The following is a 45,036-nucleotide window of genomic DNA, read 5'->3' on the forward strand; positions in this document are numbered from 1 at the left end:
CGAGGAGTACATGGTTGAGGACCAATTTCATTTGTAAATAACTTACCCATATTAACAGGATGAAACCCATCAACATCTTTATTCGGTAAAATACGTTGTGTCACTTTACTTTCGTCAATTTGCTTTGGTAATGGGAGCTGTACTAATATTCCATCAACTGTTGCGTCGTTATTTAATTCATCAATTTTTTTAATTAGCTCATTTTCTGAAATATTCTTATCAAAATTAATATTTAAGGTCTCAATTCCTAATTTTTCAGCCGTTATTTGCTTATTTCTGACATAAACCTTACTAGCAGCATTATTCCCCACTAGAATCACTGCCAACTTAGGAAGTATACCCTTTTGTCTTAATGAAGAAACTCTTTTTTTCAATTTAATTTGAAGTTCTTTTGAAACTTTTTTGCCATCAATTAAATTTACGTTCAAATCATGTTCACTCCGTTCTATTAGTACTTTGATTTTACCATATTAAGCAATCAATTATTCACATTTCATTTTAAAAATAAAATTTAAAATAAAAAAACGTTCTAACTATCATTAGTTAAAACGTCTTTTTCTATACCAAGTTTTGAAGTATACCATTAATAAATTTACGTGAAGATTCATCTGTAAAGTCTTTAGCCAATTGTAATGCTTCATTAAGTGCAACTACATTGGGAACAGATTCAACATACTTAATTTCGTAAATTGATAATCGAAGGATATATAAATCTGCTTTATTTAATCGAGCTAACGTCCAGCCATTCTTTAAAAATTTACTAATTTCTAAATCAATTTCTTGCATATTATCTAGAACACCATCTACGAGTGTATTTAGATAATTTGGAACAACTAGGTCTTCTTCTGAGAAGTTTAATAGTTGTTCAAAAACATCCATTTTATTAGCATCAGGGTTACTATCCATTGCAAATAAAGTTTGAAATGCCACTTTTCTTAAATCATGTCTATTCAAGTTCAATTTATTCACCTTCAACTTCTTCATCAAAAAGATTATTCAAATCAACTGATTGTTCTTGCTTTTCAGGAACAATTCCTTCGACATGTACATCGACTTCTACTAAGTCAAGTCCAGTCATAAACAATAGTTGTTGACGCACTTTTTCTTGAATTTCTTCAGCTACTTTAGGAACTGAAACGCCATAATTAAGATAAGCATATACATCTACTTTAAGTACTTCACTATTATTATCTAGCTTAACACCTGTTGAGCGATTTGTTTTTCTAAATAAGTTTGAAATACTCTTAGTAAGAGAACCTCTCATTGAGTACACACCGTCTACTTTTGATGCTGCGATACTAATGATTAATTCAATAACCTGTGGTGCTATTTCTACTCGACCTAGCCCAGGTTCACTATTTAATACGATATTGTTATCATCAGCCATCGAAAATTCCTCCTCTTAATTTGCGCGAGAAATATATGTTCCATCAACAGTATTGATTGTTAACATGTCTCCTTCGTTAACAAAGAATGGAACTTGGACAACAAGACCAGTTTCCATTGTTGCTGGTTTTGAACCACCTGATTGTGTATCACCTTTAATACCTGGTTCAGTTTCTTTAACTTCAAGGTCAACTGTATTTGGTAATTCTACACCAAGTGTTTCAGCACCAAACATGATAATACTTACAACCATGTTTTCTTTCAAATATTTAAGTTCTTCTTGAATTTGTGCTGATGGTAATTCTAATTGTTCGTATGTATTTGTATCCATGAATACATAGTTATCACCATCTGCATATAAATATTGCATCTTCTTGCGATCGATTTGTGCTTGATTTACTTTTTCACCAGCACGGAAAGTTTTTTCTTGAACGGCACCTGTTCGTAAGTTCTTTAATTTAGAACGTACAAATGCTGAACCCTTCCCTGGTTTAACATGTTGAAATTCCACAACACGCCATAATTCACCGTCTACTTCAATTGTAAGACCGTTTTTAAAATCGTTAACTGAAATCATTAAAATTTCCTCCTAAATATAATTATACACTCAAAATCCACTCAATATATCTTATCAGTTATTTATATATTTGTGCAAGAGTATTTATAAAGTTATTCTTCGAATAAAAAATAATTCTCAATTTCTTTTTCTGATAAATTTAATTCTAATAATCCAAACTTAATGAATAAATGCCATGCATGTACAAATGCATTTGAATCTCTTTGAAAATATGCTTTATTTAATTGTTGTTGGGTAATTAAATATACAATATTAAAAGATTTTGCCTTCCATTTAGACTTAAAATTATTTATTTTTTCATCATCTAAAAGCAATAAATAAGTCCATTTCATTTGATCAGCAATTTCAATAAAAAAAGTCAGCGTCCTGCAATAATTTTCCAATAAACTATCTTTGTCATTAGTTTTAACCTTTTGCATTGTTCTTGCCAAATATACATTCAAGCTCGTATACCCTGCAGATATTCTTTCTTGTTCATTGAAAATATTTGTTGGTAGAACAAAATCCATCGGCTTATTGCGAATTGAAATTGCAATTTCATTTATCTTCAATGCAACTAGCTCCTAAAAATATAATTGATTTACTTCAATTTCAAGTTCCTTTAAATTATTCAAATACCAATCTTTCAAAAAACTATATTTGAATAACAAATCAAACCAAGCTACTTTTTCATTTTGATCTTGAATACTCATCCCCCAATTAAATCCAGTCTTTTCTTGTTCAACTGGACGATCAGTAATTATTAATTCAACATTATTATCTAGTTTCAAAATTGCGTCGTCGTTTAAGTCTGTCACTAACATAAAGTTTTCTTTTGATGCTGCAATGAATAATTTATCAAGTGCATCTTGAGGAATTTCTTGTTTAGTAAATTTATAGTACGCGTTATTTGAAGCATCCATAATATTAAAGTCAACTTCAAACCCAAAGTCTTCTTTAAAATAATTACCTAAATTTACTAAATATGATTCTAGTTCTTTAACCACTTTGTAATTGAACATTGCTCCATATTTAACTACTAATAAGTTTGTAATTGCGGAACTGTTGAAATGTAATAATTTTTGATTGAAATTAATATAAAATAACACTTCACCAGTTTTCTTTTCCGTATAATAAGCTCCGCCTTCAAATCCATCTTCGAGTCTAAATACAAAATATCCTTGGTGATTAATTCCTGGAAACTCATGATATAATTCATCATTTCGATCAGATGATTGAATAACAACTTTTTCATTTTCGTGTAATTGTAATAAACGATTTAAGAAAATGAGATAATAGTCAGATTGACTATATTGTTGCGGAAATACCAAGTATGATGAATTCAATTGATATGTGGATAATGCAGTTACTGCGTCCAATAATTCGTAAGGATCATCAGTTTCAATTAATTTATCTAGTATATCAGTGAACTTAATTCCATTTTTTAAATTCTTTTTTAACTCATCATTGTATGCTAACAAACGTCCAGTAGTACTTAGCGAGTGGACATTTTGTTCTTCATCAACAGTTTCTGGAAAAAATGTAATTGAACCGTTTTCGTTAATACGTTCCATCATTCTAGTCTACCTTCCCTTTCGTTGCAATTAAATCGGCAATATAATCTCGGTAAAGTGCTTTATTATGATCTTCGAAGTTTTCAAAAGTTCCAAATTTAGCAACAATACTTTGTTTTTCATACCCTAATAAAGTATCTTCTTTTGATAATTTCAAGACTTTATCTTCATATGACTTGATTTTTTGATACGCATCATTAGCTTTTTCATCAAGATCTGTTAAATTTGAAAGTTCATCAATCAATTTTTGCTTTTGTTCTTTTACTTTTACTTGTGAAAATAAGCTAACTTTTTCTTGAGATTGTCGTTTTAACTCTCTTCTTATTTCTTCTTTGCGTTCATCTCGTTGGTCTTGAGTATCAATTAATTCTTGGAGATTGTCCATTTCTTCTGATAATTCATTAATTGTGTCAGTATTATATCTTTTATTTTCAACTTCTAACGCAAATGAACGTGAAAGCTTTTCGTATTCTTCTTCTATAAAGTCAAACTTTACATTTAAAACATCTAGTTCACCAAATAATCTTCTTCCCCACCAATTTCCAAAATAAAATTGGTACACTCCACTTTGAACTTCTTCAAAATAGAAAAATGGATAGATTTCACGTAAATATTTGATTAATTTTTCACTTAAAAATGTGCTTAGTTGATCGTGAATATCACTTACCAAAAATTCATTTTCAAATTTTTCGTTTTTTTGCTTTGCTTTTAAGATTTCTGAAGAGTAACGACGGTCATCAATTAATTGATAAACTAAGCGATCATCCTGTTTTTCTACTGCAGCATTTAATGCTTGCAAATATTCAATTTTTCTTGTTAATGAACTTGATAAATTCGTCGTTGATTGTTTGTGATCTGATAGTGTAAATTCATTTTCATCCGCCATTATAATTCTCCTCCACATATTTTTACTATACTTTCATTTTATCAAATGTAATCATACAGAAAAAGATAAATCATTAATTATTTAGAATTGTTTAATATATATTCTCTTGGTATCATCAATTTTTGCCAATACATATCGGGCATGGTCTTCAGTAACATCAAATACTTCATTATCACGATAATTTAATGTAGATTGATATATTTTTTCATATTCTTCAACGCTTATTTCTTCTCGTTTAGCAAGTAGATTTTTAGTTTTGCCCGTTAAAACACTTTGAAAACCTTCAACTAATTTCATCGCAAAAAATTCACCTTGAGCCCCAGATCCGTAACTGTATAATCCAATTTTGTCATTCTCCTTTAAGAAATCAGCATTTTCTAATAAGGATAATAAGCTTAAATATAGTGATCCCGTATATAGATTTCCGACTATTTTGTTATATTTTCTTGATGCTTCAAATTTATTTAAATAACTCGCTTGTACCTCTTCAGGTTCATTTTGAATTAAAAATTTGATTGCTTTTAAACCTTGTTTCGTATATGGTAAATGAAATGCAAAAGAAGCAAAATCAGTTAACTTAGCCCCATAAGTATCTTGATAATCTGCATAAACATGAGATAAGAAATCTAAATAAACATTAGTTGAAAACTTTCCATCAACCTTAGCTTCTGAATATCCAAGTGGACGCCAAAAATCCATTACATCTTCTGCATAATAAGTGGAATCACCATCAAAAGCTAAAAGTTTAGGGTTAGCAGAAACAAGCATTGCGACTGCTCCTCCTCCTTGTGTCGGTTCTCCCTTTGTTTTCAACCCATATTTTGCAATATCTGCACCAATTACTAATGCTTTTTTATCTGGATGAATTTGAATATAATCTTTGGCCATTTGCAAACCCGCTGTTGCTCCATAACAAGCTTGCTTAATTTCAAAAGTTCGAATTGAATTTTTTAAACCGAGTAGATTTGCAATATAAGCTGCTGCAGATTTTGAATTATCCATCCCAGATTCTGTTCCCACAATCACTAAGTCTATTTCATCCATCAAATCATCAGTAACAATTTGGCTAGCTGCATTAGCCCCCAACGTCACAATATCTTGAGTTTTAGGAATTACAGCCATTTTTTCTTGTCCAATTCCGATTAAATATTTATTTGGATCTTCATTTCTTTTTTTAGCTAACTTGGCCATATCTAAAAATAAATTTGATGTATAAAAGCCGATATTATCAATTCCTATCTTCATTTAAGGCTCCTCGCTTTCTCATTAATTACTCATTTTAATGGTATCATGTTTTAATGCAAGATAACAATTAAATAGCTATAATTAATATGTAAATACTTTACAGAGGTGATTAATATGATTAAAACATATGAAATAATCGTTCACGGACATGTTCAAGGTGTAGGTTTTAGATACACAACAAAACAGCTGGCTGACAAATTAGGTATTTATGGTAGTGTGAAAAACTTAAATGACGGTACAGTTTATATTGTTGCTTCAGGGGATAGCTTAATTCTTCAAAAGTTCATTTCATCTATTAAGGTTCCCAAATCTCCTTTTGCAAAAGTAACCTCCATGGATATTAAAGAAATCGATAGTGCAAATTATTCTGAATTCAAAGTAGTTTATTAACCTTGATTGTCTCAAAGATTATTTGAAAAAAACTTATCTATCAAGTATAGTATTCCTTAGAAATAAGAAAGGGTTCATTCATAATGAAGAAAAAAAATCAATTAGCTATTTCATTTGCTTTAATTGCTTTACTATTAAGTGGATGTGTACAGCGTACTAAAAGTGGCAAACCTTATGGCTTTGTTTACGAAAAATTAGCGATTCCAACGCAACATATTCTTAATTGGCTTGCTGAAATTCTCGGTGGTAGTTACGGTTGGTCAATTATTGTTATTACATTTATCGTACGTTTAATCTTAATGCCTATTATGATTAAACAATCAAAAAATGCTACTATTCAACAGGAAAAAATTTCCTTAATCCGACCACAACTCAATAAACTTCAAGAACGTCAAAAAGAGGCTAAAACACCTGAAGAACAAGCTGCAGTTAGTCAAGCTATGATGAAATTATATCGAGAAAATAATATTTCGATGACTGGTGGAATTGGATGTTTACCATTGTTAATCCAAATGCCTATTTTTGCAGCCTTATATGCTGCAATTCAGTATTCGCCTGAATTAGCTAAATCTTATTTTATGGGAATCAATTTAGGTCAACGTAGCTTTGCATTCGTTTTACTTACATTTATCAGTTATGCACTTCAAGGTTACTTGTCAACCCTTGGTTTACCTGAAGAACAAAAGAAACAAATGCAATCAATGATGATTATTAGTCCATTAATGATTACAGTGATGACTTACGTTTCACCTGCTGGCTTAGGTTTATACTTCTTTATCGGTGGAATTTTTGCATGTATTCAAACTTTAATTATTAATTTCATGCGTCCAAGAATTCGCCAAGAAATGCAAAATGAATTAAAAAATAAACCAGTTTTTGAAGTTGAATTACCTTCAAAAACTGAAGAAGAAACAACAAATTCTTCTGAATCAAAAACTAATGCTGAATTAATTCATCAAAATAACCGCAAACGTAATGCAGGAAAGCAAAAAAATAGATAAAAAATAAAGAAGCATGGGAAAATTTCCCTATGCTTCTTTATTTTTTGATTTTTGGAATTGAAATCTTGAAAAGTGAACCTTGTCCTTCTGCACTTTCTACCGACATATTTCCGTGATATCCTTCAACTAATTTTCTAGCAATTGATAACCCTAAGCCATTTCCGCCTTTATTTCGACTACGAGCTTTATCCACACGATAAAAGCGATCAAAAATCTTCTTTAAATTTTCTTGAGAAATCCCCATTCCAAAATCCTGTACAACAATTTCTACAAAACGATTATTTTGTGAAATTGACATATGAACTTCTTTTCTATTTTGGGAATATTTAACTGCATTATCCATCAAAATTATTAAAACTTGTTCTAAATGATTACGATACATCTTTACAAAGGTTGGTTCAGTTAAATCATTATCAAGTACAAACGTAAAATCAGAATGTATCATTTGAAAATTCTCAAATACTTGCAAGCCTACTTCCATTGCATCACTATTTTCGTTAGCATAATGGATTTCAATTTGTTCGGCCCTTGATAAATCTAACATTTCTTGAACTAAGCTTTTCATGCGAGTAATTTCTTGCAGCGAAGCAGCTATTGATTCCTCTAATACCTCTGGATTGCTTTTTCCCCATCTACTAATCAAATCTAAATGACCCTGAATAATAGCTACAGGGGTTCTTAATTCGTGGGACACATCTTCAACGAATTGTTGTTGTTGTGTAATATATCTCTCCATTTGACCTAGCATTTCATTGAATAAATTACTTAATTCTTCTAATTCATCATGAGTTTTTAATAATGGTACGCGTTCACTCAAGAGAGCCTCTGCATTATCATCATGATTAATTTTCCCAATCGTTTCATTTATTAACTCAATCGGTCTTAAAAGCCAAGCGGATAATACATAACCTAACAATGCACTTGCCAGGCCAGCAGTAACCCCTAAAACAATAAAAATCAACATTAATTTATTTCTAATTTCATCGTATGTTTTTAAACGGTCAGTAACCTGGATATACCCTAATATTTTACCTGTCTTTTTTTGACGAATTTCTTCTTTTACAATGTAGATTGAGCTTCTTTTGTCAGTCTTTAACGAATCTTTTTTTCCTGACACTAACTTATCACTTGTTGTTCTTGAAGCAAAAACTAATTGCTTATTTTGATCAAAAACACTTATCCCAATATTTTCTCGCGACATTGATGAAAAAATATTATTTTTTTCCTTTATTTGCGGAGCTCTAAATTCATCCTTTAAAGCTGTCCCTAACGTCATGCTAACTTCTTCTTGGGTTAATTGAACGTTGTGTTTTTGCAGGGTTGAACGCATTTTTTGAACAGTTGCATTTGCATAACCTATTTCTTGTTGTAAAAGAACAGTTGAAAAACTTTGGAATAATAAAATTGAATATATCGCAAAAATTATAAATACCCCTACTGCAGTTCCAATTGCCCATTTTAAATTTAATGAGAAAAATTTCTTTTTTGTTTGTTTCTTATGCTTCATATTATCACTTATTAATCAATAGTATCTTGAGATTTCATTAAGTATCCAGCACCACGAACCGTTTGAATATAGCTAAGTTCATTTGGACGATCAATTTTATTTCTTAAATAACGAATATAAACATCAACCACATTGGTTTCATTGACGGTATTACCACTACTTTCCCAAATTTTACGGATAAGATAGTCTCTGCTTAAAACAATATTGAGATTTTCTAAAAATGTCACTAATAATTCAAATTCTCTGCCTGTTAGTTCAATAATTGAATCACCGCGACGAACAACGCGGTTATCCTTTTCAACCGTTAAATCACGGTACTTAATTACATGACCGGGGCCATGATTTAAATTTTTATAAGATGATCTCCGTAAAACCGCACGTAAACGCGCTAATAATTCTTCAATTGCAAATGGTTTTACAATATAATCATCTGCTCCGTGATCTAATCCTGAAACACGGTCAATGACTGAATCGCGTGCTGTCATCATAATTATTGGCGTATCCTTAACTTGTCTGACGCGACGGCAAATTTCTAAACCATTCAATTCAGGTAGCATTAAATCTAACATTATTGCGTCCCATTTTTCACCAAGAGCTTGTCTTAATCCCACTCTTCCATCTGAGCACACTTCAGTTTCGTATCCTTCATGCTGTAATTCTAATTCGACAAAACGAGATAAATTTTTCTCGTCTTCAATTATTAATACTCTACTCATTTATCTAGTTTCTCCCAATTCTAATTTATTAACAAACGTTATTTTACCACAAATTAACCCTAAATTCCCACACATAACTTTAATACATTAAAGTTAAAGTAACATGTTATTTATGAATTATAATAATAGTAATATTTTTAAATTTTTTGTTGACTTCCTTACATTAGTAATATATAATTAATTTTGTTGTGATGGTCTGGTAGCTCAGCTGGATAGAGCATTCGCCTTCTAAGCGAACGGTCGTGAGTTCGAATCTCACCCGGATCATTCTTCTTTGAGGAATAAGGTTTCTTATTCCTCTTTTTTTATACATAAATCTATTAAAAAGAGCTAGTCGTGGACTAGCTCTTTTTAATATAAAATATCTTATTACTCTAAACCTACACGTTTAAAAATATAATCTACATGTTTTAAGTGCCAATTATAATCAAAGGCATCGTCTAGATCTTCTTTTGTTAATCGAGAAGTTATTCTTTCGTCAGCTTCTAGTAAGGGTCTAAAAGGAATCTGTTCATCCCAAGACTGAGCTGTTTTAGGTTGAACTAAATCATACGCTTCTTCTCTACTCATTCCAGTATCAATTAATTTTAGTAAAACCCGTCCACTGTAAATTAATCCAAAAGTTTTTTCCATGTTTTTCTTCATATTCTCTGGGAAAACAGTTAGATTTTTAATAATTCTACCCAATCGATTTAACATATAATTAATTAAAATTGTTGTATCAGGCAAAATAATTCGTTCTGCAGAAGAATGTGAAATATCACGTTCATGCCATAATGAAACATCTTCATAGGCAGTAAGCATATGCCCACGGATAACTCTTGCAAGACCAGTAATGTTTTCTGAACCAATCGGATTACGTTTATGTGGCATTGCTGAAGAACCCTTTTGTCCCTTAGCAAAAAATTCTTCAACTTCTCTTGTTTCAGTTTTTTGTAAACCACGAATTTCTGTGGCAAAGTTTTCTAAACTTGTTGCAATTAAAGCTAAAGCTGATAAATATTCAGCATGTAAATCACGTGGTAATACTTGACTTGAAATTTCTTGTGGACGAATTCCCAATTTCTTACATACATATTCTTCGACAAATGGATCGATATTGGCAAATGTTCCAACTGCACCACTAATTTTTCCTGCTTCTACACCCTTTGCGGCGTGCTCAAAACGCTCGATATTACGTTTCATTTCTGAGTACCAACGAGCTATTTTTAATCCAAAAGTTGTTGGTTCTGCATGGACCCCGTGAGTTCTTCCCATCATTACCGTATATTTATGTTCTTTAGCTTTTTTTGCAAGGATATCATTAAAATTTTGTAAGTCCTTGCGAATCACATCATTAACCTGCTTTAATTGATATCCATAAGCTGTATCAACAACATCAGTACTTGTTAAACCATAATGAACCCATTTTCTTTCTTCGCCAAGTGATTCTGATACTGCACGCGTAAAAGCAATTACATCATGGTGAGTAACTGCTTCGATTTCTTCAATCCTTTTAATATCAAACTTGCGTTTGCTTTAAGTTTTTGAATATCTTCTGCTGGAATATGACCTAGCTTAGACCATGCTTCATCAGCAGCGATTTCCACTTCTAACCAAGTTTCATATTTCTTTTGATCATTCCAAAGTTCAGCCATTTCTGGTCTTGTATATCTTGAGAGCATTTTTTATCTCCTTTAGCAATTAAAAATTCATAATTCATTTATTAGCATATCAAATACCGTATTCTTTGTCAAAAAACCGTTAAATCATGAAGTTATCATTCATTTTTATGAGGCATCCCCACTAAATCGCGAACATTAGTTTTTAACAAAAAAGAAGCTTATCAAAATGATATAGCTTCTTTAACCTTATTTTTTATTGTTCTTTTCAAAATGCTTGATGTGCTTTTTTAAATAATGCAATAACTCTGCTTCGTTATGGAATTCTCTTGGATGTTGTTGTCCGTGTAATCGAAGTGAGATTTTATTAATCTTAATTCTTCCGGTCCAAGTGTAACTGTGTTCTACAGTAAAACGATGTTCCATTTTTTCTGGTGTTAAACCAAATTTAAGCACATATACCTTTTCTGTTTCCATCAATGGATTCACATGTTCTTTTTCGTAGAAAATGTGATTTGCTCGTAAAAATTTTTTTGTTTTTCCTAACATTTTATATCCTCCCTTTTTCCTACTTATTAAAAAGGAGAAATGTTCGACGACAAACATTTCTCCGCCTATCTAATCAATCACCCGTACGGGAATCGAACCCGTAACTCCGCCTTGAGAGGGCGACGTCTTAACCAATTTGACCAACGGGCAATTACTTTCTTATAGTATACACTTAAATTTAAAAATGTCAATTTTAAATTTAAACAAATCATCTGCATACCTTATAAGGTTTCCATTTACAAGTTTATGTTACCACTTATCTGATATTTTTCAAGCTGTAATATTATCGATTCCTTAATTTTTCATCCATCCATCAAATGATTCCATTAATTTTTCAATTGCACGTCCACGGTGACTAATTTTATTTTTTTCATCTTGGGTTAATTCAGCAAAAGTACGCTTATATTCTGGATAATAAAAAATTGAATCATAACCAAAACCATTCTCCCCTTTTTCGGAAGTTGTTATCCTTCCATCAACAATTCCAACTTTTACTAACGGCTTTTTATCGGGGGAAGTTACAACTAAAGCACAGTTAAAATGTGCTCCTCTATTTGTATCATCCACACCTTTTAACTTTTCTAAAACTTTTTGTCTATTAGCAGCATCATTATGATCCCCTGCATAACGCGCTGAATATACACCTGGTTGTCCGTTTAAATAATCAATACTCAAACCTGAGTCATCTGCTAAGACTGCCATATTTAATTTATCTGTCAGTGTTTGTGCTTTTTTAGCGCATTTTCTTCAAAAGTTTTTCCATCTTCAATAATTTCTGGAACGTCCGGCAAATCTAATAATGTTTTAACGGTAATTCCCTTTTCTCCAAAAATGCGCTTGAATTCAGCGGCTTTTCCAACATTTTTAGTTGCAATTAAAATTTCTGATAGCATATTTACACTCCTTTTCAATCTATTATTGCAAGTATAACATCTTTTTATCAAAAATTTATCATAAAATACGCAAAAAAGTGTATAATTAATTTGAAATGATAATGACAAGGAGTTTTGGTATGAATTCAGAATTTTATTCACTTGCAAAGGGAAATAACGAGTTAGGCACAACTCTAGGTGCTTCTATTTTGCGAGATTCTTTACTACCAGACTTAATTGGTAATGATACAACCATCTTGTATTGGGCTGGAAAACGGATTGCACGAAATTTCCCTCTAGCTAAAGACGAAGATTTGCCCTTATTTTTTAAAGAGTCTAATTGGGGGGATTTAGTGCGCGTTAAAGAAAAGTTTGGACGTCAAACTTTTGAACTTTCAGGTCCAATCGTAAAACTGCGAAAGCAACTTACAAATCATCCTGAATTTTTATTAGAAGCTGGATTTATCGCAGAAACAATTCAAAATCAAAGTGGTTTCACTTCAGAAGCCTCCGTTGACCTTGATTCATCAAAAAGTGATACAGTTTTTATAACTGTTCAAGTTGATCAACATGATCCAATCGACCTAAATACTTTAACGGATATTGATTTATTAAACCCCTCAGGAAATAATTAACATATTATAGTATTTACTGCTACGAATTACAATAAATAAAGCCTTGATAACCATCGTCTTACTGACTTATTATCAAGGCTTTATTTATATCTTAATTATTCAAAATTAAATGTATTGTTCTAATTTCTTCTTTAATTGTTCTTTTGAGTGGTATCCAACAATTGTATCCACCACTTGACCGTCTTTTTTAACTAACATTGTTGGAATACTCATAATGCCAAACTTTGCAGCTGTTTCTTGGTTTTGATCCACATCAACTTTGTTGAAATTAACTTCAGTCATTTCTTCTGACAATTGATCGATTACAGGTGATTGCATACGACATGGACCACACCATGTTGCCCAAAAGTCTGTTAATGAAACACCTGTACTTGTTTCTTGATCAAAATTTTTATCTGTTAATTCGATAACCATTACGGCACCTCCGATTTCTTATTGTAAGTAAATATTATCATATATAATTTAAATTACAAGTATTATCACTTGAACTCAACAACCGTTGCTCCATTGCCTCCATTATTGGGACTTGCAAAACCAAATCGTTTAATAGACCGATGTGATTGTAAATACTTGATTATTCCATTTCTCAAGGCACCAGTTCCTTTACCATGAATGATTGTGACTGATGGATATCCTGCTAAAATTGCAGCATCAATATAATGATCCACCTTATTCATCGCATCTTCGTATCTTTCGCCACGTAGATCCAACGTAGTTGCTACATGACTCGAGCTTGAGGATTTAACAATTGTTGTTGACTGCTTAATTTTAGGCTCATCAACTTTTACTTTTTCAAGGTCCTCTTGTTCAACTTTCATTTTCAAAATTCCAAGCTGAACTTCCCATTCAGTTTGAGATAGCTTTCTAATTAGAACTCCGCGTTGACCATAAGTTTTTACAAGAACATCATCATTGGGTTTTAATTCTTGTTTTGCTTTCGCTTTTCTTAAAACCTTATTTTTCTTTAAATTATCTTCTTGGTGAAGCGCATTAATTTGCCCTTGCTTATTAATAATATCTCCTTCATTAATATTATTAGCACCATCTAATTTCATTTTACGGAGATCAGCAATTAATTCTTGGGATTCACGCTTGGTTGACTCTACAATATCATTAGCTTCTTTCTTGGCTATACTAATCATATTATCTTTTTGTTTAGTAAATTGAAGATAATTTTTCTTTAAGTCATCATGTAATTCTTGAGCTTCTTTAACTAACTTATTAAATTTTATTTCTTTTTCTTCTGCATCATGACGTTTCGCTACTAAATCAGAAATCATTTCATTTAAATCTTGGCTATCACTATCAGTTAATTGGCGCGCAGCTTCCACAATCAAATCATCAAGGCCTAACTTTTTAGAAATATCGAATGCATTACTTCTTCCTGGTATTCCTAATAGCAAGTGATATGTTGGTTTTAATGTGTTAATATCAAACTCCATACTTGCATTAATGGTTTGTGGTCTTTCAAAACCATACGCTTTTAATTCGGGATAGTGCGTTGTAGCAACTACATAACTTCCTTTTGCACCTACAGCATCTAAAATACTTATCGCTAAAGCAGCACCTTCTTGTGGATCGGTTCCTGCACCTAATTCATCAAATAGCACTAATGAGTGGTCAGTTATTTTATCTAAAATTGAAACGATATTTGTCATATGAGATGAAAAGGTACTTAAACTTTGTTCAATTGATTGCTCATCTCCAATATCAGCAAAAATTTCATCAAATAATCCAATTCGACTATCTTCAAACGTTGGAATGAATAATCCAGACTGTCCCATCAATTGAATTAAACCTAATGTTTTAAGTGTGATGGTTTTACCCCCGGTGTTAGGTCCGGTAATTACAATTGCTTTATAATCTTTACCAATTGCAATATCATTTTTTACTGCTGTTTTTTCATTTAATAATGGATGCCATGCTTGACGCAAGTACACGTCATTTTCTACAGAAATTATAGGTTCTGTAGCTTTAATTTGATGTGCATATTTGGCTTTGGCATTAATAAAATCCAAAACTCCCAATCTAATTTCATTATCTTCTAATTCCTCAGTGTATGGCCGAATTAAATCAGAAAGTTCTGCTAAAATCCGTTGGACTTCTTCTTTTTCTGCAACTTGTTGCTGACGAAGGCGATTATTTAATTCAACAATTTCAGCTGGCTCAACAAATAATGTTTGGCCAGATGAACTTTGATCGTGAACAATTCCGCCAAACTTTGCCCTATGTTCTTGCTTAATCGGAATAACATAGCGATCATCACGAATAGTTACATTTGCATTACTCAAATATTTTGTTTTATTTCCACGCGTATATGAATTCATTTTTTCTCTAATTTGAGTTTCAGTATTTACAATTTGGTTTCTAATACTCTTCAGAGTACTTGAAGCATCATTTAAAACGTAACCATCATCTCTCAAACATAAGTTTAATTTTTGATTAATTCCTGGCAAGAGTGAGAAATTTTTAACAATTTGATAGAGACGGCGAAAATTGATTCCTTCTGCTTTAAATTTATCAAAAAATATATTAATTTCATTAACTGATCTTAAAGCCTTACCGATTGCCGCTAATTCTTTACCATTTAAATTACCACCAATTTTCAAACGCTTTAAAGAATACGCTGTCGATTCTAATTCAGGCAATGGAATTCCATCTTTTAAACGATAAATATCGACACCGTCTTTTGTTTCATCTAATTGTTCTTGTAGTAAATCAACATCCGCGGTTGGTTTTAAATTTTTAATCCGCTTCTTTCCCATATCAGTCGTTGCATAATTTAAAAGTTGATTTATTATTTTATAGTATTCTAAAATTTTTAAAACTTTATTATTCAATCATTATCCTCCTAAGAGATTAAATAAAAGAATTTTTGAGCCCCTTTTAATACTAGTTGAGCCAAAATTGATTCATTTACACTATTTTGTAATTGAAAATTAGGCCAGTTAATTAACAATAATATTCCAAAATAAACCAATATATACATCATACTTGTACAAAAAAGTGCTCCACCAATTGCATTTATTTTTGAGATTAATTTAACTTTAATAATTTTATTAGTTGTATTTTGTGCTATTCTAAATAAAATTCCACCGATTATATTTACTAACCAAAATGTTAAAACTTTAATAAATACCCCATTAATTAAATTATCTTTATTCAAAGATAAAATCTTGATAATCATATTGGAGACGGGTTTGGTAAAAAAAATAGACAGCAAAAATACTGAAATATATCCACTTAAACTGACGGTAGCTTGGATAATTCCTACTCGATATCCATATCGAAAAGCTCCCCCAAGTAAAATTAAAATAATTAGTGAGAGCATATCTCTACCCTACTTTTCATCTAATTCTTGTTGTAATTCAAGTTGATTTGATGCTAAATTAATTGCTAGTAATACTGCTGCTTTTTCATTACTAATAGTTGGCATTTGTGCTTTAATCATTTCTAACTTATTATTAACAAGTTCACTAACCGCATTCATATGCTCTGTTGTACCATCACCAATTACAGTATATTCTTCTGTTCCGATTTTTAATTTAAATCTTCGTTTACTCAAAAAAATCACCCCATATATAAAATAAAGTCGCAAAGTATTAATACTCCCCGACTTTAAATAAATTATTGTAAGTTTTCGTCATTTAAAAAGGTATCTAATACCCCTTCAACCATGTCCCATTCTTCATCTGTTTGAATATCATTTAAAGTATAGTCATCAGTATCTTCATTAGGATCGAATGAAAAGGCAACTACGTCAACTTGTTCTTCAGGTTCTGAACCAGCAGGAACCAATAATAAGTATGACTTATCAAAGTCATCTGAATGAAAATTAAATAATTCTTGGTATAAAGTTTCATTTCCATTTTCATCTGTTAATGAAACATAATTAATATCTTGGTTATTCATAAATAATCTCCTATTTTAAATTTCGTACCAAATTTCCGTTAGAGTCAAGGTAATTTTGTAGAATCAAACTCGCAGCTAGCTTATCAATCACTTGCTTTCTTTTTTTTCTAGAAGTGTCTGCTTGTTCTACTAACATTCGCTCGGCCTCAACTGTTGTTAATCGTTCATCAATGTAATCAACAGGTAAATTAAATTTTTCTTCTAACATTTTACCATAAGATTGTGCAGCTTCTACTCTTGGCCCCTCAGTATTATTCATGTTCTTTGGTAATCCAACAACAAAACCTATAACATCATGTTCTTTTACGATTTCTTCAACTCGTTGTAAGCCAAAAACTTCTTCATCTTCATTAATTGAGATGATTTCTAACCCTTGTGCTGTCCAACCAAGGGCATCACTTAATGCTACACCCACTGTACGTGAACCAACATCAAGTCCCATTAATCTACTCAATTATTTGTCCTCCTTATGCAAATAAGCTCTTACCAATTCCTCGATGATTTCATCACGCTCATGTTTTCTAATCAAATTACGTGCGTCATTTAAACGAGGAATATATGCAGGATCACCAGATAAGAGGTATCCTACGATTTGATTTATCGGATTATACCCTTTTTCTTCTAATGCAGCATAGACTGTTTCTAATGTTTCACGTACATCCTGCTTATCATTTTGTCCAAAGTCAAAATACATTGTTTTATCTAAAGAACTCATTTAAAACACCTCCAACGTTTAAATCGTAATACTTTTATAAGTATTTTACTAAAATCTGATTTATCCCTCAATTATTTTACTTCATCTAATTGCATTAATATTCCATTAATACCAAAGTATCATAATCTTTAATCTTTTCACGACCCTTAAGATCTTGAAGCTCAATAATAAAGGCACATCCCACAACAATTCCACCTAATTGTTCAATTAAATCAATTGTAGCACGAATTGTCCCACCTGTTGCAAGAAGATCATCTGTAATTAAAACCTTTTGTCCTGGTTTAACAGCATCTTTATGTAAGTATAATGATTCCACACCACCATATTCTAATGTATAATCTGCTCTCACAGTTTCTCGAGGTAATTTACCTTTTTTACGAGCAGGAGCAAAACCAACCCCTAATTCGTAGGCGACCGGACACCCTACAATAAATCCACGTGCTTCTGGTCCAACAATCATTTCTACGCCCTTTTCTTTAGCGAATTTAACAATTTGTTCAGTTGCTTGACGATATGCTTGTCCATCCGCCATTAATGGTGAAATATCTCTAAAAGTGATTCCTTCTTCTGGATAATCTTGGATACTTGCAACAAATTTGCTTAAGTCTACAGTCATTCTTAAAAATTTCTCCTTAATTTCATTTAATTAATTCATTAATCCATTGCTCTAATTTAGCTGGATTACTTGTTAAAAATACTTGTTCTGATTTAATTTTTTGTAAATGTTTTTGATAAACTTCAGATTGTTCAAGATTTTGTGGCGCTACATTGTCAACGCCACTCACTACTCCATTGTCTATTTTAACAAATCCTACTTCAAAAAACACCTGCATAATTAAAACTAATAAATCTTTTTTCATTTGTAATGTATTCGCTAATTTGTTTACATCTTTTTTAAAATCAACACCTTTAACTGATTTAAAAAAGCGATATACTTTAGCATAATCATTACGACTTGGTAACCCTATTTTGGCTGCGCTTTTAACTGAGAAACACCAAAAAGTAATTTTATCAAACTTTTTCAATTGGGGAACCAATATTTCAAAATCTTTCAATTTTAACGGAAAATCAACAATGACAGCTTCTTTTCCAGCTAGATTTGAAAAATCGTTATATAAAAATGCTCTACTTCCGTGAACAAGATGCGGTCTCACGTTTTGATAAAGTTTTTCATTAAAGAAAATATACGTCTGATTTGCAGCTAAAAAATCACCTGTTTTTAATTGCGTTTTTCTAGCAACTACAACTTTATTCGGTTCATTTACCTTTTGTAGTTCAGACGAATTCAATTTCATGTCGCTAATTTGAATCTGAATATTTGTTTGATTTTTCCAAGTATTGGCTGCTAAGTTTCCAATAAATTGAAATGCCGTCGTATTATCTTTAATTTCTGTATATTCATCCTCAGCCACGTTAAATTTTATCGCGTCGACGCCACTTACTTTAAGTTTTAAAGTTTCTTGTTTTTTACCAATCAAATTTACACTTTCTAATTGGAAATCCTTAAAATAAAATGTTGGTCGTGGATTTTCTTCACCAAATGGCTCAAGCGCATTTAATTCCTCATACATTTCTAAAGTAGCATCTTTAATTGAGAGTTCATAGACATCTTGAATTTCTTTGCTTTTTTCCGTTAAATTTTGCTTTTTAGCTTCTAAATTTAACACCGCATTCAACTGAGGTAACTTATTAACATCTACTGATAAACCGCACGCCATATGGTGGCCACCGAATTTTTCTAAAATATCTCTATGTCCATCAAGAGCATTAAACATATGAAATGCTTCAATTGATCTACCAGATCCTTTAGCGATATTTGTTTTCGAATCAATTCCTAAAACGATTGTTGGCTTGCCTGTTTGATCTACCAAACGACTTGCTACAATTCCAAGGACACCTTCATGCCAACCTTTAGCTGCAACAACATTTACCAAGTCATCTTGTTTTGAATCTAACATCGCTAACGCTTGTTCATAGATATCATTAACAATATCTTGTCTTTTAGCATTTAATTTAACTGTTTTTTCCGCTAATTGATCAGCTCTTTGGTCATCTAACGTTGTTAATAACTCCACACCTTCATTCGCATTTTCAATACGTCCCAAGGCATTTAATCTTGGTGCAATACTATAGCCAATTGTATCGGTTGTAACCTTTTTTTCTGCTATCCCTGATTTTTCTAATAAACTAATTATTCCAGGTCGAATCGTTTGATTCAAAACTTGTAACCCATATTTAACTAAAATTCGATTTTCATCTTTAAGCGGAACAATATCTGCTACTGTCCCTAACGCTACTAAATCTAATGCATCTTCTGGTAGTTCTTCTAATAACGCCGCTGCCACTTTAAAAGCGACCCCCGCACCAGATAATCCGCCAAAAGGATACTCACTTCCTGCAAAGCGAGGATGAATAATTGCATATGCGTCTGGTAAATCATTAGGAATTTCGTGGTGATCTGTTACCACTACGTCAACTCCTTGTTTTTGAGCAAATTCAATTGCTTCTTTCCCCGCGATTCCATTATCAACAGTCACAATTAATTGCGCACCATCTTCAATTAATCGTTGATATGCTTCCTTATTAGGTCCATATCCATCTTTAAAACGATCAGGAATATAGTAAATTACATTTGCCCCCAATTGTTCCAAACTCTCGTACATAATTGAAGTACTAGTTATGCCATCAACATCATAATCTCCATAGATAACAATTTTTTGGCCTTCTATTACCGCCTGTTGGATTCGTTCTACCCCTTTTTGCATATCATGCATCAAATAAGGATCATATAGATTTTTGGGACTAGGATTTAAAAATGCTTGAATTTCATCTGAAGTATATCCCTTATTTTTTAAAATGCGGTAAACTACAGGATTCAATTCAAGTTCTTGCAATTGAGCTTGATCTGAAGAAGTTAACTTTTCATCAATTATATTCCATTGCTTTTTTGAATCAATCATTTTTTTCACCTCATTTTTTATTAAAGACTCCCCCAGTTAAATAATCACCTAATTTAGGAAATATAGCATATGCTACACTTGCTATTTGCATATACCAAGGAGCATTTATTTCTCGTTTTTTTGATCCTAAATTTCTAACAATCCTTTTTGCTAACTTGTCAGGATCTAAAACAACTTTTCCTAGTGATTTTAGATAAGCATTATCTTGACCAGCATGAGTAAAGAATTCCGTTTGCATCGGACCGGGATTTACGGTCATCACATTAATTGAGCTAGATGCTAATTCAAGGCGTAAGGCATTAGAAAAACCGATTACTGCAAATTTTGTAGCTGCATAAGCACTTGCTTTTGGCGTTGCTATTTTTCCTGCCATTGAAGCAATATTAACTATTTCTCCACTACCTTGTGCTTTCATTTTTTTAGCAATTATTTGTGCTATCTGCATTAATCCTAACACATTCACTTTAAACATATCTTCTACACGATTCATGTCTAAGTCTACAAAATTTTCCATCACACCAAAACCTGCATTATTAATTAAATAATCTATTTTAGGGGTTATCTGTAAAATATTCGTAAGAACTTCAGTAACTTGATTTTTATCAGCTACGTCTAATTCAAATGCATATGCTTCTGTTTGCGATAACTCTTTACATTGGGTAATCACCTTTTCTAACCGGTCTTTTCTTCTTGCTACACCAATTATAGTTGCACCTTGATTTGCTGCATGAAGAGCAATCTTTTCACCAAGGCCTCCAGAAGCTCCCGTAATTAAAATTACTTTCCCTATTAATTTTTTCATTATTTACCCCTACTTTGAAAAAGGAACATTTATGATATCAAAATCTCTTACAACTTTTGAATCTTCAAAAACTTGACATGCATCTTTTTCAAGATTCTTAGCTAACTTCCCAACGTATCTTGCTGAAATATGAGTTAATAGCAATTTTTTAACTCCAAATTCTTTAGCAATTTTTGCTGCTTGGATGCATGTTGAATGGTGATAATTTTTAGCCAATCTTCCTTCGCCTTTACCAAACGTACTTTCATGAACTAATATATCAGCATCTTTGGCTAATTGACTAATATTAGGTGTTTGACGTGTATCCCCTAAAATTGTAACAATTCTACCTTTTTTAGGTTCTCCGATATAATCTCTTCCATCAATAACACGCCCATCTTCTAACGTTACTGTTTCACCATTTTTTATTTTTCCATAAATTGGACCTGCTGGAATTTTTTCAGACCTTAATCTATCAACTTGCAATTCCCCTGGGTAATCTTTTTCTTCTACTCGATAACCAAAACACTCGATTCTATGATCTAATTTTTGTGTTATTACCCTAAAGCGAGAATCTTCATAAATTATTCCTTCTTTTTCAAGTTCAACATACTTAACTGGATACGATAATTTTGTTTGACTAACTTTTAAACTTGTTTCAATAAATGCTTTAATCCCTTTTGGACCAAAAATCATCAGTTCACCCATTTGTTCTCCACCTTGGAATGAACGACTACTTAAAAATCCTGGTAAACCAAAAATATGATCTCCATGTAAGTGAGTGATAAAAATTTTATCAACTTTTCTCGGTCTAATTGTCGTATTAAGAATTTGATGTTGGGTACCCTCCCCAGCATCAAATAACCAAATTTCATTACTTTCATCAAGTAGTTTTAAAGCTACTGATGTTACATTTCTACTTTTTGAGGGTGACCCTGCGCCCGTTCCTAAAAATTCTAATTCCATTTTTTACCTCGTCTCGTATAAAAATGACATACACTTCATTGTATCATTTTCAAAAAATAATTACACCTTTTAGAAACATTGACTTCAAAAAACTATTTGTTTATGATATCTCTTAATAATACAATAATAAGGAGTTTTCTATGTTAATCAGCGACTTTTTAGATGCAACAGTTGGTATGGATGAAACTTTTATTCTTACTCAAAAAAATGATGAGCAATTAGTTTTCTCAGGAAAAATCATTGAAATAACGTCCGAAAAAATAATTATCGGACCAGCACAACATGAAATTCATTTAGGGACACTTATTTATAAGCTTAAAAATCTCCTGCAAATTTGCAGTTATACATTCAAAAAGTCGAACACTCTCTTGTAACTCCTCTTTTCGGTTTTAAATTAGAACCTTCAACTTTAATTTTCACAACTTAATTTATAAATAAAAATAGAGGCTGAATTTCAACCTCTATTTTCATATCTTCTCTATTTAAGAATATTCTTAGCAACCAAATGGCTGTAATATTTTACACCTTCTGGATTGGGGTGAACATTATCATCATAAAACCAATCTGGATGGTTCTTACAATAAGAATTCCAATCTACAATATGTAAATTTTTATACTTCTTATCATTTTTTTGTAAATCTTTGTTTACTTGCCCTTCCCATCTTCTAGTTGGAACATGGGTGTTTACCCAATAAACTTGACGTTTTTTACCTGCTATTTTCATAATGTCTGAAACTTCATTTCCAACGAACGGTCCGTTTGTTCCTTCTACAACTAAAATAGTATCTGCTAATTGATTGCTATTTGCAGAATTTTGTAGAATTTGAACGGCATCTGCGGTTTGCCTACCTACCTTGGCATCAACATACATTTTCGGAAAAATCTTTTGTAATTCAGCAGATCCATCAGCTAAAACTGAGTCCCCTACAGCAGTAATTGCAAGATTATTTGCTTGTTCAACCTGTTTTGGGGATAATTTTAGATTTTCATCATTAATATTATCTTCTTTAACACTCGAACTACTACTTGCACTATTACTTTCATCTTTATGATTAATTTGCTTATTTTTCTTTGCAACTTCTTTATTATTTTTAATAATTTGTTTTTCTAAATCACTTGAGCTTGCTTTTTTAACTGTTGTACTTTGGAAACTTCCTACTAAAGTAATCGCCACAGTTGTAAGTGCCAAAATAACACTAACTTTTTTTTTGATAGGAACCCCTTTTGGGGCCATGAATACGTCTTTAATTTCTTCCAAAGCGTTTGTATAATCAAACTTTTTCAATGGTTGTTCGATTAATCTATAAGAAAGTTCACTAATTATTAAAATAATTAAAATTTCAACGATTCCATTTAAAATTGGATGTTCTCCAATATTTATTTTTGCTTCATAAAAAGTTAGCACCGGGAATTGGTAAATATAAATCCCATAACTCCGTTTACCAATGTAAGAGAAAAATGGATTTGTAAATAAACGATTTAAACTTGCCCCCGGATGAGCCACAACCGCAACTAAAACTGCTGAAACTAATGAAAAAAGATACATTCCAAAATGATATACAAAGGGATTCTCCCCACTTAAAGTGACAAAGAATATTAATAAGATAACCATACTGAGATAGCCTACTAAATTAATAATTCTTCGATTTTCAGCTGGCATTTCAGCCCGTAACTTTGTACTTGGCCAAACAAAAGCCAATGACGTTCCAATCAAAATCGAAAACATTCTTGTATCCGTTCCATAATATAATCTGGATGGATCTTTACCTGGACTAAATAAAAGTGCCATTTCAATTGCTGATAATAAACTCACTGCAAAAATAATCCAAAATCTATGACTATTTTTGTGAACTAATTTCAATAATCCTAAAATTACAAACGGCCACAATAAGTAAAATTGTCCTTCAATTGATAATGACCATAAATGAGTAAATGGTGATTGCGTTGCAAACTTATCAAAATAAGATTGCCCCATCCTTATTTCGAACCAATTGTAAACATAAAAAATATTCGAAACAATAATTTTTCCGAGATTAGTTAATAGGTTTCTTTGAAATAACGTAATATAGGTTCCTGTTACCATTAACATCGTAATTAATGCCGGATATAAACGTTTCATGCGGCGAATATAAAATCCTATAATATCAATTTTCCCGTTTTGTTCCCACTCCTGAATGAGCAAATCTGTAATTAAATAACCAGATACAACAAAGAAAATTGGGACTCCCATTAATCCTCCTTTCATCGTATATGGAAAGAGATGGTATAAAATTACGGCGATAACTGCTATACTTCGAATTCCGTCAAACCCGGTAATATACCTACTTTTTTTTAGTCGTTTCATTTTTATATTTCCCCCAAAATATTCAATGACTATTTTTATTCCACGAATTCAAAAGTAAAATCATTAATACGAACTAAATCGCCGCCTTTTGCTCCTTTTTGACGTAATGCATCATCGACACCCATTCCACGTAATTGACGAGCAAATCGCATCATGCTTTCATCGTGATTTAGGTTAGTCATCTTGAATAATTTTTCAAGTTTTGCGCCTGAAAGTACCCAAGTTGAATCAGGGTCTCTTGAAATTTCAAATTGTGCTTCTTCTTCATGAGTATATACTTTATGTTCTTCAACATCGCTAGTGTATAGTTCAAATTGTGGTGTTTCTTCTAGTAATGCTGCTGTACGTAAAGTTAGTTCTTTCAACCCTTGATGAGTTAAAGAAGATATTTCCATTACTTCTGGAGGATTAGGTAAGGTATTATCTTTAGCTAATTTTTCTTTAAACTCTTGTAGGTTTCTGGCTGCCTCTGGCATATCCATTTTACTACCAACTACGATTTGTGGTCGATCTAGTAAGGTTGGATCATAAGTTTTTAATTCTTCATTAATCTTTAAATAATCCTCAAATGGATCGCGCCCTTCTACACCAGACATATCAATCAAGTGTAAAATTACCCGAGTTCTTTCAACGTGGCGTAAGAATTGAATTCCTAAACCGACCCCTTGGGAGGCACCTTCAATTAGCCCTGGTAAATCGGCCATTACAAAGTCTCTACCATCATCTAAACGAACCATTCCTAAGTTTGGCACAAGGGTTGTAAAATGATATTCAGCAATTTTAGGCTTAGCACTAGTTACAACTGATAGTAATGTTGACTTTCCGACTGATGGGAAACCAACTAAACCAACATCGGCTAACACTTTTAATTCTAACTGTAATTTCCGTTCTTCTCCTGGTTCACCGTTTTCAGCAATTTCTGGTGCTGGATTTCTTGGACTAGCGAATTTAATATTTCCACGGCCACCACGGCCACCTTTAGCTACAACTAATTCATCATCAAGTTCAACTAAATCGCCTAATACTTCTCCAGTTTCTGCGTCACTTACCGTTGTTCCTTGAGGCACGCTAATATACATATCATCTGCGCCTCGACCATACATCCCTTTAATCATCCCATTTTGACCTGGCTTGGCTTTAAAAATTCGATGATATCTAAAATCCATCAAGGTACGAAGGCCTGGATCCACTTTTAAGATTACACTTCCACCTTTTCCACCGTCTCCTCCGGCTGGACCTCCATTTGGGACATACTTTTCACGACGAAAAGCAACCATTCCATCGCCGCCTTTTCCGGCTTTAACTTCAATTTTTATCTGATCTACAAACATCCAAAATTTCGCCTTTCTTTTACTAATTTCTAAATAAGTACTACCTCTAAATATATCTTAATTTCAAAGTCTTTGTCAAAATTATTTTGAAATTTTATCAAGATTTCGCACACTTAACTTAATCGCTTGTGCCAATTTTTCATTAATTCCAATTTTCATCAAATCTTCAACACTTGCATTACTTATATTTTTTAAAGATCCGAATTCTTTCATTAACTTAATTCTTGTTTTTGGACCAACACCTTTAATTTGTTCTAATCTAGACGCTAACGAATTCTTAGAACGTACTTGGCGGTGAAAAGTTATTGCAAACCGGTGAACTTCATCTTGAATTCTTTGTAATAAATAAAACCCTTCACTTTTAGGATTCAATCCTATTTTTTCATCATTTTCAGTCATTAAATCTGCTGTCTTATGTTTATCGTTTTTTACCATCCCTGCTACCGGAATGTTAATCCCTAATTGATTTTTTAAAACATCAATTGCTGCATTGATTTGAATTTCAGCTCCATCCATCAAAATTAAATCTGGTAAATTTTTTTGTTCTTTTAATAAACGGCTATATCTTCGGTAAATAACTTCTCTTGTTGATGCAGCTTCATCAGCATGATCAACATTTTTTAACTTGTATTTTCGATATTCATTTTTGTCTGGTCGCCCATCAATAAAGCATACCATTGCTGAAACAATATCTTCTCCTTGGAGATGAGAATGATCAAATGCTTCAATTCGATGTCCCCGAGGAATTTTTAAAGCATCAGTAATCTCATTCATCGCTCCAGTTGTTTTTCTTTCATCTAATTCCAATAATCGAAACTTTTCTTCTAAAACTAGCTTGGCGTTTTTCTTTGCCAAATCTAACAAGTCTTTTTTTTGCCCTCGAATTGGAGTTTTTACCGGAATGCCTAAAATTTCTTCTAAAATATCATTATCCATTCCAGCAGGAACCAAAATTTCATTCGGTAAAATACGATTTTTTTGATTATAAAATTGTAAAATAAATGAAGTTAGCTCAGCTTCTGGCGTATCGACACATGGAAAAAGTCGTTTTTCTCGCTTCATCAAGCGGGCTTGGCGAATAGAAAAAATCTGTAGAGATAGCCAGCCTTTATCCATATAAAACGCAAACAAATCGCGGGGAGTATTATCGTTAGAAATAATTTTTTGTTTTTCAACTGTCATTTGAATATATTTAATTTGATCGCGTAATTCAGCAGCACGTTCAAACTCTAAATTTTCAGAGGCTACTTCCATTTTATTTTTTAAATCATTTTTTATCTTCGCAACATTACCATTCAAAAAAGATTTTATTTTCCTTATTTGTTGCTCATATTCTTCTTTTGAAACCTCTTTAAAACAAGCTCCTAAACATTGTCCCATATGATAATACAAACATGGTCGCTTTTGGTAACCATTACAACGGCGTAAAGGATATACTTTTTGAATTAATTGAAGTGTTTCCGTAGCTGCATAAACATTTGGATATGGTCCAAAATAAAAACCGCCATCCTTTTTAACTTGACTAACAATTTTTATTTGCGGATCTTTTTCATTGGTAATTTTAATATATGGATATCCTGTACCTTTTTTTAATTTAATATTATAGTATGGTGTATGTTTTTGAATTAGTGTAATTTCTAATAAGAATGCCTCTTTATCTGTTGAGGTAATAATTGTCTCAAAGTCGCGAATTTCTGAAACCAATTTTGCAGTTTTTCCTTCATGGCTGCTTTTAAAATATGAACGTACGCGATTTTTTAAATTTTTTGCCTTTCCTACATAAATTATTCTACTATTAATATCTTTCATCAAATAACATCCTGGTAAATCAGGTAACAACTTTAATTTGTTTTCTATATGTTGCGTCGTCAATTAAATCACACCTCATCTTTTTTATCTCATAAATTATACTATTCATGGTGATTAAATTTCAATTTTCGCTACTTTTTCTAATTGCATTCTGCGAATCTGACTGTTATGATTGCTTTAGTAAAATATTTAAAGGAGTGAAAATATGGGACTAAAAATTAACCGTCAAAACAATTTAGAAAAAATGTTTGAAGAATTTGCTACAATTGATCCTAAAAAGGAAGCAAAAAAAGAAGAAAAGAAAAATTCTAATTCTTCTGCTAAAGCAAACGATCACAAGCAAAAATAAAAAGAGACTTGGAAAATTTCCTCGTCTCTTTTTTTTTGAGATTTTTCGTCCTTATATCTCTATAAGGATTTCTTAATCTTCTTTGATTGCCATCTTTTCAATCCAATCCCAAACTTCTTTCTTCCCTGTTTTATCAACCGCAGAGAATAGTACTAAATGATCATTTTTGTTAAGATGCATTTTTTTCTTGATTTGACTTTCTACTTTATTACGTTTACTCTTTGGAATCTTATCAATCTTAGTTCCAACAACTAATACTGGAATATTATAATAATGTAAAAATTCAATCATTTGAACATCTAATTCACTTGGTTCATGACGAGCATCAACTAAATTAATTGTCCCTCGTAATTCCTGACGTGTTGAAAAGTATGTCTCAATCATTCGGGCCCATTTTTCACGTTCTTTTTGTGAAACCTTAGCATATCCATAACCCGGAACATCCACAAAATATAATTGTTCTTCAACGTTATAAAAGTTTAATGTTTGTGTTTTTCCCGGTTGACTTGATGTGCGAGCATAATTTTTTCGATTAATTAACGTATTAATTAATGAGGACTTTCCTACATTTGAACGCCCGGCTAATGCAATTTCTGGAAAATCTTTATCTGGATATTGTTCCGGTTTTACAGCGCTAATTGTAAGTTCTACGTTGTGTACTTCCATGTTTTACCATCCTTTAATTTCTAATATAATAATTTTAACACGATTTAAGTAGTTTTACATGACCATTCATTTAAATACAAAAAAAGAAGGTTTCGACTTTAACAGTCTGACCTTCTTTTAAAATTATTTTTGTGATGCTACCCATTCAAAAGCAGCTTTAATTGCTGATTGCATTCCTTCTGGGTTCTTACCACCAGCTTGGGCTAAGTCTGGGCGACCACCACCGCCACCACCTACAAGTGGGGCAATTGTCTTAATTAAGTCACCAGCTTTGAAACCTTCTTTAACACTTGTTTCATTTACTGCAGCAATTAAGTTTACTTTTCCGTCTGTAGCAGTTGCCAATACTAAAATATCTGATAATTCTTTAGCTTTCCATTGATCAGCCAATTGGCGTAACTGTTGCATTCCTGAAACATTAACTTGAGCCGCAATCACAGACTTACCTGCAACTTCTTCAACGTTCTTGAAGACATCTTCAGCTTGTTGTGAAGCAAATTTAGCTTCAAGGGCTTCTTTTTGTTGTTCAAGTTCTTTAATTTGGTTTTGTAATTGATCAATCTTGTGTGGAACTTCTTTAATTTGTGCAATCTTTAAGTTTTGTGCACTTTGTTCAAGAAGGTTGTTACGACCTTCTAGATAATCAAAGGCTTCTTTTGAAGTCACAGCTTCAATACGTCTTACCCCAGCACCAACACCTGATTCTGAAATAATCTTGAATAATCCAAGCTCATTTGTATTATCAACGTGGTTTCCACCACAAAATTCTAATGAGTAGTCCCCAATTTTAACAACACGAACTGTATCGCCATATTTGTCACCAAATAAAGCAATGGCACCCATCTTTTCTGCTGATTCCTTGTCAGTAACAACAGTATTAACTTCTAGGTTGGCCCAGATTTTTTCATTTACGATATTTTCAATCTTTTTAAGGTCTTCTTTTGTAACTGAACCTAAATTAGTAAAGTCAAAACGAAGATATGTTGGTTCTACTAATGAACCTGCTTGGTGAGTATGTGAACCCAAAACATCACGTAATGCTTGATCTAATAAGTGTGTAGCTGTGTGATTTTTCTTAACTTTGTTATGGAATTCGACATTTACCTCTAAACGATAAGTCTTGTCTTTACTTAATTCCTTTAATGCATGAATTGTATGCATATTTTGTCCGTTTGGTGCATGTTGCACATCTTTAACTTGGGCAACTACTTCACCATCTAAGCTTTTAACGAAACCTTCATCAGCTACTTGTCCACCCATTTCAGCATAAAATGGTGTTTTATCAAAAATTACTTGTGCTTCGTTACCTGCAGCTAATGTATCTACCAATTCATTATTGAAAATAATATCTTTTAATACACCATCTGCTTGTAATTTTGAATATCCAACGTATTCGCTTTCTGTCTTAATATCAGTAAGTAATCCGTTTTGAACACCCATTGACTTAGCATTTGAACGAGCTGCACGTGCGCGATTCTTTTGAGCTTCCATTTCTTCGTTAAATCCATCTTCATCAACTTCTAAACCTTGTTCATCAGCATATTCTTTAGTTAATTCTAATGGGAAGCCATAAGTATCATATAACTTAAATACTGGTTTTCCTGGAAGTTGTTTTTCATCCTTTTCCTTTGTTTCTGAAATAAGGTTATCTAATAAAACAATCCCATCCTTCAATGTATCATTGAAGCGGTCTTCTTCCATGCGGATTACTTTTTGAATGAATTCAGCTTGTTCTAGGACTTCTGGATAAGCAGACTTCATAATTTCTCCAACTACCGGAACCAATTTATACATGAATGCTCCATCAATGCCTAATTTTTGTCCGTGCATTACTGCGCGACGGATTAAACGACGAATAACGTAACCACGACCTTCATTTGAAGGTAAAGCTCCATCACCAATGGCAAAAGTTACGGCACGAGCATGATCAGCAATAACCTTAAATGATACATCTAATTCTGCATCATCACCATAATGCTTTCCTTCACTAAATTTAGCTGTTTCATCCATGATTGGAAGGAATAAATCTGTTTCAAAGTTTGTTTTGGCATGTTGGAATACAGAAACAACACGTTCTAAGCCCATCCCCGTATCAATGTTTTTGTGTGGAAGTGGTTCATATGTACCGTCTGGCTTATGATTAAATTCTGAGAACACAATATTCCAAATTTCTAGATAACGTTCATTTTCGCCACCTGGGTAACTTTCTGGATCGTCTTCAGGAAGGTTATTCATTTCTTGACCACGATCATAGAAAATTTCTGAGTCAGGACCTGATGGACCTTCACCAATATCCCAAAAGTTATCTTCTACTTCATAGATATGACTTGGATCAACCCCAACTTTTTCCCAGATACCTTTAGCATCTTTATCTTTTGGGTATACTGTAATGTATAATTTTTCTGGATCTAAGGCATACCATTCCTTGCTTGTTAATAATTCCCAAGCCCAAGAAATTGCTTCTTCTTTAAAGTAGTCACCTACTGAAAAGTTCCCTAACATTTCAAATAATGTATGGTGGCGTGCTGTGTGACCAACATTTTCAATGTCGTTTGTACGAATTGATTTTTGAGAACTTGTAATTCGATGATTTTTAGGTACAACTGTTCCATCGAAATACTTTTTCATTGTTGCAACACCTGAGTTAATCCAAAGTAATGTTGGATCATCATTTGGAACTAAAGGTGCACTTTTCATGACGTCATGTCCTTTTGACTTGAAAAAATCTAGGTACATTTGACGTACTTGTGAACTTGTTAATTCTTTCATTTTTTAAATCCTTTCTATATGGTGATTTAAACAATAAAAGACCGCTGCTAGTAAGGACGCATTCGCGCGGTACCACCTTACTTGCAACGATCTATCGTTAACCACTCATTACTTGCTTATTTAAATATAAAATCTAGGTAGCATTATTACACCAGCCATAGGTTCTTTCAGCAACAAAACCCTCTCTGTTATGTTCTTAATGTAATAATATATCCTAATTCAAATCAAAGTATATTCAAAATATAACTAAATGTCAATATAATTCAACACTTATTTCATTTTTCTAGCTTGGCGGCGTGCAATCCGACGCTTTTGTTGTTCATCTTTTTTAATCCGACGTTGAATTTTTTTCTTATATCCCGGTTTACGCTTAGCCTTTTGCTTTTTAACAAAACCGCGTAGTTTAGGGTCCATTGCATCTTTTTTTGTACGACGTTTTTCACGACGGTTACGATCATATGAATCAACAATTTCACCATCTTTATATGCTTTAGGTTCAAAAGTAATCCCCATACTTTCTAACTCTTCAATTAAAACATCTTCACTTGGTTCATATAATGTAATTGCGGTTCCTTGCATCCCATTTCTACCAGTACGACCTACACGGTGAACAAAAAATTCTAAATCGTCAGGAATATCATCATTAATAACATGTGATACCCCTTCAATATCAATTCCACGAGCAGCTAAATCTGTCGCTACGACAAATTGATAATCTAATTTTTGGATTCCCTTCATAACTCGCTTACGTTCACGTGGTTGAATCCCCCCATGAATTTTAGCAACTTTTAATCCTTGGGCACGTAAAAATTGTGTCAATTGATCTACACGTTCTTTAGTATTGGCAAAAATTAACGCTAAATATGGTTCCCCAATTGTTAATAAATTGTATATTAATTGATTTTTATCTCTACCTTTTGTTGAAATTAACCAATTATCGATTGTAGGACTGATAATTGATTTATTTTCAATAACTTGAATTTCTGGATTAGCCATATATTTACGTAAGAATGGCTTTAATTTTTCTGGAATAGTTGCAGAAAAGACCAGCATTTGTAAATCTTGTGGTAAAGATGATGCAATTTGATCAGTTTCATTTAAAAAACCTAAATCTAATGTCATATCTGCTTCATCAACAACTAAAAATTTTACATAACGAGGATCAAGAGCATTTTCCTTGATTAAATCTAAAATACGTCCTGGAGTTCCAATTACTAATTGGGGTTGATGATTTTTAACCTTTTCAATTTGGCGTTGCTTGTCAGTCCCCCCAACACAATTTTGCATCCAAACTTTCTTATCAGCAAATTTAGCAATTTGCTTAGCATCTTCATAAATTTGATATGCCAATTCACGACTAGGTGTTGTAATAATAACTTGTAAATTTTCATTATCTAAATCTAATTTTTGAAAAATAGGAAGTAAAAATGCATGGGTCTTCCCACTCCCTGTTTGTGATTGCCCTACAACACTTTTTCCTTTTAATACTAGCGGGATAATTTTTTCTTGAACTTTTGTCGGTTCAATGAAATTTTTTTCCTTCAAAGCTTCATTGATATACCCAACAAAGTTGTAATCTGCAAATTTTTTCATTTTAATTAATTACCTCGTTTATAATTTTTTGCAATTTCATCTAATTCAGCCACAAATTCAGGAATTTGTTGACTGTCATCAATTTTGGCTCCACTTGCTAATGGATGACCGCCACCATCATATTTCTTTGCTAATTCATTGATAATAGGTGCTTTAGAGCGAATTCGAAGACGATAACTGCCATCTTTTTGTTCTACGAATACTGTCCAACAAAGAACCGTACTAATTTTACCCATTAACGGAACAATTGCAGCTGTACCAGCATCACCTAAATCAAATTGATCTAAAATTTCATTTGTTAATACAATATATGCTGCATCATTTGCAGTAACCTTCATATTTTCGTAGACGTACGCTGAAAGTCTAGCAACTGGTAAACTGATATCATCTAATTTTCGATTTATTGATGCTGAATCAATATGCGTCTCCATCAAAACAGCAACACATCTCATTGTGTTGGCCGTTGTAGCGTCATACATGAATCTTCCAGTATCTCCAACAATACCTGCATATAATTGTTCTGCTGCTCTTTTAGAAAGTTTTAATCCTGTTTGAATAACTAAATTAGTAATTATTTCAGATGAACTAGAAGCGTTTGTATCCACTAATGAAATATCTCCATAATGATCATCATCCGGATGATGGTCAATTTTTATTAAAAATTTTCCTTGATTATAGCGATCATCATCCACTCGAGGTCTATTAGCAGTATCAGTAACAATTATCAAGGCATTCTCAAATTCATCATCACTTATTTCAACATTTTCAGTAATCCAACTTAATCCGGGAGTATTATGCCCTACTTCATACACGGTTTTATTTTCAAAATTGTCTCTAATAATTGTGGCTAAGCCACCTTGAGAGCCAAAAGCGTCTGGATCAGGTCTTTGGTGACGGTGAATAATAATTGTATCAAATTCTTTAATTTTGTTAACTATTTGCTTATATATATCCATGGTATCCCCTTTTTATATTTTCTAATAACTAGTATACCGATTACTTTTAATAAAATAAAGGTCGAAAAACTATTAATAGCTTCTCGACCTAACATACATTTTAATCTTCTGCTGCATTCATCGCATCAATAATCATTGCTAATCGATCTCTTTGAATTTCAGCTTCTTGTTTCTTCTGATTATACATCTCTAAAAGATGACTTCCGCGTTCGGTATCGTTGATTTTATCACAAACATTTTCTAATTCAACAACTTTTTCATCTAAATTAATGAATTCTTCGGTAATGTCGAACTTATTGCCCATAATAAAAACCTCCTAGTAATTTATCAACTCAAATAATTTACCATGTTCCCACTCATTTGTGAATACATTCTATAACATTTTTATTTACATAATAGCAACAAAAACATTACTTTTTTATTACATAATATTTATTATATGATAAATTTTTGTTATTGAACTTCATAAAAAAAGATTGGCATTATGCCAATCTTTCATTAATTTACCATCCAATTTCAGATGAATTTGCAGGAGCCTTCAACTTGCCATTAGCATAATCATTAAAAGCTTGATGAATAATTTCAAATGCTTTTTCTAATTCTTCTTCAGTAATTACCAATGGTGGTTGATATCTTAAAATATTTCCGCGAAGGCTAATCATAATTGCCCCCAATTCAAAGATGCGATAAATAATCTTCGTTGTTGCTTCTACATCCGGTTTTTTTGTTTGGGGATCAATAATATCAATCCCACCATCTAACCCATACATCCGTACATCTCCGATAAAAGGATAGTTTTTTTGTTCTTGTTTGAAAAATTCTAAAGATTTTTGACCTAATTCACTAGATCTTTGCAATAGATTTTCTTCTTCAATTACTTCGATTGTCGCTAATGAACTTGCTGTCGTTACAGGATTACCTGCTGTTGTAAATAAATGTGCTGGTGCACCTAGCGAATCCATAATTTCAGCTCTACCGATAACGACACTCAACGGTAAGCCTGAAGCAACTGATTTTCCAACACTCATTAAATCAGGTTCAATTCCAAAATTTTCAATAGACCACCACTTACCAGTTCGGCCCATCCCTTGATTAATTTCGTCAACTGCAAATAAAATTCCGTTATCCTTTGCAAATTGATAGATTTTTTCCATAAATTTACTTGGTGTCTTTACAATTCCTCCATCACCTTGAATTGGTTCGATTAGAATTGCCGCAACTTCGTCAGCTGGTAAATATGTTTCAAACGGATGCATAAATTCTTCAAACATGCGATCAACATATTGATCATTTGTTTCATAATCCTTCTTTTTCCATGGATCAGGAAATGGTACTTTCACAATTCCTGGTAAAAGAGGTCCAATTTTGCGTGTCATATTCAAGCTAACTGAAGAAGCTGTAATTGAACCGTAAGTCGATCCATGATATGCACCTGTAAAAGTTACAATATATTGACGACCAGTATAACTTCTTGCAAATTTAATAATTGCATCATTTGCATCAGATCCCGAAGTTCCCCAAGCTAACTTTACAGGACCACTAATCGGTGCTAATTCAGTAAGTCTCTCAGCTAATTTTGCAGCTTTATCATTTGCAAAGTATGCTGGTGTATATTGAATAATTTTTTCCGCTTGATCCTTAATTGCTTGGACAACTTTTGGATGTGAATGACCGGTATTGGTTGCTGAAGCAGAAGATAATAAATCTATATATTCGTTACCTTCAACATCTTTGATTGTTGCACCTTTCCCCGATTCAATGACAATATCAAAATACTTAATTCTAGCTTCAGGAGCTAGCGCTTGTTCTTCTTTTTTAAGAATATCTAAATTCTTAGGCATAATCATCATCCCCTAATTACTATTCCTTATTTATTATCTTTATGACGTTTTTGTAATAAAGAATGGTTCATACCGTATACTAAGTATACTAAGACCCCAAATACAAACCAAATTAATGAATAAAGCTTAGCTTCGCTATTTAATCCCCAGAAAACTAAGAATGCGCCAATAAATGCTAATGCAGGCATTACTGGGTAAAATGGCATCTTAAATCCAGCTTCAGGTAAATCCTTACCTTCACGTGGACGCAAAGCATAAATACCAATTGATACAAACATAAATGCAATCAAAGTTCCTGCTGAAATTAATTGAGCTAATTGAGCGAAAGGAGCAAAAGCACCTAAAATAACAGCAATAATAGTTAAAACTAAAAGTGCATTATTAGGTAGGTTCTTATCGTTCAATTTTCCTAACCATGCTGGTAATAATCCGTCACGTCCAAATGAGTAAAGCAGACGTGAACCTGCCATCATCATACCAATTAAAGCAGTAAACATACCGAATACGGCAATTGCTTGCACAACTGACGCAATCACACCGTGGCCTGCACGACGTAATGCATACCCAACGGGTTCAGCATTTCCAGCATAATCAGAATAGTGGAACATCCCAACTAAAACTAAAGCTACAGAAACAAATAAGACTACAGCGATTAGTAATGATCCTAAAATACCACGTGGCATTGTCTTAGCAGGATTTTTAGCTTCTGCCGCATTTGCAGCGATTGAATCAAATCCAATATATGAAAGAAAAATCATTGAAACCCCTGCATAAATACCTTGCCAACCACCAAAATCAGTACCTGCTTTATGTTCTGGAATAAATGGAACATAGTTTTTCGTATGAATTGCAGTTAAACCAACAATAATAAATAATAAAATTGCTAAAACTTTTAAAATAACTAATGCATTTTCAACTCTCGCTGCTTCTGAGACCCCTCTTCCCACTAGAGCAGCAACTAATACAATCACGATTAGAGAAACTATATCAACAAATCCTCCATTTTGTCCAAATGTATTAGTTAATTGAGATGGTAATACAACCCCAACTGGTTCTAATAAGGCACGTAAGTTAGCACTGAATCCAGAACCAACAAACGCAACCGCGATGAAATATTCAGCTAATAAAGCCCATCCAGCTACCCAACCGAAAAATTCACCAAAAATAACACTAATCCATGAAAATGCTGATCCAGCAAATGGAAGTGCTGAAGACATTTCTGCATAAGCAAATGCAACCAATGCAGCAACTACGGCCGCTAATAGAAATGAAATTGAAACTGCAGGACCAGCATGATCAGCAGCAACAACCCCGGGTAATGTAAAGATTGAAGTAGATACAATTGTACCAACCCCTAATGCGATAAAATCTTTAACAGTTAAAACTTGTGCCATATGTGCATCTTTTTCCTGATACACACTTGCATCTTCTTTAATTGTTAAACGTTTAAAAAAACTTGCCATATCGTTTCTTCCTCTCTAAATTATTAAAAAAAGTATATCAAATCCTTAAGATACCGTCAATTTATATTATAAACGATATTTTTATTAATAAAATAAAAATGAGATCAAACATAAAATGTAAGATCTCATTTTACTCTTGAATATATTTTTACTTAAGGTTAAATTCATTTCTAAAAAATAAATAATACATAAAAATAAGTGGTGATAATAAGTAGTAAAAACTAACCTTCAAAAAGCTCCACATCAACGTAAGAAAATAACTTACACTCGTACTTTCTTCATCACTATTGGTTTGTTCTAATATAGTTTCTTTTACAGGTTGACTTCTTCTTAATCCACCTTCATTATTTTCATCAATAGCTGCGATTTTATCTTGGATATTATTTTTATCACTAACATAGTAAAAATAAATATATGGATAAAAAATAACATAATTTGAGATAAAAAAGTAACCTAAGACATACTTTAAATTTTCTTCATTACTTATAAATGTAATTAACATCGCAACTAAAAAGACTGGTAAGGATTTAAAAAGAGCTAAAATATAGTTCTTAAATACAATCATTAATCAATTCTTCTCCACTAACTATTTAGCAATAATAACATCACATTTTGCAGTCCGAACTACATAATCTGTAACCGAACCAACAAGCATTCTTTCAACTACGTTTAACCCAGTTGAACCCATGACAATTAATTGAATTTTATGATCGTTTACAAAATCATTTGCAATAATTGTTTTTGGAGAACCGTAACGAGCATGAACTGCAACATCATCAACGCCATTTTCCTTCACTGTGTTTTCAAGTTCATCTAAATATTCTTGCACATCTTCAAAAGTTTGATAAATTATATCCCCACTTAAATCCATAATTCCACCAAATGATGATGAAAATTGCTTCAAATCAATAACATTTAAAATATCTAAATGTCCACCATTTCTTTTCACAATATCAATAGCTTTCATTAAAGCCTTTTCAGCAGATTTTGATCCATCTACTGGTACAAGGATTTTTTCATATTTTTGTTCTGTCATAATTATCACACTCTCTTTCCTTGATTACAGTCTTATTATATCATTTTTAGTTATCATAAATTCAATTTTTACAAAATTTTTACAAAATAAAAAAGCCTTCCCTCCCTGAACGAAAGAAAGACTTTACTAAAATCTAAAGGGCCATGGTCCCTTCAAATTTTAATTTAATGTAGTTATTACTTGTTTACGTTAACTACTTCTTTGTCACCGTAAAAACCACAGCTTGGGCATACGTGGTGTGACTTACGTAATTCACCACAGTTAGGGCATGCGCTCATGCCAGGAACTTGTAACTTGTAGTGTGTACGACGTAATCTCTTGCGAGTTTTTGAAGTTCTACGTGCTGGTACTGCCATCTTGACTTAACCTCCCTTTTAAAACATTTAAAATTAAAGAATTCGTATAAAAAGTAATGCTACTCTTCGCTAAAAAAATCCTTTAATTTTGCAAATCTTGGATCTATAGTTTGTGTTCTGTTTTCCCGCTTGGAATCTTCTGTTAATACATCCCAATCATCTCCATTTGGTAATGGTTGGTCTGAAGAAGCTTCTTTCGCTGACAAAACTTGCATAGGAATTTGTAACAAGATATTATCTTCAATGACTTTGTTTAAATCTAAGATATCGTCTTCAAGAATGATGACAACATCTGTATTTTCAAACTCTGACATATCAGGTTGATGATGACTTAAATAATGTTCCGTTACATCAAAGTTTAACGTGATTTCAACCGGCTCAAACGAACGGGTTGATGGTAAAACCAAATCACAACTTACCTTATAGTATCCTAAAACACCAAGCTCATCAACAGAAAATAAACCATCAACTTTAACTGGTTTAACATCAATTAAATCAGGTCTAAGTTCTTTTAGATCTGAACTCAAATCAAGCGTTTCATTAAAACTTATTGGTTCAATACTCGCTTGATTAAGTTCTTTTAATGACCATTTCATGTTATATTCCTCCCAATGCAACAATCTTGATTATATCTTTATATTTCAACTTTGTCAATGTTTTTTCCTTGACACCTTTATTTTATCATTAGTGGAGCGCGCTTTAGATCTTGCTGTACCCCTGTTACTAAACTATACACTTTTCCAGTGCGATAATTTACGGCATATTTGCCGTCTTTATCATCCTGAGAAATTTTTGTATACATAGTATAATTTAATTGTTTTTTTGCAGTATTTAATACTTTTCTTCCTTTAGAAGTAAAACCTAAAAGACGATAAAATGGCACTTTTTCATACGCCTGTACTTCTGTTTTCTTTAAATCAATTAATATGCTACTTGCAATTCGGGTTAAGCGTGTATACGTAAAGCGTTTTGATTTTACTTTTTGAAGCCATGTTTCAAAAGTTGTTTCTTTAGGAAGTTCATTTGCATATTTAACTAGTCTATTTTCAATTCCTTCAACTACGCCTGAAATTTTTTTTAATTCATTTAAATCAGTTGTTATTAATTTATATCTTAAATATGGCCATAAATCTTCCCAGGATACCTTTTGTAAATTATCATAAGTTACATTTTGGGGTACATACTTTGCAATCGGCTCATCGCTTTGAAATAAAGCATGTCGGATTGCCGTTGCACTTGCTATTTCACCTTTATCTGGTAAAAAAGCATCATGATATTCTGCGTTAATTCTTTGAATCGGAACTAATTTAATCTTAGCCTTAAATTTTAAAACTGCCTTAGCATAAGATAAGCCTAACAAATCATTAGGATTAGTTAAATCGTGACCGATTTTTTCACTCACAGCATTTTGTATTTGCTTTGCAAATGAACTATCGTATTCCTTGAATTTTGACGTATCTAAATTTCTAATTTTTTGTGCATAATCTAGAAAATCATATTCTGAATGCTCTGCTCCAAAATAAAGTTCATCTACTCCAAAATCCATTAAAGTTCTAATTCCTGCTTCAGCAAATTTATCTGCAGATTGCAATGAACCTTCCACCGGTATTTCTAAAACAACATCTACTCCATTTTTTAATGCTACTTCAGTCCTAACCCACTTATCAAAAATCGCTGGTTCGCCGCGTTGAAGTAAGTTTCCACTCATAGCAACAACAAGCATTGCTTCTGGATTATTTTGCTTAACCTGTAAAATTTGGTGTAGATGCCCGTTATGAAATGGATTATATTCAGCAATTATTCCAATAACTTTCATCTAACAATCCTACTTTCTGCATTCAAAAAACCAACGTTCATCGTTTTTTTGAGCTTCCTTATTTCCAAAATCTGACGTAACGGTTACATTTTTAAAACCAGCTTTTTTTAAAGCTGCTTGATATTTTTCAATTGGATAAGTTCTTTCATGATGTAATTCTGATAACCGATTATATGTTCCAGCTTCATTTTTGATTAAAAAGGTTAAATCATGCTCCACACTATGCTCTTGATTTCCTTCATATGAGGTCCAAACAAATATTTGTTCATCATCTACATAGTTATACATATATCCTGGATAAACAATGTCCGTTTTAAATGGGCTTATTACATCAAATAAAAAAACTCCATTATCCAAAAGATGTTCATAAACTTGTTTAAACACTTCTTCAATTTGTTGAATATTTTCTAAATAACATAATGAATCAGCAAAACAAGTAATTACATCATACTTTTCAAGTTCACTTAAATCTAACATATTTCCTTGAATTAAATTTAAAGCTAACCCTTTGTTTCTAGCATGATAATCAGCAATCGATAACATCTCTTCTGATAAATCAAACCCTTCGACCCGGTATCCTTTTTCTAATAACTGTACAGTAAAACGCCCAGATCCACAGGCTAGATCTAAGACGTTACTTTCTTTATTAAATTTAAAATTCTGAAAATATTTTAACCAATTTTCATACATTTCGGAATCGAACAATTGATCATATAATTGAGCAAAAGTCGTATAAATCATTACTTAGTCCATTCCTCAATATTAACTAATGGAGCTTCAGACCATAATTTTTCTAAATTATAGAATTGACGTGTTTCTTCTTTAAATACATGAACCACAACGTCTTCTAAGTCAATAAGTACCCATGATGCCCCATCTTTTCCTTCGATATCACGAACATCTCCACCAGCTTCTAATACTTGTTCTCGAATTTCGTCTGAAATCGCTTTAACTTGACGTTCAGATCCCCCTTGAGTAATTACAAAATAATCAGCTAATAAGCTAATTCCTTGCACATCTAAAGCAACTGTATCTTCAGCACGCTTTGAATCTGCTGCTTTTACTACTAATTCTAAAAGTTGTTTACTATCCATACTTTTCTCCTTACTTTCCTGCAACCCATTGATTATAAGTTAAAATTGCCGCAGGATATATAACTTTATTATTTTCCATTAAAAATTGCAACGTATGTTTTGTTTCAAAAGAGACTGCCGCTTTTAAATTTTCGGCCGCAATTAGACGCGCTTCTTTTACGCCTGGAAAATCGCGTCCCTCTTCGATATAATCCGCAACATATACAATTTGGTCTAACGTTGTCATTTCAATATCACCAACAGTATGTCTTCTTACGGCATTTAAAATTTCTTCATCCTCAATCCCTAATTCAGTTTTGATAAATTCAGCGCCGACAACCCCGTGCCAAATAAAATTATTCCAATTTAACAAATCAGACGATAAATTAAATTTTAAAATTGCCTCTTTAAATTCTTGATCAGTGCGTTCTTTGGCATAATCATGAACTAACGCTGCAATACTAGCTTTTTCTAAACTATAGTTATTTTTTTGTGCTAAATCAATCGCACTTTTTTTCAACACCTAAAATATGTTGAAATCTCTTGGAACTCACAGCTTGTTTAATTTTTGAAATTAAATCTGCTCTTGTCCCTGAATAAATGTTACTTGTATAAACTATATTAGTCACGATAAAGTCCTTCTTTTTCTATAAATTTCTCAACTTTTTCATCAACTAAATATTTGATAGATACGCCATTTTTTACTTTTTTTCGAATTTTAGTTGAACTAATATCAATCATTGGAATATCCACCCACACAATTGGATAAATACTTTCTTTACGATATCCTAAGCGTTCAACTCCTACAAAATGAACTAAATTGATTAATTTATCAATTTGATACCAAGTATGAAGATAATCTACCATATCTCCACCGATAATAAAATAGTATTCATTTTCAGGATTCTTTTCTTTAAGTTCTTTAATTGTATCATAGGTATAACTCTTACCACCGCGAAGCAATTCGATGTTATCTACGTGGAAATTTGGATTACTTTGAGTACTTAATCTAGTCATTTCCAAGCGCATTTGCGCATTGATTGTCTTTTTTTGATTTGCGTGAGGCGGTACATTATCTGGAATAAACAATATTTCATCCAAATTAAGTTGACTTAGTACTTGTTGGGCAATTATCATATGCCCTAAATGGGGCGGATTAAATGTCCCTCCCATAATTCCAACTCTTTTTTTAGTATTTGTTACTTTGATTTGTGGTAAAGTTTTAACTTCTGGAATCTTAATTGTTTTCACGTTACCGATACCGGTCCTTAAATTGATTTTACTTCATCAGAAATTTGACGATGTTTTTGGCTACTTGAAACCTTAAATAATACTAAGACATTTCCGATGATTTGCACTACATTAATTGAACTATTTTCTTCAATAAACGCTTTAAGTTCATCAGTTTCAACAAGTGAGTTTTGCAAAATATTAACCTTAATCAATTCACGTCTATCAAGGGCCTTATCTACTTCTTCTAACCAAATTTCTGAAAATCCATCCTTTCCTACTTGAAAAATTGGATTTAAACCATGGGCTTTACTTCTCAAAAAACGCTTTTGCTTTCCTCTTAAATTCATTATTTTTCACCTCTCAATTTGCTTTATACCATTGCTCTTCTGACAACTACACTTACACCTTTTGGTGCCCAACCTGCAACAATCGTATTTTCTTTGACTGTAATCCATCCTAGTCCAGAAAATACAATGTCACTTTTTTCTGTAATTTTAAATTCAAATCGGACTAATTCTGGAAAATCATTCATTTCATCATTATATGGAGGTTGTAATAATCCACCTGCATGTTTTTCATAAAACTTATCTGCATTTTCAGTTTTTGTTCGATGCAACATTAAATCATTATCTAAATATGCTACAACGCCTGTTTTTCCACCTGAGATATAATCAAATCGAGCTAAGGCCCCCAAAAAAATAGTTTGGCCTTCATTTAGTTGATATACTTTTGGCTTAATTTCTTTTTTTGGACTAGCAAACTTCAATGATTTCCCTTTCAAGAAATGGGCCATTTGATAATTATGGATGATTCCTGGTGTATCAATTAAATTCTTATCATCATCAAAAGGAATCTCAATCTTATCTAAAGTTGTTCCTGGAAAGCGTGAAGTTGTAATTAATTCATTAATTCCAGTTTGTTGTTGAATTATTTTATTGATTAATGTTGACTTTCCAACATTAGTTACACCCACAACATAAACATCTCGGCCTTTGCGATATTTGTTAATCAAATCTAACAACTCATCAACTTCATAGCCTTTGCTAGCACTTGTAAGCATAACATCAACCGGACGTAATCCTTGTTTATTTGCCTCTTGTCTAAGCCAGTCTTTTACTTTACTTCGCTTAACTGACTTTGGTAGTAAATCGACTTTATTTCCAACTAATAGAATCTCATTATCCCCAACGAATCTATGTAACCCTGGAATAATTGATCCGTTAAAATCAAAAATATCAATTACATTCACAATTAAAGCGTCGGATGAGCCAATTTGATTTAATAATCTTAAAAAATCGTCATCTGTTAGGCTAACATCGGCAATTTCATTATAGTGGCGCAAGCGAAAACAACGTTGACAATATAATTCATCTGTTTCCAAACCTTTTTCAATTGCAGATTGAGGTGTATAACCTAGTTCATCTTTATTTTCACTTTGAATTTTTGATCCACAGCCGATACAAAATAATTCTTCGTTATTTTCCATTCTTTAATGATCGCTCCCAATTTTTTGATAATCTATTTTTTTTATATAAATGTTTCTTAATGATTCCTTCGATAAAACGATTAGGTTTAGTATTCCAAGCATCACTTTGAACAATTGGTTTTACCAAAATACTCCGAATTTTAGTATGATTTGCAGCCAAAACATCAGTCATCAGCTGGTCCCCAACTAAAATAACTTCATCTTTATTTAATTTATAGCGTTTCAATGCAACGTTAATCCCACGCCCCAGTGGCTTAAGCGCTCTAGACACAAAAGGAAGATCAAAAGACTCAACCGCCTTTTTCACTCGGTTATGATTATTATTTGAAACAACTACTACCGGAATTCCTTCGTTTTTCATCACTTCTAACCATTCTCGTAATTCAGGGGTCCCGTTAGGATTATTCCATGCAATCAAAGTATTATCTAAATCTGTTAGAATCACTTTAATTCCATTTTTTTTAATATCACTTGGAGTTAAATCATAAATTGATTCTAATTGCCAAGTAGGTATAAATCTTTTAAACATGTATAATCTACTCCTAAAATATCATAGTATTATTATAGCATATAAATAATATATGCTTGTCGTATAAGTAAATAAATCCAAATAAAATTGCATAAAAAAAAGACCGGGAAACCGATCTTTCTGTTTAAACAAAA

Annotated in this window: 48 protein-coding genes, 2 tRNA genes and 3 pseudogenes (1 of these 53 cut by a window edge); 6 read left to right on the plus strand and 47 right to left on the minus strand. The window is 32.3% G+C overall.

Annotated features, from left to right (window positions below):
• From folD to JCM14209_RS01435, 8 genes are all read right to left on the minus strand, one after another.
• A protein-coding gene (folD, locus tag JCM14209_RS01400; protein WP_025021856.1) for a bifunctional methylenetetrahydrofolate dehydrogenase/methenyltetrahydrofolate cyclohydrolase FolD crosses the window boundary here: on the minus strand, nucleotides 1-428 show its start. The gene continues 430 nt to the left of window position 1, outside the view; only the first 428 of its 858 coding nucleotides appear in the window; it begins with the start codon at nucleotides 426-428; the stop codon falls past the left edge of the window.
• A 130-nt stretch (nucleotides 429-558) separates the two neighbouring features.
• Entirely contained in the window at nucleotides 559-960 is a 402-nt protein-coding gene (gene nusB / locus JCM14209_RS01405) for a transcription antitermination factor NusB (protein WP_025021857.1), read from the minus strand.
• A 1-nt stretch (nucleotide 961) separates the two neighbouring features.
• Nucleotides 962-1,387 carry an Asp23/Gls24 family envelope stress response protein gene (locus tag JCM14209_RS01410; protein WP_025021858.1) on the minus strand — a complete coding sequence of 142 codons (426 nt, stop codon included), beginning with the start codon at nucleotides 1,385-1,387 and terminating at the stop codon, nucleotides 962-964.
• A 15-nt stretch (nucleotides 1,388-1,402) separates the two neighbouring features.
• Complete coding sequence (gene efp, locus JCM14209_RS01415; RefSeq protein WP_025021859.1) at nucleotides 1,403-1,963, minus strand: elongation factor P; 561 nt, start codon at nucleotides 1,961-1,963, stop codon at nucleotides 1,403-1,405.
• 92 nt (nucleotides 1,964-2,055) lie between these two features.
• Entirely contained in the window at nucleotides 2,056-2,514 is a 459-nt protein-coding gene (locus JCM14209_RS01420) for a hypothetical protein (RefSeq protein ID WP_025021860.1), read from the minus strand.
• A gap of 12 nt (nucleotides 2,515-2,526) precedes the next feature.
• Nucleotides 2,527-3,519, minus strand: a complete 993-nt coding sequence (locus JCM14209_RS01425) for a hypothetical protein (RefSeq protein ID WP_225349670.1) — start codon at nucleotides 3,517-3,519, stop codon at nucleotides 2,527-2,529.
• A 1-nt stretch (nucleotide 3,520) separates the two neighbouring features.
• Nucleotides 3,521-4,402, minus strand: coding sequence for an exonuclease SbcC (locus tag JCM14209_RS01430; RefSeq protein ID WP_025021862.1), 882 nt, complete (start codon nucleotides 4,400-4,402; stop codon nucleotides 3,521-3,523).
• An 81-nt stretch (nucleotides 4,403-4,483) separates the two neighbouring features.
• Nucleotides 4,484-5,647: a hydroxymethylglutaryl-CoA synthase gene (locus tag JCM14209_RS01435; RefSeq protein ID WP_025021863.1), complete on the minus strand. Its 1,164-nt coding sequence runs from the start codon at nucleotides 5,645-5,647 to the stop codon at nucleotides 4,484-4,486.
• Between the two features lie 117 nt (nucleotides 5,648-5,764).
• Here JCM14209_RS01435 and JCM14209_RS01440 point away from each other — a divergent pair, with 117 nt between their 5' ends.
• Entirely contained in the window at nucleotides 5,765-6,037 is a 273-nt protein-coding gene (locus JCM14209_RS01440) for an acylphosphatase (RefSeq protein ID WP_025021864.1), read from the plus strand.
• Nucleotides 6,038-6,120: 83 nt separating this feature from the next.
• Nucleotides 6,121-7,038, plus strand: coding sequence for a membrane protein insertase YidC (yidC, locus tag JCM14209_RS01445; protein ID WP_025021865.1), 918 nt, complete (start codon nucleotides 6,121-6,123; stop codon nucleotides 7,036-7,038).
• Nucleotides 7,039-7,075: 37 nt separating this feature from the next.
• Here yidC and JCM14209_RS08750 read toward each other — a convergent pair whose 3' ends face one another.
• Both JCM14209_RS08750 and JCM14209_RS01455 read right to left on the minus strand, forming a co-directional pair.
• On the minus strand, nucleotides 7,076-8,545 hold the full coding sequence (locus JCM14209_RS08750; RefSeq protein ID WP_035519723.1) for a HAMP domain-containing sensor histidine kinase: 1,470 nt from the start codon (nucleotides 8,543-8,545) through the stop codon (nucleotides 7,076-7,078).
• A gap of 11 nt (nucleotides 8,546-8,556) precedes the next feature.
• Nucleotides 8,557-9,261 carry a response regulator transcription factor gene (locus JCM14209_RS01455; protein ID WP_025021866.1) on the minus strand — a complete coding sequence of 235 codons (705 nt, stop codon included), beginning with the start codon at nucleotides 9,259-9,261 and terminating at the stop codon, nucleotides 8,557-8,559.
• Between the two features lie 193 nt (nucleotides 9,262-9,454).
• Here JCM14209_RS01455 and JCM14209_RS01460 point away from each other — a divergent pair.
• Nucleotides 9,455-9,528: transfer RNA gene (locus tag JCM14209_RS01460), tRNA-Arg, on the plus strand.
• Nucleotides 9,529-9,630: 102 nt separating this feature from the next.
• On the opposite strand, the pseudogene purB reads toward JCM14209_RS01460, so the two are convergent.
• The 4 genes and pseudogenes from purB to JCM14209_RS08760 form a co-directional block, all read right to left on the minus strand.
• Nucleotides 9,631-10,925, minus strand: a pseudogene (purB, locus tag JCM14209_RS08755) (adenylosuccinate lyase).
• A gap of 186 nt (nucleotides 10,926-11,111) precedes the next feature.
• The gene (locus JCM14209_RS01470) at nucleotides 11,112-11,411 is read right to left on the minus strand and encodes a hypothetical protein (protein WP_025021867.1); all 300 of its coding nucleotides are present in this window, start codon (nucleotides 11,409-11,411) and stop codon (nucleotides 11,112-11,114) included.
• Between the two features lie 77 nt (nucleotides 11,412-11,488).
• Nucleotides 11,489-11,561 (minus strand) — tRNA-Glu (locus tag JCM14209_RS01475).
• Between the two features lie 144 nt (nucleotides 11,562-11,705).
• Nucleotides 11,706-12,304 (minus strand): annotated as a pseudogene (locus JCM14209_RS08760) (XTP/dITP diphosphatase).
• Between the two features lie 119 nt (nucleotides 12,305-12,423).
• On the opposite strand from JCM14209_RS08760, the gene JCM14209_RS01485 reads away from it, so the two are divergent.
• Nucleotides 12,424-12,918 (plus strand): YslB family protein, encoded by a 495-nt coding sequence (locus JCM14209_RS01485; protein ID WP_025021868.1) that lies wholly within the window; start codon nucleotides 12,424-12,426, stop codon nucleotides 12,916-12,918.
• 105 nt (nucleotides 12,919-13,023) lie between these two features.
• Here JCM14209_RS01485 and trxA read toward each other — a convergent pair whose 3' ends face one another.
• From trxA to rnz, 11 genes are all read right to left on the minus strand, one after another.
• Entirely contained in the window at nucleotides 13,024-13,332 is a 309-nt protein-coding gene (gene trxA / locus JCM14209_RS01490; RefSeq protein WP_025021869.1) for a thioredoxin, read from the minus strand.
• A 65-nt stretch (nucleotides 13,333-13,397) separates the two neighbouring features.
• Nucleotides 13,398-15,758, minus strand: a complete 2,361-nt coding sequence (locus JCM14209_RS01495; RefSeq protein ID WP_025021870.1) for an endonuclease MutS2 — start codon at nucleotides 15,756-15,758, stop codon at nucleotides 13,398-13,400.
• 11 nt (nucleotides 15,759-15,769) lie between these two features.
• Nucleotides 15,770-16,249 carry a CvpA family protein gene (locus JCM14209_RS01500; RefSeq protein WP_051523336.1) on the minus strand — a complete coding sequence of 160 codons (480 nt, stop codon included), beginning with the start codon at nucleotides 16,247-16,249 and terminating at the stop codon, nucleotides 15,770-15,772.
• Between the two features lie 9 nt (nucleotides 16,250-16,258).
• The gene (locus JCM14209_RS01505; RefSeq protein ID WP_035519725.1) at nucleotides 16,259-16,483 is read right to left on the minus strand and encodes a cell division protein ZapA; all 225 of its coding nucleotides are present in this window, start codon (nucleotides 16,481-16,483) and stop codon (nucleotides 16,259-16,261) included.
• A gap of 62 nt (nucleotides 16,484-16,545) precedes the next feature.
• On the minus strand, nucleotides 16,546-16,830 hold the full coding sequence (locus tag JCM14209_RS01510) for a DUF1292 domain-containing protein (protein WP_025021873.1): 285 nt from the start codon (nucleotides 16,828-16,830) through the stop codon (nucleotides 16,546-16,548).
• A gap of 10 nt (nucleotides 16,831-16,840) precedes the next feature.
• The gene (ruvX, locus tag JCM14209_RS01515; protein ID WP_025021874.1) at nucleotides 16,841-17,284 is read right to left on the minus strand and encodes a Holliday junction resolvase RuvX; all 444 of its coding nucleotides are present in this window, start codon (nucleotides 17,282-17,284) and stop codon (nucleotides 16,841-16,843) included.
• Nucleotides 17,285-17,545 (minus strand): IreB family regulatory phosphoprotein, encoded by a 261-nt coding sequence (locus JCM14209_RS01520; protein WP_025021875.1) that lies wholly within the window; start codon nucleotides 17,543-17,545, stop codon nucleotides 17,285-17,287.
• Between the two features lie 94 nt (nucleotides 17,546-17,639).
• Nucleotides 17,640-18,161 (minus strand): adenine phosphoribosyltransferase, encoded by a 522-nt coding sequence (locus JCM14209_RS01525; RefSeq protein WP_025021876.1) that lies wholly within the window; start codon nucleotides 18,159-18,161, stop codon nucleotides 17,640-17,642.
• 22 nt (nucleotides 18,162-18,183) lie between these two features.
• Nucleotides 18,184-20,505 carry a single-stranded-DNA-specific exonuclease RecJ gene (gene recJ, locus JCM14209_RS01530; RefSeq protein ID WP_025021877.1) on the minus strand — a complete coding sequence of 774 codons (2,322 nt, stop codon included), beginning with the start codon at nucleotides 20,503-20,505 and terminating at the stop codon, nucleotides 18,184-18,186.
• A 10-nt stretch (nucleotides 20,506-20,515) separates the two neighbouring features.
• Nucleotides 20,516-21,307: an SDR family NAD(P)-dependent oxidoreductase gene (locus JCM14209_RS01535; RefSeq protein ID WP_025021878.1), complete on the minus strand. Its 792-nt coding sequence runs from the start codon at nucleotides 21,305-21,307 to the stop codon at nucleotides 20,516-20,518.
• Nucleotides 21,308-21,316: 9 nt separating this feature from the next.
• Entirely contained in the window at nucleotides 21,317-22,252 is a 936-nt protein-coding gene (gene rnz / locus JCM14209_RS01540) for a ribonuclease Z (RefSeq protein ID WP_025021879.1), read from the minus strand.
• Between the two features lie 140 nt (nucleotides 22,253-22,392).
• On the opposite strand from rnz, the gene JCM14209_RS01545 reads away from it, so the two are divergent.
• On the plus strand, nucleotides 22,393-22,626 hold the full coding sequence (locus JCM14209_RS01545; protein ID WP_025021880.1) for a hypothetical protein: 234 nt from the start codon (nucleotides 22,393-22,395) through the stop codon (nucleotides 22,624-22,626).
• A 104-nt stretch (nucleotides 22,627-22,730) separates the two neighbouring features.
• Here JCM14209_RS01545 and JCM14209_RS01550 read toward each other — a convergent pair whose 3' ends face one another.
• The 3 genes from JCM14209_RS01550 to uvrC all read right to left on the minus strand — a co-directional run bounded on the left by JCM14209_RS01550 (nucleotide 22,731) and on the right by uvrC (nucleotide 27,799).
• Nucleotides 22,731-24,596 carry an acyltransferase family protein gene (locus JCM14209_RS01550; RefSeq protein ID WP_025021881.1) on the minus strand — a complete coding sequence of 622 codons (1,866 nt, stop codon included), beginning with the start codon at nucleotides 24,594-24,596 and terminating at the stop codon, nucleotides 22,731-22,733.
• Nucleotides 24,597-24,631: 35 nt separating this feature from the next.
• On the minus strand, nucleotides 24,632-25,927 hold the full coding sequence (obgE, locus tag JCM14209_RS01555) for a GTPase ObgE (RefSeq protein WP_025021882.1): 1,296 nt from the start codon (nucleotides 25,925-25,927) through the stop codon (nucleotides 24,632-24,634).
• A gap of 81 nt (nucleotides 25,928-26,008) precedes the next feature.
• Entirely contained in the window at nucleotides 26,009-27,799 is a 1,791-nt protein-coding gene (gene uvrC / locus JCM14209_RS01560; protein ID WP_025021883.1) for an excinuclease ABC subunit UvrC, read from the minus strand.
• A 142-nt stretch (nucleotides 27,800-27,941) separates the two neighbouring features.
• Here uvrC and JCM14209_RS10180 point away from each other — a divergent pair, with 142 nt between their 5' ends.
• Nucleotides 27,942-28,085 carry an SPJ_0845 family protein gene (locus tag JCM14209_RS10180; protein ID WP_164476343.1) on the plus strand — a complete coding sequence of 48 codons (144 nt, stop codon included), beginning with the start codon at nucleotides 27,942-27,944 and terminating at the stop codon, nucleotides 28,083-28,085.
• Between the two features lie 72 nt (nucleotides 28,086-28,157).
• On the opposite strand, the gene yihA is transcribed toward JCM14209_RS10180, so the two are convergent.
• The 19 genes and pseudogenes from yihA to JCM14209_RS01660 all read right to left on the minus strand — a co-directional run bounded on the left by yihA (nucleotide 28,158) and on the right by JCM14209_RS01660 (nucleotide 44,902).
• Nucleotides 28,158-28,751, minus strand: coding sequence for a ribosome biogenesis GTP-binding protein YihA/YsxC (gene yihA, locus JCM14209_RS01570; RefSeq protein WP_025021884.1), 594 nt, complete (start codon nucleotides 28,749-28,751; stop codon nucleotides 28,158-28,160).
• A 123-nt stretch (nucleotides 28,752-28,874) separates the two neighbouring features.
• The gene (gene alaS / locus JCM14209_RS01575; protein ID WP_025021885.1) at nucleotides 28,875-31,520 is read right to left on the minus strand and encodes an alanine--tRNA ligase; all 2,646 of its coding nucleotides are present in this window, start codon (nucleotides 31,518-31,520) and stop codon (nucleotides 28,875-28,877) included.
• 270 nt (nucleotides 31,521-31,790) lie between these two features.
• Entirely contained in the window at nucleotides 31,791-33,113 is a 1,323-nt protein-coding gene (locus JCM14209_RS01580; RefSeq protein WP_025021886.1) for a DEAD/DEAH box helicase, read from the minus strand.
• A 5-nt stretch (nucleotides 33,114-33,118) separates the two neighbouring features.
• Entirely contained in the window at nucleotides 33,119-34,069 is a 951-nt protein-coding gene (locus JCM14209_RS01585; RefSeq protein ID WP_025021887.1) for a DHH family phosphoesterase, read from the minus strand.
• 100 nt (nucleotides 34,070-34,169) lie between these two features.
• Nucleotides 34,170-34,373 (minus strand): hypothetical protein, encoded by a 204-nt coding sequence (locus JCM14209_RS01590; RefSeq protein WP_025021888.1) that lies wholly within the window; start codon nucleotides 34,371-34,373, stop codon nucleotides 34,170-34,172.
• Between the two features lie 199 nt (nucleotides 34,374-34,572).
• Nucleotides 34,573-35,910, minus strand: a complete 1,338-nt coding sequence (locus tag JCM14209_RS01595) for an aspartate aminotransferase family protein (protein WP_035519733.1) — start codon at nucleotides 35,908-35,910, stop codon at nucleotides 34,573-34,575.
• 26 nt (nucleotides 35,911-35,936) lie between these two features.
• Nucleotides 35,937-37,373: an APC family permease gene (locus JCM14209_RS01600; protein WP_025021890.1), complete on the minus strand. Its 1,437-nt coding sequence runs from the start codon at nucleotides 37,371-37,373 to the stop codon at nucleotides 35,937-35,939.
• A gap of 148 nt (nucleotides 37,374-37,521) precedes the next feature.
• Nucleotides 37,522-37,938: a hypothetical protein gene (locus JCM14209_RS01605; RefSeq protein WP_025021891.1), complete on the minus strand. Its 417-nt coding sequence runs from the start codon at nucleotides 37,936-37,938 to the stop codon at nucleotides 37,522-37,524.
• A gap of 21 nt (nucleotides 37,939-37,959) precedes the next feature.
• Nucleotides 37,960-38,409, minus strand: a complete 450-nt coding sequence (locus JCM14209_RS01610; protein ID WP_025021892.1) for a universal stress protein — start codon at nucleotides 38,407-38,409, stop codon at nucleotides 37,960-37,962.
• A 176-nt stretch (nucleotides 38,410-38,585) separates the two neighbouring features.
• Nucleotides 38,586-38,765, minus strand: coding sequence for a 50S ribosomal protein L32 (rpmF, locus tag JCM14209_RS01615; RefSeq protein WP_025021893.1), 180 nt, complete (start codon nucleotides 38,763-38,765; stop codon nucleotides 38,586-38,588).
• A gap of 59 nt (nucleotides 38,766-38,824) precedes the next feature.
• Complete coding sequence (locus JCM14209_RS01620) at nucleotides 38,825-39,361, minus strand: YceD family protein (RefSeq protein ID WP_025021894.1); 537 nt, start codon at nucleotides 39,359-39,361, stop codon at nucleotides 38,825-38,827.
• A 77-nt stretch (nucleotides 39,362-39,438) separates the two neighbouring features.
• Entirely contained in the window at nucleotides 39,439-40,581 is a 1,143-nt protein-coding gene (locus JCM14209_RS01625; protein ID WP_025021895.1) for a nucleotidyltransferase, read from the minus strand.
• A gap of 9 nt (nucleotides 40,582-40,590) precedes the next feature.
• Complete coding sequence (locus JCM14209_RS01630) at nucleotides 40,591-41,322, minus strand: class I SAM-dependent DNA methyltransferase (protein ID WP_025021896.1); 732 nt, start codon at nucleotides 41,320-41,322, stop codon at nucleotides 40,591-40,593.
• Entirely contained in the window at nucleotides 41,322-41,675 is a 354-nt protein-coding gene (gene rsfS, locus JCM14209_RS01635) for a ribosome silencing factor (protein WP_025021897.1), read from the minus strand. The genes JCM14209_RS01630 and rsfS overlap by 1 nt, the downstream gene beginning before the upstream one ends.
• Before the next feature lie 10 nt (nucleotides 41,676-41,685).
• A pseudogene (yqeK, locus tag JCM14209_RS08765) lies at nucleotides 41,686-42,283 on the minus strand (bis(5'-nucleosyl)-tetraphosphatase (symmetrical) YqeK).
• Nucleotides 42,276-42,905 carry a nicotinate-nucleotide adenylyltransferase gene (locus tag JCM14209_RS01645; protein ID WP_025021898.1) on the minus strand — a complete coding sequence of 210 codons (630 nt, stop codon included), beginning with the start codon at nucleotides 42,903-42,905 and terminating at the stop codon, nucleotides 42,276-42,278. Before JCM14209_RS01645 ends, yqeK begins: the two are co-directional and overlap by 8 nt.
• 17 nt (nucleotides 42,906-42,922) lie before the next feature.
• On the minus strand, nucleotides 42,923-43,234 hold the full coding sequence (gene yhbY, locus JCM14209_RS01650) for a ribosome assembly RNA-binding protein YhbY (protein ID WP_025021899.1): 312 nt from the start codon (nucleotides 43,232-43,234) through the stop codon (nucleotides 42,923-42,925).
• A 23-nt stretch (nucleotides 43,235-43,257) separates the two neighbouring features.
• Nucleotides 43,258-44,373 carry a ribosome biogenesis GTPase YqeH gene (gene yqeH / locus JCM14209_RS01655; protein ID WP_025021900.1) on the minus strand — a complete coding sequence of 372 codons (1,116 nt, stop codon included), beginning with the start codon at nucleotides 44,371-44,373 and terminating at the stop codon, nucleotides 43,258-43,260.
• On the minus strand, nucleotides 44,363-44,902 hold the full coding sequence (locus JCM14209_RS01660) for a YqeG family HAD IIIA-type phosphatase (RefSeq protein WP_025021901.1): 540 nt from the start codon (nucleotides 44,900-44,902) through the stop codon (nucleotides 44,363-44,365). Before JCM14209_RS01660 ends, yqeH begins: the two co-directional genes overlap by 11 nt.
• Nucleotides 44,903-45,036 lie beyond the last annotated feature (134 nt).

The organism is Ligilactobacillus hayakitensis DSM 18933 = JCM 14209 (genome assembly GCF_000615845.1).
GTDB lineage: Bacteria > Bacillota > Bacilli > Lactobacillales > Lactobacillaceae > Ligilactobacillus > Ligilactobacillus hayakitensis.

What these genes read in the sequence shown, in the direction of transcription:
- JCM14209_RS01410 (WP_025021858.1), bottom strand. Translation starts at nt 1,387, where the DNA reads ATGGCTGATGATAACAATATCGTATTAAATAGTGAACCTGGGCTAGGT.
- efp (WP_025021859.1), bottom strand. Translation starts at nt 1,963, where the DNA reads ATGATTTCAGTTAACGATTTTAAAAACGGTCTTACAATTGAAGTAGAC.
- JCM14209_RS01425 (WP_225349670.1), bottom strand. Translation starts at nt 3,519, where the DNA reads ATGATGGAACGTATTAACGAAAACGGTTCAATTACATTTTTTCCAGAA.
- JCM14209_RS01430 (WP_025021862.1), bottom strand. Translation starts at nt 4,402, where the DNA reads ATGGCGGATGAAAATGAATTTACACTATCAGATCACAAACAATCAACG.
- JCM14209_RS01435 (WP_025021863.1), bottom strand. Translation starts at nt 5,647, where the DNA reads ATGAAGATAGGAATTGATAATATCGGCTTTTATACATCAAATTTATTT.
- yidC (WP_025021865.1), top strand. Translation starts at nt 6,121, where the DNA reads ATGAAGAAAAAAAATCAATTAGCTATTTCATTTGCTTTAATTGCTTTA.
- JCM14209_RS08750 (WP_035519723.1), bottom strand. Translation starts at nt 8,545, where the DNA reads ATGAAGCATAAGAAACAAACAAAAAAGAAATTTTTCTCATTAAATTTA.
- JCM14209_RS01455 (WP_025021866.1), bottom strand. Translation starts at nt 9,261, where the DNA reads ATGAGTAGAGTATTAATAATTGAAGACGAGAAAAATTTATCTCGTTTT.
- JCM14209_RS01470 (WP_025021867.1), bottom strand. Translation starts at nt 11,411, where the DNA reads ATGTTAGGAAAAACAAAAAAATTTTTACGAGCAAATCACATTTTCTAC.
- JCM14209_RS01485 (WP_025021868.1), top strand. Translation starts at nt 12,424, where the DNA reads ATGAATTCAGAATTTTATTCACTTGCAAAGGGAAATAACGAGTTAGGC.
- trxA (WP_025021869.1), bottom strand. Translation starts at nt 13,332, where the DNA reads ATGGTTATCGAATTAACAGATAAAAATTTTGATCAAGAAACAAGTACA.
- JCM14209_RS01500 (WP_051523336.1), bottom strand. Translation starts at nt 16,249, where the DNA reads ATGCTCTCACTAATTATTTTAATTTTACTTGGGGGAGCTTTTCGATAT.
- JCM14209_RS01510 (WP_025021873.1), bottom strand. Translation starts at nt 16,830, where the DNA reads ATGAATAACCAAGATATTAATTATGTTTCATTAACAGATGAAAATGGA.
- JCM14209_RS01520 (WP_025021875.1), bottom strand. Translation starts at nt 17,545, where the DNA reads ATGAGTTCTTTAGATAAAACAATGTATTTTGACTTTGGACAAAATGAT.
- JCM14209_RS01525 (WP_025021876.1), bottom strand. Translation starts at nt 18,161, where the DNA reads ATGACTGTAGACTTAAGCAAATTTGTTGCAAGTATCCAAGATTATCCA.
- recJ (WP_025021877.1), bottom strand. Translation starts at nt 20,505, where the DNA reads ATGATTGATTCAAAAAAGCAATGGAATATAATTGATGAAAAGTTAACT.
- JCM14209_RS01535 (WP_025021878.1), bottom strand. Translation starts at nt 21,307, where the DNA reads ATGAAAAAATTAATAGGGAAAGTAATTTTAATTACGGGAGCTTCTGGA.
- rnz (WP_025021879.1), bottom strand. Translation starts at nt 22,252, where the DNA reads ATGGAATTAGAATTTTTAGGAACGGGCGCAGGGTCACCCTCAAAAAGT.
- JCM14209_RS01545 (WP_025021880.1), top strand. Translation starts at nt 22,393, where the DNA reads ATGTTAATCAGCGACTTTTTAGATGCAACAGTTGGTATGGATGAAACT.
- JCM14209_RS01550 (WP_025021881.1), bottom strand. Translation starts at nt 24,596, where the DNA reads ATGAAACGACTAAAAAAAAGTAGGTATATTACCGGGTTTGACGGAATT.
- obgE (WP_025021882.1), bottom strand. Translation starts at nt 25,927, where the DNA reads ATGTTTGTAGATCAGATAAAAATTGAAGTTAAAGCCGGAAAAGGCGGC.
- JCM14209_RS10180 (WP_164476343.1), top strand. Translation starts at nt 27,942, where the DNA reads ATGGGACTAAAAATTAACCGTCAAAACAATTTAGAAAAAATGTTTGAA.
- yihA (WP_025021884.1), bottom strand. Translation starts at nt 28,751, where the DNA reads ATGGAAGTACACAACGTAGAACTTACAATTAGCGCTGTAAAACCGGAA.
- alaS (WP_025021885.1), bottom strand. Translation starts at nt 31,520, where the DNA reads ATGAAAGAATTAACAAGTTCACAAGTACGTCAAATGTACCTAGATTTT.
- JCM14209_RS01580 (WP_025021886.1), bottom strand. Translation starts at nt 33,113, where the DNA reads ATGAAAAAATTTGCAGATTACAACTTTGTTGGGTATATCAATGAAGCT.
- JCM14209_RS01585 (WP_025021887.1), bottom strand. Translation starts at nt 34,069, where the DNA reads ATGGATATATATAAGCAAATAGTTAACAAAATTAAAGAATTTGATACA.
- JCM14209_RS01590 (WP_025021888.1), bottom strand. Translation starts at nt 34,373, where the DNA reads ATGGGCAATAAGTTCGACATTACCGAAGAATTCATTAATTTAGATGAA.
- JCM14209_RS01595 (WP_035519733.1), bottom strand. Translation starts at nt 35,910, where the DNA reads ATGCCTAAGAATTTAGATATTCTTAAAAAAGAAGAACAAGCGCTAGCT.
- JCM14209_RS01600 (WP_025021890.1), bottom strand. Translation starts at nt 37,373, where the DNA reads ATGGCAAGTTTTTTTAAACGTTTAACAATTAAAGAAGATGCAAGTGTG.
- JCM14209_RS01605 (WP_025021891.1), bottom strand. Translation starts at nt 37,938, where the DNA reads ATGATTGTATTTAAGAACTATATTTTAGCTCTTTTTAAATCCTTACCA.
- JCM14209_RS01610 (WP_025021892.1), bottom strand. Translation starts at nt 38,409, where the DNA reads ATGACAGAACAAAAATATGAAAAAATCCTTGTACCAGTAGATGGATCA.
- rpmF (WP_025021893.1), bottom strand. Translation starts at nt 38,765, where the DNA reads ATGGCAGTACCAGCACGTAGAACTTCAAAAACTCGCAAGAGATTACGT.
- JCM14209_RS01620 (WP_025021894.1), bottom strand. Translation starts at nt 39,361, where the DNA reads ATGAAATGGTCATTAAAAGAACTTAATCAAGCGAGTATTGAACCAATA.
- JCM14209_RS01625 (WP_025021895.1), bottom strand. Translation starts at nt 40,581, where the DNA reads ATGAAAGTTATTGGAATAATTGCTGAATATAATCCATTTCATAACGGG.
- JCM14209_RS01630 (WP_025021896.1), bottom strand. Translation starts at nt 41,322, where the DNA reads ATGATTTATACGACTTTTGCTCAATTATATGATCAATTGTTCGATTCC.
- rsfS (WP_025021897.1), bottom strand. Translation starts at nt 41,675, where the DNA reads ATGGATAGTAAACAACTTTTAGAATTAGTAGTAAAAGCAGCAGATTCA.
- yhbY (WP_025021899.1), bottom strand. Translation starts at nt 43,234, where the DNA reads ATGAATTTAAGAGGAAAGCAAAAGCGTTTTTTGAGAAGTAAAGCCCAT.
- yqeH (WP_025021900.1), bottom strand. Translation starts at nt 44,373, where the DNA reads ATGGAAAATAACGAAGAATTATTTTGTATCGGCTGTGGATCAAAAATT.
- JCM14209_RS01660 (WP_025021901.1), bottom strand. Translation starts at nt 44,902, where the DNA reads ATGTTTAAAAGATTTATACCTACTTGGCAATTAGAATCAATTTATGAT.